This is a genomic window from Kribbella sp. NPDC048837 (assembly GCF_055586945.1).
Map to the genome: position 1 here is coordinate 224,840 of NZ_JBVJHF010000007.1, position 55,657 is coordinate 280,496.

A 55,657-nucleotide genomic window follows, 5' to 3' on the forward strand; every position below is an offset into this window, starting at 1 on the left:
GGCCGGCGTCCGCTCGGGCGAGCTGGCGACCCAGGCGCGCTGATCCCGCTGTCGCAGAAAGTGATCGAGCCGCTCTGCCGTTAGTGGGACAAAGCCTCACTTTGTTCCACTGAGCTGGGAAAACCTCGCGGTCTGTTCCGTTCGAGGCCAGGTGTTGACGCGTTCACCGTCCGTCGTCACACTTTCGCAAAGACCCTGCGCTAGTGCCTCCGGGCACGCGGGGGAGCGCAGTGTCCTACCGCCCCCGAAGACAGGACATCCGCCTATGCGAACCAAACCCCTGCTCCTGGCCACAGCGTGTGCCGCGCTGGTGGCCGGAGCGCTCAGCAGCCCAGCGGTCGCCGCGTCCAGCGCCGGCTCACCGCAGTCCGCCGTACCCGCCGCCGTCGATGCGCCGGCCACGTTCACCCATCCTGGTGTCGGGGTGAGCCGGGCTCAGCTCGACTTCGTCCGGGCCAAGGTGCAGGCCGGTGCGCAGCCGTGGACGAACGCGTTCAACCAGGCCAGGAACAGCTCGTACGCGTCGCTGTCCCGGACGCCGACTCCACGCGCGGTCGTGGAGTGCGGCCCGTACTCGAATCCCAACCTCGGCTGTACGAACGAGCGTGAGGACGCCATCGCGGCGTACACGGACGCACTGCTCTGGTACCTCACGCGTGACGATCGCTACGCCCAGAAGGCGATCCAGTTGATGGACGCGTGGTCGGCGACCATCCAGGACCACACCAACAGCAACGCCCCGCTGCAGACCGCCTGGGCCGCGTCGTCGTGGCCGAAGGCCGCCGAGATCATCAAGCACGTGTACGGCAACTGGCCGAACTCCGGCCGGTTCGCGACCATGCTGCGCAACGTCTACCTGCCCGAGATCATCAACGGCTCGAACTCCAACGGGAACTGGGAGTTGAGCATGACCGAGGCGATCCAGGGCATCGGCGTGTTCCTCGAGGACAAGACCGTGTACGACAAGGCGATCGCGCTCTACCGGGTCCGGGTGCCCGCCTACGTGTACCTGGAGTCCGACGGCGCGCTGCCGAAGACGAAGCCGAGCCAGAACCTCAACACGCGCGACAAGATCGTCGCGTACTGGCAGGGCCAGGGGACGTTCGTGACCGGTCTGACTCAGGAGACCTGTCGCGACTTCACCCACACCGGCTACGGGATCTCGTCGATCTCACACGTGCTGGAGACCTCGCGGATCCAGGGCATCGACCTCTACCCGGAGTTCGGTGAGCGGCTGCGGCAGGCGCTCGGGTTCCAGTCCCGCTGGGAGCGCAACCTCGAGCCGGTGCCGTCCTGGCTGTGCAACGGCACCGTCAACCGGGGCCTCGGCCCGATCACCGAGGTCGGCTTCAACGCGCTGCACACGCGCCTCGGTATCGCGATGTCCAACACCCAGGCGCTCACGGAGTCCCGCCGTCCGGCCGGATCCAACAACCTGTTCGTGGCCTGGGAGACGCTGACCCACGCCGAGAACCCTTCATAACAAGGCTTCCGGTCATAACAAGGCTTCCGGGAGGGCTGGAACTCTGCCCTTCAGCTCTCCCGGAGCACTACTTCAGACCTGGGCTTCGCCGCGCTTCCAGTAGCCCTGGAAGGAGATCGCGGCCTTGGGCATCCCGACCGCGTTGACCAGGTGGCGACGTACCGACTTGATCATCGACGACTCGCCGGCCACCCAGGCGTAGTCGGTGTCGTACGGCAGGTCCGCGGACTTGAGGGCCTCGAGCAACGAGATGCCGCCGGTCGGAGTGATCCAGGTGACGTCGGCGGAGCCGGGGGTCGGCAGCGGCCGGATGTCGCCGGCGTCCGGGACCTCGACGAAGACCGTCGCGTGGACGGCGGCCGGGAGCTGCTCGAGGATCCCGGCGAGCGCCGGCAGCGCGGTCTCGTCGGCGACCAGGACCCGGCGCACGCTGGTGGCCGGCGGCACGTAGTCGACGCCGGAGTGGAGCAGGCCCTTCGTACTGGTGGTGTCGACCGCGAACGGCAGCAGCAGGCCGACCTGGTCGCCCAGCTGCGCCTCGCTGACCCAGGCCGAGGCCGGGCCGTTCACCCCGTGCAGGACGAACTCGACGTCGAGCTCGGCGACCTCGGGGCGCAGCGCGCGGACGGTGTAGGTCCGCATGATGAAACGCTCCTCGACCGGCTGCGCACACCACTCCGGGTACCACTCGGGGCCGGACGGCAGCGTGATCTCGCTGCCGTTGGGCGGCGCGAGCAGCACCTTGATCCGCTGGTCCGGGCCGGCCGTGACCGCCTCGGCGATCCGCGGTGCGACGAACGTCACGCGGCGCAGGTGCGGGCTCAGGTCGTCAACGGCCGCCACGGTGGCGAGGAGCGAGTCGAACACGATCGGCCGTTCGAGCACAGTCGTCATGCTGGTTTCTCCATAAACTACGCAGGGAAGACGCCGGGTGCGGACCCGAGGACGGCCGAGTTATTCTGAAGCGTCTAGAGGTTAGCCTTACCTAAGAGGATCCCAAAGTCCAATGCCCCCGCCCACTGCTGTGGTCGCAGCCGACCCCGAGGTCACCGTCCCGTCGCGCCCCCGGCGTACCCGGCGGGCGACGCTCGTCCTCGGCCTGATCGGCTGTATCGCCGTGCTGGTGCTGGTGACGTTGCTCAGCATCGCGGTCGGGTCGAAGCAGATCCCGCTCCCGACGGTGATCGATGCCCTGCGCCACTACGACGAGGCGAACACCGACCACGTGATCATCCACTCACTGCGGGTGCCACGGACGGTGATCGGCCTCTTGGTCGGCGCCGCGCTGGGCCTGTCGGGCGCGCTGATGCAGGGCGTCACCCGGAACCCGCTGGCCGATCCCGGCATCCTCGGGGTCAACGGTGGCGCCGCGCTGTTCGTTGTCGGCGGCATCTACTGGTTCGGGTTGTCGACGCTGACGGCGTACGTCTGGCTCGCGTTCGCGGGGGCGGCGGTCGCATCGGTCGCGGTCTACATGCTCGGGTCGCTCGGCCGGGAGGGCGTGACGCCGGTCAAGCTGGCGCTCGCCGGGGCGGCGATGACGGCGATGCTCGGGTCGCTCACAACCGCCGTGCTGATCGGTGACGTGGACACCTTCGACCAGTTCCGGTTCTGGTCGGTCGGCTCGTTGGCCGGCCGTGGTTCGGACATCGCCACGCAAGTCGCGCCGTTCATCCTGATCGGGATCGTGCTGGCGCTGGTGTCCGGGCGGGTGCTGAACGCGCTGTCGCTCGGTGACGACGTGGCCAAATCACTCGGCCAGCGGGTCGGACTGGCCCGGTTGTTCGTCGCGGTGGTCGTCGTACTGCTCTGTGGAGCGGCCACGGCAGCGGCGGGACCGATCGCGTTCGTCGGGTTGACGATCCCGCACGTGGCGCGGTTGATCACCGGGCCGGACTACCGGTGGATCCTGGCGTACTCGATGGTGCTGGCGCCGATCCTGCTGCTCGGCTCCGATGTCCTCGGCCGGATCGTCGCGCAGCCCGGTGAGCTGCAGGTCGGCATCGTCACCGCGGTCATCGGCGCGCCGTTCTTCATCGCCCTGGTACGGCGACGGAAGCTGGCCGACCTATGACGACGGCCGAGGCGGTTCAGGTCATCACCCGGGCCCGGGCGGCTCGGCAGGCACGGTCGCTGCTGGTGATCGTCGTACTCGCGGTCATCGTGTTCGTGACCTTCTGCGTCTCTTTGTCGCTCGGCGACTTCAAGATCCCGGTCATCGACGTGGTGAAGACGTTGTTCGGCGGCGGCGACAGGGCGACCGAGTTCATCGTCAACCAGCTTCGGTTGCCGAGGGCACTCACCGGCCTGCTGGTCGGCGCCGCCCTCGGCATGTCCGGCGCGATCTTCCAGAGCATCGCCCGCAACCCGCTGGCCAGCCCGGACATCATCGGTGTCACGTACGGCGCCAGCGCGTTCGCCGTGTTCGCCATCGTCACGCTGGGGATGACCGGGGTCTGGGTATCGGGGTTCGCGATCGTCGGTGCCGTGCTGACCGCGTTCATCATGTACGTGCTGGCCTGGCGGCACGGGGTGTCGAGCTACCGGCTGATCCTGATCGGCATCGGCATCGGCGCGATCGCCACCAGCATCACGTCGTACCTGTTGACCAAGGCACGGGTCGAGATCGCGCAGCAGGCGCTGATCTGGCTGACCGGCAGCCTGAACGGGCGGGACTGGTCGAACGTTCGGTCGCTCACGATCACGCTGGTGGTGCTGGCGCCGCTGACGATGTTCCTCGTGCACCGGCTGCGCATTCTCCAACTCGGCGACGAGACGGCGTACGGGCTGGGGTTGCGGGTGGAGAGCTCGCGGCTGGGGCTGATCGTGATTGCCGTCCTACTGGCCGCGGTGGCGACCGCGGCGGCCGGGCCGATCGGGTTCGTCGCGTTCGTCGCGGCGCCGATCGCGCGCCGGCTGACCAGGTCGCCGGGGCCGGCGATGATCGCGTCCGCGCTGCTCGGCGCGCTGGTGGTGGCGTTGTCGGACCTGATCGCGCAGCACGCGTTCGGCGAGACGCAGTTGCCGGTCGGCGTGGTGACCGGCGTCGTGGGTGCGCCGTACCTGATGTTCCTGCTGGCCCGGGCCAACCGGGTGGGGAGTGGTGGCTGAAAGATGGAGAACCCTGTGGAACACAGCTTGGCTGCCGACGGTCTCGCGGTCGGCTATGACCAGCGGGAGATCATCCACGACCTGTCGGTGCGGATCCCGACCGGGAAGATCACCGTCATCGTCGGCGCCAACGCGTGCGGCAAGTCGACCCTGCTGAAGACGCTCGCCCGGCTGCTCAAGCCCTCGCGCGGGACGGTGCTGCTGGACGGCAAGAGCATCCAGTCGATCCCGACCAGGGAGGTCGCGACGAAGCTCGGGTTGCTGCCGCAGTCCCCGACCGCGCCGGAAGGGATCACGGTCGCGGACCTGGTCGGGCGGGGGCGGTATCCGCGAACCCGCTGGATCCGGCAGTGGACCAAGACCGACGACGAGGCCGTCGCGGCGGCAATGGCCTCCACCAATGTGCTGGAGCTCGCCGACCGGCCGATCGACGAGTTGTCCGGTGGTCAGCGGCAGCGGGTGTGGATCGCGATGGCGCTCGCGCAGGAGACGGACATCCTGCTGCTCGACGAGCCGACGACGTTCCTGGACCTCACGCACCAGTTCGAGGTCCTCGACCTGCTCGTCGACCTGAACAAGTCCGACGAGCGGACGATCGTGCTGGTGCTGCACGACCTCAACCAGGCCTGCCGGTTCGGCGACCACCTGATCGCGATGAAGGACGGCGCGATCGTTGCTGAGGGCAACCCTCGGGAGGTGATCACCGAGCCGGTCGTGCACGACATCTTCGGGCTGGCCGTGAAGGTCGTCCCCGACCCGGTCGCCGGTACGCCGATGGTCGTCCCGATCGGCCGCCACACGGCCCGCACCGACACCGCGGCCGACTCGCCGGATGCCCCGTCCGACGCCGGCTCAGGCACCCCTTCCGACGCTGCCTCGGGCACCCCTTCCGACGCCGCCTCGGGCACCCCTTCCGACGCCGGCTCGGGCACCCCCGCAGGGGCCGGCCTGGGCGGGTCCCCAGGGGCTGCGAACCCCGCGGTCCAGGCGCTGGCCGCGTCCGCCGCGGCCAACGGAGTCTGCCGGCCGACCGACCGCTGACCGATCCGGCGGGGCTTCGGGCCTCGGATTTCGTCGGTCGGGGTGGTTATCGTGGCGGCCATGTTGTCCGTCTTGGGGTATCACCGGGCTGTCCTCGCGGTTGTGCGCCGCCTGGACGAGCGTGCGTGGACCGCGCTCCTGGGCGGACCGGTCGACGAAGTCGGCGACACACTGTTGCGGCACGCGTACCGGTTGGAGGCGGGCGCGCACCCGGTGGTGTTCCGCTCGGGGCAGCGGGCCGCCGAGGCGCTGGAGCTCGACGCGGACATCGACTACTTCCAGGTGAGCGGCGAGCCGAACGCGGCGTACATCCATCAGGCCGGCAAGGCGGTCATCCTCTTCCAGGGAGCGTTGCTCGACCGGCTGGACGAGGACGAGCTGACTGCCGTCATCGGGCATGAGCTCGCACACCGGCTGCTGTGGCTGGACGAGGACGGCGGGTATCTCGCTGTCGACCGGTTGCTCGACGCCGCGGCCGCCGACGCGCGGACCCCGCCGCAGTACCTGGAGACCCATCGCCGCTGGTCTCTCGCGACCGAGCTGTTCGCCGACCGGGGCGCGCTGACCGCGTGCGGCGACCTCTCGACGGCGGTTCGCGCGCTGCTGAAACTGCAGACGGGGTTGAGCAGCGCCGATCCCGAGGCGTATCTCCGGCAGGCCGAAGGGCTCGATCTCAGCGCCGGCAGCCGCGGGACGACGCATCCGGAGGGCGTCGGCCGGGCCTGGGCGTTGAAGTCCTGGCTCGCCGGCGATGACGTCGAGGCGCTCGTCACCGGACCGCTCGACGTGGACGCGCCGGATCTGCTCGACGCAAGTCTGCTCCGGGAGTTGAGCAGCGACTTCGCCGCGTCGATCGCCCATTCCGCCGGCCTGCGGACGGACGCGATCGCCACCGCGGCGGCAGGTTTCGCGGATCCGCCCGGCCCGCTCGGCGTACCGGGTGGCGCGGTGCTGCGGTTCGACGAGCCGCTGGCGGTCCGGCCGGTCGACGGCGCACCGATGCCGCGACCGAGACCGTTGACAGAGGCAACTAAACGTTACCTCTGCTACCTGCTGCTAGATCTCGCCACCACGGATCCGGACGCCGGCGACGACGGCCTGGTCGCCTCGCTCGCGATCGCCCGCCGCTCCGGCCTGACCGGGTACGACGACATCGCCGACGACGAGCTCGGGTGGAGCGACAAGCACCGGGCGAGCCTTGTGCGAGCCGCGGAGGAGATGGTCGGATGAGCGCCGACGACCTGGTCGCACTCGCCGTCTCGCAGGGCGGGCTCGGCAACGACGCTCTGCTGGCGGCCGTGCTGCCGCTGTTCCGCGCGACCGCCGAGGTGCACGAGCGGGGCCTGGTCGCGCCGTTGCGTGGCCTCGACCGGATCACCGTCGACGAGCAGCACCGATTGGGGTTCGCGCCCGAGGACGCCGTCCGGCCGACGATCGTGCGGCGCGAGATCGAGGCCCGGCAGGGCTCGCGGCCGACTGCGGTGGAGGTAGTCGCGCATCGGCAGGCCGAGCTCGATCTCGGTGCGAGCGGCGGCCAGGCGACGACGGTGGTCACCGAGCCGGTCCCCGAGGAGATCACCGCGCCGGTCCACGTGCCCGGCTGGCAGAGCTGGGAGCACGTGGTCGGCCACCACGACCCGCTCACCGACATCTTCAGCCTCGGACAGTTGCTGCTCGCCCTCGGCTGCGGGCTCGACCTGTCCCGGACCTCCGACGTCGCGACCCTGATCGAGGCGCGCGGCAACTTGTACCGGCTCGATCCCGACCTGCACCCGGTGATCGTCTCGGTCGCCGCCCAGATGGCGGAGCCGGACCGGCACCACCGCGCCCAGGACCTGCACTCACTGATCGAACAGCTCGAGAACTACCGCGACCAGCCGCTCGACTTCGACGTCGACGCGATCACCCGCGGCGCGGCCGACCGGCGTACGGCGGTGCTCGGGGCGCTGCGGGACCGGCTGTTCGACCTGTCCCGGCGGAACCGGCTGATCAACTTCCGGCCGACCGCGCAGACGCTGAACGTCACCGAGGTGTCGGTGCCGTTGATGCTCGACGTCCGGACGATCCGCGCGGAGCAGTTGTTCACCTGGCGCGACGACCTCGCCGCCGAGCTCCTCGGCAAGCCGCAGCCCTTGGGCAAGTGGGTCCGGTACGACGAAGCGCCGTACGCCGCGAACACGCTGGACAAGCTGATCGCGACGGCCCGGCGGGACCGGGCGGAGTACGGACAGGACCAACTCCGGCTGGTTCCGGCGTTCCTGCGCTGGCACGACCTGAAGAACGACCGGGACACCCGGCTCGCCTCGCCGCTGGTGCTGGCGAAGGTGGAGCTCGCCAAGAAGCGCGGCGTACGGGACTCGTACACGCTGCGGGTCACCGACCCGATCGCGGAGGTCAACCCGACTCTGCGTCATCACCTGCGCCAGCTCTACGGGATCACGCTGCCGGAGACTGTGGACCTGTCCGAGCCGGGTGCGATCCCGGCGCTGCACGAGCGGCTGGCGAAGGAGATCCAGGCCACCGAGCCGGGCCTGCGACTGCACCTGCGGGAGAAGCCCCGGATCGACCTGGTCCGGCAGCGCGCGATGGTCCGCCTGCGGAGCTACCAGCGACGCAAGCACGGCAATATCGCCTACGAGTTCGGCGGCAAGCACTACGCGTACTCCTATCGCCGGACCGACTACCAGCCGCTCGGTGTGCAGATCTTCCGGACCCAGCTCGCCCGGCAGGAGCTGCCCCTCGGCGTCGCGCTCGGCGCGGAGCCGCGGCGGACGGGCGCGATCGAGACCGACACGTACTCACTCGACACCGAGGGCGGCCCGTACTCGTGGGACGTCGACCTCTGCGCGGTCTCGTTGGCGAACTTCAACTACCGCACGCTCGGCCTGGTCCGCGACTACGACGAGCTGCTCACGACGGGTGCGTCCTGCGCGTCGTTCGACCAACTGTTCTCCGACCGCCCACGGCCGATCAGCAGCGCGCCGCCGGAGCTGCCGATCGCCGACCGGCATCTGGTCGTGCCGGCCGATGGGTCGCAGGTGGCGGCGATCGCGCGGGCGCGACGGGGTGAGAGCTTCGTCATCCAGGGCCCGCCCGGGACAGGTAAGTCGCAGACGATCACCAACATGATCGCGGACTTCGTCGCCCGCGGCCGGCGCGTCCTGTTCGTCTGCCAGAAGCGAGCCGCGCTGGATGTCGTGCACGCGCGCCTCGCGAGCCGCAAGCTGGACGGGCTGTGCGCGCTGATCCACGACTCACAGGCCGACAAGAAGGCCTTCGTCCACGGGCTCCGGGACACGTACGAGGCCTGGATGGCGGCCGAGGACGACCTCGACGAGCTGACCGTACGGCGTGACGAGTTGGTCGCCCGGGTGGACCGGCTGCTCTCCACGGTCGGTGAGTTCGAGGAGCGACTGACTGCCGGCGAGCCGCGGCTGCGGGACGTTGTGAACCGGCTGGCCGAGCTCCGCGACCACCACTACGTGGCGGACGACCTGATCCCCACAGCTGGTGAGTGGTGGTCCGCGCGCTCCGCCGTACGAGCGGTTGCCCGGGAGCTGGCGGCCGCCGACCCGGCCAGCGACGGCGTGCTCGCGCGCAGTCCGCTGGCGTTCGTCGCGTCGGAGCGGTGGGGCGATGCCGATGTGTCCGAGAGCGCGCGTGAGGTCCGGGTCGCGTGGGCGGGAGTGGCCTCGGCTCTGGCCGACGTCGACGCGACGGCACCGGACGACGGGTGGACCGTGCAACAGGTGCGAGTGCTCGCGGAGCTCGGGCGCAAGGTTGCGCCGCTGGCCGCGCGGGACCGGGTGGATGCGATCGATCCGCGGTCTCAGGCGGCGCACGACCTGTCGGCCGCGGGCGCCCGGCGGGAGTGGCTGGTAGCCGCCGATCGGAGCGCGTGGGAGACCGCGGCCGGGTGGCGGGAGCCGCTGACGCCGGCTGACGCGAGGACCGCTCTGAAGGTTGCCCAGAGCAAGGAGGGCGGCCTGTTCTCCTTCTTCAGTGGGGACTGGCGCCGGGTCCGGGGCCTCGTCCGGAGCCGCTTCGACGGTACGACGCGCGCCGTCCGGCCGTCCGTGGTCGAGATCCTCACCGACCTGGTGACCGCGCAGTCCGCGTCGGCTGCCGTGGCCGAGCATGCCGAGCAGACCCGGCGCGACTGGGGTGTCGACGACCCGGTGGTTCTCATCGGTCAGTTGGCCTCGCTGCGGAAGAGTGCTGAGTGGCGTCTCGTCTTGCAGGACGGTGTTCCGGAACAGCTGGCCCGCGTCGCGGATGTGCTCGACGACGCGGAGGAGCCGGCGAGGCGGCTGCTTGCCGCGGAGTACGAGACGCTGACGGTCGACGGTGTGCGTGGGCTGGCGTATCAGCTGGTCGAGGCCGATTCCGTCGTACGAGCTGTTGGTCCGGCCTTGCGGGAGCTGGAGGACGCGCCGGAGTCGGTGCGGACCGCGGTACGACGGCAGTACGCGTCGCCTGACCAGCTCGAGTACGCGGTGTGTGCGGTGGAGTGGGAGCGCGCCCGGGCAGCCGCGCCGCTGCAGCTCACCTCGGCGCGGGTGGACTCGATCGTCGGCGAGCTGAGCGTGGTCTACGACGAGCTGACCGCGTTGAACGCCGAGGTGGTCGTCGCGCAGGTGCGGCGGCGGTTCCTGACCGAGCTGGCGCACTCGGAGCTGAGTGTGACCGGGATGTCGCCGGAGGAGCGGGAGCGGAAGAAGACATTCGCCTCGGGGCGGCGTGAGCTGGAGCACGAGTTCGGCAAAGTGATGCGGTACCGGTCGATCCGGGACCTCGCCTCCGGTGCGCCCGGCGTGGTGGCGTCGCTGCTGCGGCCGGTGTGGCTGATGAGTCCTTCGTCGGTGTCGGACACGTTGCCGCTGACCAGCGCGTTCGACGTGGTGGTGTACGACGAGGCGAGCCAGATCCCTGTCGAGGAAGCGATCCCGGCGCTGCACCGCGCGCCTCAGGTGATCGTCGTCGGGGACCAGATGCAGCTGCCGCCGACGACGTACTTCCGGGTTCGCACGGAGGACAGCGGGTTCGAGGACGATGCGGCCGAGCAGGTCGGGATCGCGCTCACCGAGGACAGCTTCCTCTCGATCAGTGCGCTGCGGCTCGCGGCGACGATGCTCACCTGGCACTACCGGAGCCGTTCGGAGGCGCTGATCTCGTTCAGCAACGCGGCGTTCTATCAGGGCCGGCTCGCGACCGTCCCGGACCGGCTGCCGGCCCAGGCCGCGCCGCCCTGGACCCTGCGGTCCGACTCCCCGGCGGTGTCCGAGGTCTGCGACAGCGTGCTGACCGGCAGCATCACGGCCGTCCGGCTCGTCGACGGCGTCTACGTCCGGCGGACCAACCCGGCCGAGGCGCGGTGGATCGCCGAGCTGGTCCGGGAGCTGCTGACCCGCGAGACCGGGAAGAGCCTGGGCATCGTCGCGTTCTCCGAGGCGCAGCAGGCCGAGATCGAGCGGGCGCTCGACGACCTGGCCGACGCGGATCCGGAGTTCGGCGCACGGTACGACGCCGAGCAGGTGCGGACGCACGGCGAGCAGGACGTCGGGCTGTTCGTGAAGAACCTGGAGAACGTGCAGGGCGACGAGCGCGACATCGTGCTGATGAGCGTCTGCTACGCCGCCGGCCCGGACGGACGGATGCTGATGAACTTCGGCCCGATCAACACCTCCGGTGGCGAGAAGCGCCTGAACGTCATCTTCAGCCGCGCCCGCCACCACATGGTCGTTGTCAGCAGCATCGAACCCGAGGCGATCACCAACACCTACAACGACGGCGCCAACACCCTTCGCCGCTTCCTGGGCTACGCCACGGCCGTGTCTCGTGGAGACTCCGCCACCGCCAAGTCAGCTCTCGTCGCCTACCCGGTGGGCCGGAGCACGCGATCGGCCGCAACCACTTCCGTCGTCGAGCAACTTCGTACGGCGTTGGAGGCCCGTGGCGTGGACGTGGACACCTCGGTCGGAGAGTCCGTGTTCCGGTGCGATCTGGCGTTGAAGCTGCCCGGAGACGACGGGCATCGCCTCGCGGTGCTGGTGGACACGCCGGAGCGAGTCGGCGCGGACACGCTGCTGGAGCGTCTCACCACGCATCCGAGAGCCCTGACGGCAACTGGTTGGCGTGTGCACCACGTTCTCTCCACCGACTGGACTCATGCACCTGACGCTGTCGTCGCTCAGCTCTTGGATGTCCTCGACCGGCCGGTCGACAGCCCGCCGAGTTGATACAGGATCAGGCCGGCCAGGAGGGCGCCCAGGGTGCCGAGGGCCAGGTCGCCGAGCGTGTCGGTGTACGCCGATTCGAGCTCGGGGGAGTTGCGGACGAAGGCGACGTACTCGCCGAGCTCCCAGATGACCGCCGCGGTGGCGCCGAAGCCGAGGGCGACGAAGGCGGTCACGCCGCGGGAGAGGTTGCGTGGGGTGAAAGCGAGCAGGACGCCGGCGGTGAGGAAGCCCCAGAGCAGGAAGTGCATGGCGTCGTCCCACCAGTCGATGGTGTCGAACAGGTTGAGCCGGTTGCCGATCAGGTCGATCAGCCAGGGCAGGGTCATCAGCAGGTCGGCGGTCCAGGGGAAGCTGTCGTGCAGCTTGCTCCGCGTCCGCCCGTAGGCCCACCACCACAGCGGCAGGACCATCGCGCCGATCGGGTAGACGATCAGGCGGGCGGTCGACGCCTTGCCCTTGATCCCGCTCAGGTCCGGCCAGATCAGTGCCGCGAGCAACAAAGCGAGGAGCAGCGCCTTGGCGGCGCAGGCGGCGTACCTGATGAGGTTCGTCCGGGTGGCCGGGACCGTCGTCGCAACCATCGTCGTCATGCCTCCCGGTCAAGACGGCCGCTGGGCGAGGCGGATGAGTACAACTACGCGAAGGACCCCCGCGATGTCCGCCATTGTGGCGGATCGCGGGGGTCCAGGGACAGCGGTGACTTCAACTGACGCTGATCAGGTCCACCACGAAGATGAGGGTCTCGCCGGGCTTGATCGCGCTGCCGGCCCCGCGGTCGCCGTACCCGAGGTGCGGCGGGATGACCAGCTGGCGCCGGCCGCCGACCTTCATCCCCTGCACGCCGGTGTCCCAGCCCTGGATGACCTGGCCGACGCCGAGCTGGAAGGCCAGCGGCGCGCCCCGGTTGTACGACGCGTCGAACTCCTCGCCGGTCGAGTGGGCCACGCCCACATAGTGCACGTTCACCCGCGACCCGGCCTTGGCCTCGTCGCCGTCACCCACGGTGATGTCGGTGATCTCCAGATCCGCCGGCGGCGGGCCCTCCGGAAAGTCGATCTCTGGCTTCTCAGTCATTCCCCCAGCTAAGCAGATCGTCGCTCCGGGGTCGCAAGGTGGTGCACTGAGAGTTCCGGGGAAATGCCGGATGAGAACCTGTTCCGTGCGCCCGGAGCCGGTCTAGGCTCACCGACACGAGCCCAGCCTAGGGGGATGGGCCGGACCAGAGGAGCTGTCATGGCCGAGGCTGTCACCCACACGATCGACGTTCCCGGAGCCACGCTGGCGTACGACGTCCGCGGCGATCTCGCGCAGCGGCCGGTGCTGCTGATGTTCGGCTCACCGATGGGTGCGAGCGGCTTCCCGACCCTGGCCTCACACTTCACCGATCGGACCGTCGTCACCTACGACCCGCGCGGCGTGGAGCGGAGCGTCCGCAGCGGCGAGCTGACCGAGTTGTCGCCGGACGACCACGCCGCCGACCTGGTCGCGCTGATCGAGACGCTCGACGCCGGCCCGGTCGACCTGTTCGCCACCAGCGGCGGCGCGGTGAACGCGCTGGCCATGACCGCGCAGCGGCCCGATCTGATCAACACCCTGGTCGCGCACGAGCCGCCGTTGGCCGCGGTCGTGCCGGACAGCGAGGCCGCGCTGGTCGCGGTCGCGGACATCTACGACACCTACCAGCGCGACGGCATGGGTGCCGGGATGGCCAAGTTCATCGCGATCGTCGGGTACGACGGCGAGATCCCGGCGGACTACACCGAGCAGCCGGCCCCCGACCCGGCCATGTTCGGGCTGCCGACCGAGGACGACGGTTCGCGCGACGACGCCCTGCTCGGGCAGAACCTTCGCGGCTGTACGTCGTACCAGCCGGACTTCGACGCTCTCGGCAAGGCGAAGGACCGGATCGTCATCGCGGTCGGCGAGGAGTCGGGGAACCAGTTGGCTGGTCGTGGCGGCAAGGCGGCGGCCGCCCGGCTCGATCTCGAGCCGGTCGTCTTCCCGAGTAACCACGGTGGCTTCCTCGGCAACGAGTACGGTCAGCCCGGCAAGCCGGCGGAGTTCGCCGCCAAACTCCGGGAGGTGCTCGACCGCTGACCTGGCCCCTCTCCAGGTATCGTCACCCTCTGTGCTGAAGAGACTCGCCGTTGTGTTCGCCGCCGCGGCCGTTACGGCAGCGGTCGTGGCTCCGCGGACGGCGGACGCCAGCGCGCCTGTCGAGAACTATGGGCAGTACTCGCTGATGTTCGAGCGATCGGCCGGGCAGTACTTCGCCGGCGAGACCGCGGCGGGGCAGTGGGCGTGGATACCGTTGAGCGCGACCGAGTCCGACATCTCGTGGGGTGACCCGAAGACGTGGCCGCCGAAGTCGGCCGAGCACTTCATCCACGACGGCGAATGGGTCCTGCTCGACGGCTACACCGATGGCGCGGGCCGGCCGCTGACCCAGATCCAACGGGTCACATCCGAGAAGATCGGCGACGCCAACTGCAACAACTTGACCGACATCCCGTCAGCCAACGGCCGCCAGCACTACGTGAAGTGGACCATCCCCGCCGCCGGCTACTGCCTGGACGCCTCCGGCACCATCAAGCCCTCGAACGGCTCCACCACGGTCACCTTCCGCCACCTGCAGAAGTGGCTCCCACCCCACCCCTGCTCGAACCCGTACTACTCCAACCAGACCTGCATCACCCAGTTCGAACAATGGTGGGACGACAACCAGCACCCCTACGCCCTCCAGCTCTCCCGCACCGTCGAGATCGCCCGCGGCCTAGGCATGTCGTTCACCAACCGCACCACAGTCCCCGTCCCTTGGAACGCCGACGGCCACAACTACTGGCACTACTGATCCATGAGCACCGCGGCCTACGTCCTGCTGTTGTTGCTAGCAGCAATCATCAGCGCTCAACTCCTGCTGCTCTCCAGCCGCCGCAAGCCGCTGGCCCAGCGCCTCCGCGACCTGAACGAAGGCGGCGACGCCGCCTCCCTCGGAGGCGCCGCCGTCATCACCTGCGCGGCGCTAGGCGCACTGATCGGCCACCTCTACGCTGCACCCGGCACCGGCGCCACGATCGGCCTGACCGTCGCCTTCCTCACGTTGACAGTCGCCACCGTCCGCGCCCACCGCCAACGCCAACCACCTCCCCGCCACCGCGAGGACACCTAGTCGCCAGCTCACCCGCACCAACCGCCGAGCCGCAAACCAAGCAAGCGCAGGCCGAGGTCGATCACCGGTCGGGCCGGCTCGTCTGCTTCGGCTGCGGGGATGCGGGCCGGGTAGGCGCTGACCGTGTTGGTGACCGGGCTGACTGGCCGGCTGCTTCGGCTGCCGAGATGTAGGTCGGGTAGGCGTCGGCCGAGGTCGAGCATCGGGCCGGCGGGCGGGGGCCGGGGTGCTCGGCCGGTCGGGTGTTCAGCGCGTGGCGGGCCAGCCTGTGGGGGAGGTTGGGGCGGGGTGGGTGAGGATGCGGCCGGTGGGGGTGTTCAGGAGGCGGTCGAGGTTGGATTCGAAGGACTCTTGCAGGTGCCAGTCGGCGGTGAGGATGTAGAGGGTGCGGCCGTCGGGGCCGCCGAGCGTGCAGGCGAAGCCGGCGTGTTCCAGGGGCACGGTTTCGAGGATCTCGCCGCCTTCGGCGATGCGGAGGCACGCGGGTCCGTCGTCCGCCCAGCCGGGCGTCCAGATCGCACCGTCGGCGTCCATCACCATCCCGTCGCCGGGGTGCGGCGCCCAAATCCGACGGTTGGACAGCGAGCCGTCAGAGGAGATGTCGTACGCCGTGAGCACCGCGGCGAACGACTCCGCGATGACCAGCGTCTTGTTGTCGGGCGCGATCACCATGCCATTGGGGAAGGCGAGTTCGTCGGCCACCCGTCGTACCGAACCATCGGGATCGATCAGCAGGATGAAGCCGGGACGTTCGCCTTCGCCGGGGTGGAAGTCGCAGCCGCCGTTCACGTAGACGTTGCCACGACCGTCGACGACGATCTCGTTCAGAGTGCCGTACGACGAGAGGTCCGCGTGCACCACCAGTTCGCCGGAGGGTTCCTGGCGCAGGAGCAGCCCTTCCTGACCGGAAGTCACCAGCAGGCGGCCGTCCGGCAGCCAGTCGATGGAGAACGGCAACGTCGTCGACACCCGAGCCATCACCTCACGCCGACCATCCCCATCAACCGCCAGCACCTCCTGCGTCCCCCAATTCGAACACCACAGCCGCCCGTCATGCCACCGAGCCGACTCCCCGATCACAAGCCCTTCCACCAGCACCTCGGTCATCACACGTCTCCTTCCGTCTCTACCTCTACACGAACGAAAGGTGCCCTGATCGACAGCGACCGCCCGGAGAGAGTGAGTTCTCCGGGCGGTCGTAGCTGCTTCGCGTGTCCGCGCCACCTCACCGGGAGGACGCGGTCGGCTCAGCTGTGCGGACCTGTGGGCAGAACACCCCACCCAAACCCCTGCTTACTTCTTGACTGTCTTGTTGTATTGGTCGATCTGGGGCTTGATGGAGTCTGCGGCGGCCTTCATGGCTTGGGCGGGGTCGGTGCCGAGGACTGCTTTCTCGATGCCGTCTTCGGCAGCTTTGCGGGCCTGGGGCATGACGCCGAGGATGCAGCCGGAGGAGGCGTTGGTGGGCTTGGTGTTGTGCAGCTGGGTGATCGCGGTGGTGAACTGCGGGTACTGCGCCACCCAGGCCTTGTCCGCGGGGACGTCGAGGGCCTTGGAGTTGATCGGGAAGTAGCCGGTGCCGGTGTGCCAGGCGGCCTGCTGCTCCGGCGACGACGCGAACTTCACGAACTCCCAGGACGCGCGCTTCTCGGCGTCGGAGTGGCCCGGGCCGTCGATCCACAGCGACGCGCCACCGATGATCGGACCGCCGGAGTCGGACGCGGTCAGGTGCGGGAACGGCGCCGTGAGGACGGTGAACTTGCCCTTCGCCGCGTCCAGGTAGCCGCGGAGTGCGCCGGTCGACTCCAGGTGCATCGCCGACGTCCCCGACTTGAACACGGCCTGCGCGTCGTCGGTCTTCTTGCCGGTGTTCGGCATCAGGCCCTGCTTGACCATCTCCTGGTACCAGGTGGCCACCTTGACGCCCTGCTCGTCGTCGAAGTCGACCTTCGTGGCGAGGTCCTTGCGGCCGTTGTCGTTGTCGCAGTACGTCGTACCCGACTGGGCGATGAGCTGCTCGAGGAACCAGCCGTAGATGGCCGCGTTGAAGCCGTACTGGACGGTCTTCCCGCCCTGCTTGACGGTCAGCTTCTTCGCGTCCGCCATGATCTCGTCGAGGTTGGTCGGCGGCTTGTCGGGGTCGAGGCCGGCCTTCACGAAGGCTTCCTTGTTGATGTACAGCAACGGCATCGACGTGTTGAACGGCATCGAGTTCAGCTTGCCGTCGATCGAGTAGTAGTTGGCGATGTTCGGCTCGATCGAGTCCAGCGAGTAGGCGTCCTTGTCGGCGAACTTCTGCACCGGCACGGTCTGCTGGGAGTCGATCATGAACCGCGACCCGATGTCGTAGATCTGGACGACCGAAGGCGTGTTGCCTTGCTGCACCGAGGTCTTGTACTTCGTGATCGTGTCGTCGTAGTCGCCCTGGAAGACCGCGGTCACCTCGATCTTGCCGGCGTGCGCGGCGTTGAACGCCTTCACCAGCTTGTCGACGGCCGCGCCGTTGGCGCCCTTCATGCCGTGCCAGAAGGTGATCTTGGTGACCCCGGTCGCCTTGTCCAGCGCGTCCGCGCCGGGCACGTCCTGCCCGCTACCGGACGAGCCTGAGTCATTGCTACTGCCGCCACAGCCGGCCGCCACCAGGGCGAGCACCGCCAGCAGGGACACACCGACCGCCGTACGCCGTTGTCGGACGGATCGCATCACAGTCACCTCTCTCGAAGGATCAACGAATCGCGCCCGCGGTCAGCCCGCGGACGATGAAGCGCTGGCCGAAGATCACGATGGCCAGCGTGGGCAGGATCGACAGGGTGACGCCGGCCAGGATGAGTCCCGGGTCGGCGGCCTCCGCGTCGTTGAGCTGGCTGATGCCGATCTGCAGGGTCCGGCGGGACGCCGAGTCGCCGATCAGCAACGGCCAGAAGAACTGGTTCCAGGCGGACAGGAACACGTACAGCCCGACCGCCATCAGCGCCGGCTTGTTCAGCGGCAGCAGGATCCGCCGCAGGAACCGCCAGTGCCCGCAGCCGTCGATCGTCGCCGCGTCGCGCAGCTCGGTCGGGAACTGCAGGAACGACTGCCGCAGCAGGAACACCCCGAACGCGTTCGCGAGGAACGGCAGTACGAGCGCGATCATCGTGCCCGCGTACGACGCCGTCAGCCGTTCACCGCCGAGCGACCAGCCGGTGATGGTCAGGTAGTTCGGCAGCACGATCGACTCCCACGGCACCATCAGCGTGGCCAGGAACAGCCCGAACAGCGCCGTGCGCCCCCACATCCGCATGAAGACGAACGCGTACGCCGCCAGCACGCTGGTGATCAGCTGGGACAGGGTGATGACCGACGTCTGCACGATCGAGTTCACGTACTGCTGCCCGATCGGCGTCCCCGACGAGGAGGCGCCCTTGTAGTTGCCGGTGAAGAGCCCGTGCGGGAAGAGGTCCGGTGGGTACGACGAGATCTGGCCGGGAGACATCACCGAGCCGGCGATGACGTAGTACACGGGGAAGATCACCAGGAGCGCCGCCCCGATCAGGACGACGTACGTGACGGCACGTCCGGCCCTCACTTGTAATGCACCCGCCTCTCGAGGACGCCGAACTGGATCGCCGTACAGAGCAGCAGGATCACCAGCAGCACGATCGCCTGGGCCGACGCGGCGCCGAAGTCGCTGGCGTTGTTCGCGAAGGCGGTGTGGTAGATCGAGTAGACGAGCGTCTTGGTGGACTGCTCCGGTCCGCCTTCCGGCGTGAGGATCTTGATCTGGCCGAAGCCCTGCAGCGACTGAATGGTCGAGATCACGATCAGGAAGAACAGTTGCGGGCCGAGCAGCGGGACGGTGATGTACCGCGACGCACGCCAGCCGCCGGCGCCGTCGAGCGTCGCCGCCTCGTTGAGCTCGGCCGGGATCGCGCCGATGCCCGCGGACAGGACCAGCACGTTGTAGCCGATGCTCATCCAGACCGTGGTGATCGAGACGCTGATCAGCGCCCAGGACGGGTCGGTCAGCCAGCCGATCCGGTCCACCCCGAACCGCCCGAGCAGTCCGTTCGCGAGCCCGATCGCCGGGTTGTAGATGGTGGCGAAGATGACCGACGCGCTGGCGACCGAGAATGCGAACGGCAGCGCGAACGCGGTCCGGAAGATCCGGATCCCCTTGATGTGCTGCTCGAGCAGCAGCACGATCGCCAGGGCGCCGAGGACGCCCGGGACCACGGTGAGCAGCACGAACGCGAACGTCACCCAGAGGATGTGCCGGAACTCGGCCGAGCCGAGCATGTCGCGGTAGTGCTGCAGCCCGACGAACGCGTCCGGGCGGCCGAACAGGTCGGAGCCGTGCAGTGACAGTGAGACGGACTTGCCGAGCGGCCAGACGATGAACAGCGCGAAGACGACCAGGCAGGGCAGCAGCATCAGCCAGGACAGCAGCGACGCGGGGTTGAGACGAGGACGGGTGGAGTCAGGCGCTGGGGTGGTGGGGCGGCTGCCGGCGGGTGCCGGTGCGGTACTTGTAGTCAAACGTTTACCTCCAGTCAATGCGCAGTCTTACCACCGCCGGGGGCCGCCCAGGCCGGAGCACGCTAGGCTGATGGCCCGTGAAGGTCTTGGTGATCGGCTCCGGCGGCCGCGAACATGCACTGGTCTGGGCGCTGGCCCAGGACCCTGAGGTCCAGCAGGTCGTCGCGGCCCCGGGCAACCCTGGCATCGCCGTGTTGCATCCGGCGTACGACGGGCAAACGATCGTTTGCCGTTCGGTGGACATCTTCGACCACGATGCGGTCGTCGCGCTGGCGAAGGAGCTCGAGGTCGACCTGGTCGTGGTCGGGCCCGAGGCGCCGCTGGTGGCCGGGCTGGCCGACCCGCTGCGCGACGCCGGGATCGCGGTCTTCGGGCCGTCCCGGGCGGCCGCCCAGATCGAGGGCTCGAAGGCGTTCGCCAAGGACGTGATGGCCGCGGCGAGCGTGCCGACCGGCCGGGCGTACGTGTGCACGACGCCGGAGCAGGCCGCGGAGGCGATCGACGCCTTCGGGCCGCCGTACGTGGTCAAGGACGACGCCCTGGCCGCGGGCAAGGGGGTCGTGGTCACCTCCGACCGGGACGAGGCGCTGGCGCACGCGGCCGGCTGCGAGCAGGTGCTGATCGAGGAGTTCCTCGACGGCCCCGAGGTGTCGCTGTTCGCGATCACCGACGGTGCGACGGTGCTGCCGATGCAGCCCGCGCAGGACTTCAAACGCCTCGGCGACAACGACGAAGGCCCGAACACCGGCGGCATGGGCGCGTACACACCATTGCCCTGGGCACCGGACGACCTGGTCGCCGAGATCACCGAGAAGGTGCTCCAGCCGACGATCGACGAGCTGCGCCACCGCGGTACGCCGTTCAGCGGCCTGCTGTACGCCGGTCTCGCGCTGACGTCTCGTGGTGTCCGCGTGATCGAGTTCAACTGCCGGTTCGGCGACCCGGAGACGCAGGCGCTGCTGCCGTTGCTGAAGAACCCGCTCGGCGCCCTGCTGTACGCCGCCGCGACCGGCAAGCTGGCCGATCACGGAGGACTCTGCTGGAAGGACGCCGCGTCGGTGGCGGTCGTGATGGCCGCGAAGAAGTACCCGGCCAGCCCGCGCAGCGGTGACGTGATCAGCGGCATCGACCAGGCCGAGGACGACACGGTCCACGTCTTCCACGCGGGTACGGCGCTCGACGGCGACGAGCTCGTGACGGCGGGCGGCCGGGTCCTGGCGGTCAGCGCCACCGGCAAGGACCTCGACGAGGCCCGGCAGCGCGCGTACGCCGCCGTCGGCCAGATCCGGATCAAGGGCTCCCAGCACCGCACCGACATCGCCCTCAAGGCCGCCCGGGGCGAGATCACCGTCTAGATCCGGGAACCTTTCCGCGCACGCCGACACTCCACGATTGCAAGGGCCGTCGTGGAGGGAGATCGGATGCGTGGCGGTGTGGCCGGGTGACTGGCCTGCAAGCGGTTGAGGATGGGTTGGTGGCGACCGCGGACCGGGACCTGTGGGAGCGGGCCGCGGCCGGTGACGCCGAGGCGTTCGCGCAGCTGTACGACCGGCATGCCCGGGCGATCTACAACTTCCTGCACCGGCGGACCGCGTCCTGGAGCGAAGCCGAGGATCTGACCTCGGTGGTCTTCCTGCACGCGTGGCGACGACGGGCCGACGTCGTCCTCGACCGCGACTCGGCGCTGCCGTGGTTGCTGCGGACGGCCGACTACACCGTCCGCAACGAGTGGCGGACCAAGCAGCGCTATCGCCGCGCGCTGACCGCCGCGCACCTCCTGCACAGCGAGGTCGACGACCACGCGGACGAGGTCGCCGAGCGGCTCGACGACGACCGCCGGATCCGCGAAGCCCGCGAGTCGCTGAAGCACCTGCCCCGGCACGAGCGCGAGATCGTCGAGCTCTGTGTCTGGTCCGGACTCGACCAGGCCGCGGCCGCGGTCGCGCTCGACGTACCGCTCGGCACCGTGAAGTCGCGGCTGTCCCGCGCCCGCCAGCGCCTGCGCAAGCTCAATCTTCCTTCCGTCGTGGAGACCCAGCCATGAACACTCTGCCGGACGGCGACCTCCGCCCGTCGACCCGCGCCCGCCAGCGCGACGAACTGATCGCCATCCTCGAGAGCGAGTCCCGCACCCCGCCGCACCGGCGCCGGCTGCTCGTCCCGCTGGCCGCGGCCGCCGCCGTCGTCCTGGTCGCAGGCCTGGCCCTCGCCGTACCGGCGCTGCGGCACGACGCCGGGCAGTCTCCGGCCGGCCGGACGGACGCGTCGACACCCAAACCTGCGGTGCGAGGCCCGGAGGTCGAGCCACTGAGTGCGGCTGACCAGGCGGAGCTCGGACAGAAGTGCGTCGACAACTTCCCCGACCGGTACGCATTGAAGGTGATCGACGCCTTCAAGTTCGTGGATCCACCAGGCGATGCCTATTCGACGCGATGGGTCGTGGCCACCGGATCGGGCCTCCTGATGGCCTGCGGGTTCGACGCGGCCGGCACCAGGGTCGACGGGACATTCGCCAGTTCGGACACGTCCCTGTACAACGTCGTCCGGCCGGATGGGTACGGCGCCGGCGCCTACACGCAGTCCGTCGCGCGCGTCACGGTCACGCCGTTCGGCGGGAGTCCGGTCGACGCCGTACTCCGCAACGGGTTCTTCTACGCGCCGGTGAAGCTCGTGCGGATGCGAGGTCCGCGGTCGGACAGCACTCCACGCCCGTACGTCGTCCGGGCGTACGACGCGAGCGGGAAGCTCCTCTACACCAGCGGGCGGACCGACGGCGAGGTTCGCGCGACCCAGGACGGGTGCTACCTCGACCCGACCGGAAAGAGGCTGATCCGGTGGATGAGCTCGAACCCGCACCCCGACCCGCGAACCTGCCGCCGCGCAGTCCCCTGGAACTGGCTGCCCCGCTGACGACGGCCGGGTGAACCCGGATCCACGCTGGGTGCGTGAGCGGCTGCGCGGAGGAGTCGCGCAGGACCCGCGGTGCCGGCGACTAGGGATGACCAGGGAGAATGTAGGCGTGTCGAAGCCCAGCAAGCCCCGGATTCCCAATGTTCTCGCTGCCCGTTACGCCAGTCTGTCGATGGCTCAGCTGTGGTCGCCGGAGTACAAGATCGTGCTCGAGCGGAAGCTCTGGGTGGCGGTGCTGAAGGCTCAGAAGGAGCTCGGGGTCGCGGTGCCGGACGGCGTGGTGGAGGACTACGAGCGGGTGATCGACCAGGTCGACCTGGAGTCGATCGCGGCCCGCGAGCGGGTCACGCGGCACGACGTGAAGGCGCGGATCGAGGAGTTCAGCGCGCTCGCCGGGCACGAGCACATCCACAAGGGCATGACGAGCCGGGACCTGACCGAGAACGTCGAGCAGCTGCAGATCCGGGCCGGGCTCGAACTCGTCCGCGATCGCGCGGTGGCGACCGCCGTACGGCTCGGGCAGAAGGCGGCCGACCACGCAGCGCTGGTGCTGACAGGCCGGTCGCACAACGTGGCGGCGCAGGCGACGACGCTGGGCAAGCGGTTCGCGTCCGCGGCGGACGAGCTGCTGGTGGCGATCGCGCGGGTCGAGGAGCTGCTCGAGCGGTACCCGCTGCGCGGCATCAAGGGCCCGGTCGGTACGTCGCAGGACATGCTCGATCTGTTCGGCGGGGACCCGGCGAAGCTGGACAAGCTGGAGAGCGACATCGCCGGCCACCTCGGGTTCAGCCGGACGCTGACCAGCGTCGGCCAGGTGTACCCGCGGTCCCTCGACTACGAGGTCGTCTCGGCGCTGGTGCAGCTCGCGGCCGGTCCGTCGAGCCTGGCGACCACGATCCGGCTGATGGCCGGGCACGAGCTCGTCACCGAGGGGTTCAAGGAGGGCCAGGTCGGGTCCTCGGCGATGCCGCACAAGATGAACACCCGGTCGTGCGAGCGGGTCAACGGTCTCGCGGTGATCCTGCGCGGGTACGCCTCGATGGCGGGCGAGCTGGCCGGCAACCAGTGGAACGAGGGTGACGTCTTCTGCTCCGTCGTACGGCGGGTTGCCCTGCCGGACGCGTTCTTCGCGCTGGACGGGCTGTTCGAGACGTTCCTGACCGTGCTGGACGAGTTCGGGGTGTATCCGGCCGTGGTCAGCCGCGAGCTGGAGCGGTACCTGCCGTTCCTGACCACGACCAAGGTGCTGATGGCCGCGGTCAAGAACGGCGTCGGCCGGGAGACCGCGCACGAGGTGATCAAGGAGCATGCGGTCGCCACCGCGCTCGACCTGCGCCAGGGCCTGGCCGGGAACGACCTGTTCCACCGCCTCGGCACGGACGGCCGCCTCGGCCTGACCGAGGAGCAGATCGTCGGCATCGTCGGCGAGCCGCTGTCCTTCACCGGCGCGGCCGTCGCCCAGGTGAACGCCGTCGTCGCCAGGATCGACGACCTCGCCAAGCGCTACCCCGATGCCGCCGCCTACACGCCGGGTGACATCCTCTAGTCCGTGTTCGTACCGCTCACCTGGGTGCTGGTCGCGCTCTCGCTCGCCGCGATGGTGTTCGCCATCGTGCTGGCCGTGCGGGACAAGCGGATCAACTGGACGTTGCTGGGCCTGCTCGGGGTGGTCGAGGTCGGACTGCTGGCCCAGCTGGTCATCGGCATCGTGCACTTGGCCGGCACCGACCGGGATGTCTCGGGGCCGTTCTTCATCGGCTACCTGATCGGATCGCTGCTCATCCTGCCGGTCGGCGCGCTGTGGGCGCTGGCCGAGAGCAGCCGGTGGGGAGCCGGCGTGCTGGCGGTCGCCTGCTTCGTGATCCCGGTCGTCGAACTGCGCCTGCACGAGATCTGGACCACCTGACATGACCGAACCCGTCGAGACCCGGCACGACCCCGAGGCGACCAGGCATGGGCCGGGCCGGATCCTGATCGCGGTGTACGGCGTGTTCGCGCTGGCCGCCACCGCCCGGGCCGGCGTCCAGATCGCGACCAAGTTCACCGAGGCGCCGATCGCCTACCTGCTGTCGGCCCTGGCCGCGGTCATCTACTGCGCGGCGACCTTCGCGTTGGCCAAGGCAACGAAGGTCTCCCGGCGGGTGGCGACGGCGGCGATCGTCATCGAGCTGGTCGGCGTGCTCGCGATCGGCGCGTTCAGCTACGCCGTACCCGACGACTTCCCGGACGCCACGGTGTGGTCGCACTTCGGGCAGGGCTACGGATTCGTGCCGGTGGTGCTGCCGGTGCTCGGTCTGCTCTGGTTGCGCCGCACTCGCTGACTGCCAGCAAACTGCCAGCCGTGCGCAGGGGCTGCCTAAGGTTCGCCGGACAGCATCGGTGGCATGCAGATTCCAGGTCATCCTCGGGTCGAGATCGTCGTGCCCGTCAAGAACGAGGAGAACGACCTCGGTCCGAACATCAGGCGGCTGCGTGCGTTCCTGGACACCGCCTTCCCGTTTCCGGCCGAGGTCTGCATCGCGGACAACGGAAGTACGGACGCGACCTATGAGATCGGTACGATGCTGTCCGCCGAGCTGCCCGGAGTCCGGATCGTCCGGCTCGAGCAGTCCGGGCGCGGCCGCGCACTGAAGAAGGTCTGGTCCGAGAGCTCCGCCGACGTGCTGGCGTACATGGACGTCGACCTGTCCACCAACCTGAACGCGCTGCTGCCATTGGTCGCACCGCTGTTCGCCGGCCACAGTGATGTTGCCATCGGCTCCCGGTTGTCGAACGGCTCCCGGGTGGTCCGGCGGCCGAAGCGCGAGTTCATCTCGCGCTCGTACAACCTGTTGCTACGGGCAACGTTGAGCGCGCACTTCTCCGACGCCCAGTGCGGGTTCAAGGCGATCCGCTCCGACGTCGCGCGGGAGCTGCTGCCGCTGATCGAGGACACCAGCTGGTTCTTCGACACCGAGCTGCTGGTACTGGCGGAGAAGGCCGGGCTGCGGATCCACGAAGTACCGGTCGACTGGGTCGACGACCTCGACTCCCGGGTCGCGATCGCGAAGACAGTGGGCGAGGATCTGCGGGGGATCGCCCGACTGATGCTGAGTCGCATCGACCTGGAGCCGATCCGGCAGAAGTACGGTCGGCCGCGGATCCTCGACCCGCGGACGGCGATGGCCGCGCGGGTACTGCGGTTCTGCGCGATCGGTGTGCTCAGCACAGCGGCGTACGCGCTGCTCTATCTCGTGTTGCGACAGGGCATGCCGGCCCAAGTGGCGAACCTCCTGTCTCTGCTGATCACGGCTGTCGGCAATACGGCCCTGAATCGGCGGATCACCTTCGGCGTCCAGGGCGTGGAGAACCGCTGGCGGCATCAGCTCCGCGGTCTCGTGGCCTTCGGCATCGGCTGGAGCTTGACCGCCTGCTCGTTGTGGCTGCTGCACACGGCGGTCGCCGTACCGCACCAAGCGGTGGAGATCACCATCCTCACCATCGCGAACCTGGCCGCGACCGTGGTCCGGTTCAGCCTCTTCCAGGCGTGGGTCTTCGACGACGACGCGCCCACCCTTCCCACCTTCGAACCGCCGACGGTTCTCGAGAACACCCGGAGCAACTGATATGGCCACCCTGACCGATCCCGTCGAGGCGAGCCCGCGCCGGGCCGGACCACGGGCGATCACCACCCAGTACACGATCGGCCGGGACAAGGTCCTGTACGGCGGCCTGCTGGTGCTGACCGCCATCGCGTACCTGTGGGGACTGTCCAAGAACGGCTACGCCAACGAGTACTACGCGGCCGCCGTCCAGGCCGGATCGACGAGCTGGAAGGCCTGGTTCTTCGGGTCGTTCGACGCGTCCAGCTTCATCACCGTGGACAAGACACCGGCGGCGTTGTGGGTGATGGGCCTGTCCGGGCGGATCTTCGGGTTCAACACCTGGAGCATGCTGGTCCCCGAGGCGCTGATGGGCGTCGCGAGCGTCGGATTCGTGTACGTGTCGGTGCGGCGGTGGTTCTCGGCCAACGCCGGGCTGCTGGCCGGTGCGATCCTCGCGCTGACGCCGGTCGCCGTACTGATGTTCCGGTTCAACAACCCGGACGCTTTGCTGATCCTGCTGCTGGCGGCCGGTGCGTGGGCGGTGACGCGGGCGATCGACTCCTCGTCGCATGCCGCTCGCTGGATGATGCTGGCCGGGGCGCTGGTCGGGTTCGGGTTCCTGACGAAGATGCTGCAGGCGTTCCTGGTCCTGCCGGCGTTCGGGCTGGCGTACCTGATCGCAGGGAAGCCCAAGCTGGGCAAGCGGCTCGTGCACAGTGTGCTCGCGGTGGTCTCACTGATCGTGAGTGCCGGCTGGTGGATCGCGATCGTCGAGCTCATGCCGGCGTCGGCTCGGCCGTACATCGGTGGGTCGCAGAACAACAGCATTCTCGAGCTGACGCTCGGCTACAACGGGCTCGGGCGGCTGAGCGGCAACGAGACCGGATCGGTCGGCGGCGGAGGTGGCGGCAACGGCGGTGGCATGGGCTGGGGTGGTGCGACCGGTCTGCAGCGGTTGTTCACTGGCGAGTTCGGGTCGCAGATCGCTTGGCTGCTGCCGGCCGCGCTGCTGGCGACGATCGTTCTGGTTGTTGCCGCGGGCAAGGCGCCGCGGACGGACAAGACGCGCGCGTTCGCCATCCTCTGGGGTGGGTGGCTGGTCGTCACCGGGCTGACCTTCAGCTACATGCAGGGGATCATCCACAGCTACTACATGATCGCGCTGGCGCCGGCGATCGGTGCGCTGATCGGTGCGGCGATGGCGGTGCTCTGGCGGCGGCGGTCGCAGTGGTTGCCTCGGGCAACTTTAGCCGGTGGTGCTCTGCTGACGGCCGGGTGGAGCTTCTCGCTGCTGGACGCGACGCCTTCCTGGCATCCGTGGCTGCGGTGGGTCGTGCTGCTGACCGGCGTACTCGCGGCTGGTGCGCTGATGCTGCTGCCGGAGTTGAAGCTGCATCGGACGGCGGCTCGGCGGGCCGGGGTGTTCGCGGGCGTGCTGCTCGCGGTGAGCGCGCTGACCGGTCCGGCGGCGTACTCGGCTGCGACGATCAGCGCGGCGCATGCCGGCGCCCTTCCGTCCGCTGGACCTTCGGGTGCCGGTGGGATGGGCGGCGGTCCCGGCGGTGGCGGTGGTTTCGGCGGGCGGATGGGTACGCCGCCTGGACAGAACGGCACCGGCACGACGGGCGGGCCGACTACCGGGAACGGGACTACCGGGAACGGGACTACTGGGAACGGGACGACGGGTGATGGGGCGACCGGGACGAACCGGCGCGGCGGCACCGGCGGTGGGGTCGGTGGGTTCCTTGGTGGTGGCGGGATCAGTGGAGTTTCCAGTGAGCTGATCACGCTGCTGCAGAACGGATCCAAGGGCTACACCTGGACGGCCGCGGCGGTCACGGCGAACGGCGCCGCGCCACTGCAGATCGCGTCCGGGGAGCCGATCATGGCGATCGGCGGCTTCAACGGCACCGACCCGGCGCCGTCGCTGGCCGAGTTCAAGGAATTGGTTGCCCAGGGCAAGATCCACTACTTCGTCGGCAGTGGCGGCGGCGGAATGATGGGCGGCCGCAACGGCACCTCCAGCGAGATCGCCAGCTGGGTAGCCGACAACTTCCAGTCCCAGACCGTCGGCAACACCACCGTCTACGACCTCACCACCAACACCACAAACTGAGAAACCGGAGCACCCTATGACGCACAACCCCGGACCCACCCCCGAGCACCAATGGCAAGCCCCCCGCACCACGCCCGGCCCCGACCCCCACCACGCCGCAGGCACGGCCCCGCAGCACACCCCAGGCAGCCCACAACAACCAGCCGCCCCCGCCCCACCCCAGCCCCCTGGAGCCGCGGCACCGCAGTACACCCCAGGCACCGCACCCAAACCGGCCGGCCCCGCCGCACCCCCGTCCGCCGCAGGTGCGGGACCGCAGTACGCCCCAGGCGCGGCACCCCAATCGGCCGCTCCCGCCGCGCCCCCGTCCGCTGCAGGTGTGGGACCGCAGTACGCCGCGGGCGGTGCACCCCAGTCGGCCGGTGCCGCCGTACCCCCGTCCGCCGGAGGTGCCGCGCCCCAGGCCGTGGGAGGTGCTGCGCCGCAGTTCACCGGAGGTCCGGGGCCGCAGTACACCGCGGGTGGCGCGGATCGGCCGACCGCCGAGCCGCAGTCCGCCGGGGGTGTGGCACCGGGGGGTGGTGCATCCGTCGACGGGGGAGGGAAGAGTGGCGGGCGGCCCAACAGCTTGATGTTGGCGGGTGCGGGCTCGGTGCTTGCGGTGCTGGCGTTCCTCGGGGGTCTGGCGGTCGGCAACGCGTCGGACGGCACGTCGAACCAGCAGAACCAGTTCGGCGGCCCCGGTGGCGGACAGTTCCCCGGCCAGGGCCAGCTCCCCGGCCAAGGCACCGGCCAGGGCAACGGCCAAGGCTCAACCGGCCAAGGCAACACCGGCCAAGGCCAGGGCACCTTCCCGGGTCAGGGCCAGGGCAGCACCGGCCAGGGGCAGGGCAGTACCGGCCAGGGCCAGGGCACCCAGCCCGGCACCGGAACACAACCCGGCACCGGCACCCAGAACTCCGGCGGCCAGACCCAAACGGGCTGACCCAATTCGAACGCACCACCACCGGGACGCCGGGTCCCGGTGGTGGGGATGCAGACCAGCCGAGCCAGCCGGAGAAGGCAGCACCGGCGCCGGCACCCAGCGCGGCGCCGGCACTCAGCCCGGCGCTGGCATCCAGCCCGGCATCCAGAGCTCCGGCGGTCAGGCGCAGACGAGTTGACCTCACCGGATAAGCAGCCCGGCGGGCCCCGAGCGGACACTTGGGCCCGTCGGGCGCCTCCGCGCCCCGACCCCTCCGCGCCGGGGCGCCGTTCCGTCGTGGCTTTGGGGTGACGGGACTGAGACGGCGGGGTGGGAGTGCCGTTCAAGTGGGGCGGACTGTCGCGACGGAGGGTTACGACACGCGGGGACGGTTCGTGAGGTGGTGGGGTGGGGTAAGGATCGGTGCGTGGAATGGTCGAACGTCACCTGGTTCCTGACTGCCCTCGGCGCGGTTGTCGTGCTGCTGACGCGGGTCCGCCTCGGCGGAACAGTTGTCGACGGCACCGGCCACGGCGCCGGCCGAGCCGGATACTCCGCCGCCCTGCTGCGATTTCACACCGCCATAGGTGTTCTGACGCTGCTCGGGTGGATAGTTGCCCTCGTCACCGGTCAGCGCGCGATCGCTCTCGTCGTGCTGGCCGGATGGTGGCTGTTGGCACTTGTCGGATTGTTGCTCCTGGCCCGTTGGCTGCCGAGCGGCGGTAAACACTCCGAGGACGCCCAGGGCGACGCCTGGGGTTCCGGCGCCGGCTTGTCGCTGCTCGGGCACGTCGGCATGGTGGTCGGCGTCGGCTACTTCACCTTCGTCACCCTCACCGATCGGTTCTGAGTCCCTCGATCAGTGCCGTGACAGAACGCCGTACGCCGGCCTCGAACGCTTCTGGTGAAAGTGTTGCCCCGGCCCCGGCGACCCGGTCGTACAGCAGCCCGTCCATCATCGCGGCGACCGGCCACGCCGCCTGCGACGGATCGGGTACGCCGAGCCCGTTGAGCAACTGCGCCAGCAGAGTTCGCAACTGCCGGCCGCCTTCGGTGATCGCGTCCCGCAGCTCCGGCTGACGGCTCGCCTCGAGCGACAGCTCGTACCGCGCGATCAGGTCGTCCGGCCGCTCCCGCGCCAACCCGACCGTCATCCCCACCAGCAACTCGAGCGCCGGCACATCCATGCCCGCCGGCGCCGGCATGCCGCTCACATCCCGGGCGAGCATCCGATTCACGCACGCGGTGAGCAGCGCGTTGCGGGTGCGCAGGTAGTACGACGTCGAGCCCGGTGGCAGACCGGCCTCCGCGTCGACCGCGCGGTGGGTCAGCCCGCGCAGTCCGCGGGTCGCGACGAGGTGGATCGCGGCGTCGGCGATGGCGTCCCGGCGATCCGCGCCCAGCGGAACCTGCTTCGTCACGGCGGCCATCCTCGCACTTCCCAACGATCCTCTACAGATGTAGAGTACTCGGCATGAGTACGGCGATCGTGGTGGGAGCTGGCATCGGCGGGGTCACGGCGGCCGTCGCACTGCAGCGGTGCGGGTGGCAGGTCACAGTTCTGGAGCGCGCTCCGCAGCTGGGGGAGGTGGGGGCGGGGATCTCGGTGTGGCCGTCGGCGGTCGCCGTCCTCGAGGAGCTCGGGGTGAAGGGCGTCGAGAAGGCGGCCGCGGTGTCGAAGCCGGCCGGGATGCGCAAGCCGGACGGCCGGTGGGTCGTCAGGGCGGCGGACCTCGGTGTCGAGATCCCCGTGATGATCCACCGGGCGCAGTTGCACGACCTGATCACGGCTGAGTTCGGCCCGGCCGTCAGCGTGCGGACCGGGTTGACCGTCACCGGGGTCGAGCAGGATGAGTCCGGCGTGACGGTCCTGAGCGCGGATGAGGAGTTGCGTGCTGATCTGGTCGTCGCCGCCGATGGGATCCGCAGCGTGATCCGGGCCGCTCTGCATCCGGAGCACCGGGGAGCGCAGTACTCCGGCTATACGGCGTACCGGGGGATTGCGGACGTGGACATCGACGACGGTGGGGGCGAGACCTGGGGGCGTGGGCAGCGGTTCGGGTTCGCGCGGCTGATCGACGGGCGCATCTACTGGTACGCGACGGCGAACCAGCCCGCCGACCACGGTGGCGACCACGCTGCCGTCACGAAGGCGTTCGGGGGTTGGCACGACCCGATCCCGAAGCTTCTCGCGAGCACGGAGTCCGTGCTGCAGAACGACATCTACGACCTCGCGCTGCCGCTGGTCCCGTTCACGCACGGCCGGATCGTGCTGCTCGGCGACGCCGCTCACGCGATGACGCCGAACCTCGGCCGCGGCGCCTGCTCAGCCATCGAAGACGCCGGCGCCCTCGCCCGCCACCTCACCGAGAGCACTCCCCCAACACCGCTCTCCGGCGAGAGCACCGCTCGATCCCCGCTCTCCGGCGAGAGCACTCCTCCAACACCGCTCTCGGGCGAGAGCACTGCTCTGAGGGCTGCTCTCGCGGCGTACGACGCCGAGCGGCGGCCCGCGACGACCAAGCTGGTCAAGCGGTCCCGGGGGATCGGGCGGGTCGGGCAGGTGGAGAACCCGGTGGTCTGCGCACTCCGGGACGGACTCTTCCGGCTCGGCGGCAAACTGGTGTCCCTGCGGCGGCCGAAGAGCAAGGTGGAACAATCGGCGGTGTGATCACACCTCCGCAGGCGCCCGAGATTCCCGGTGCGAAGCACATCCATTCCGGCAAGGTCCGGGATCTGTACGAGCTGGAGTCCGGCGAGCTCCTGATGGTCGCGAGCGACCGGATGAGCGCGTTCGACTGGATCCTGCAGCCGCACATCCCGGACAAGGGCAAGGTGCTCACCGCGATGAGCCTGTGGTGGTTCGAGCAGCTCGACGTGCCCAACCACATCGTCTCCACCGACGTACCGGCGGAGGTCGCGGGCCGGGCGGTGGTGTGCGAGAAGCTGGAGATGTTCCCGGTCGAGTGCGTCGCCCGCGGGTACCTGAGCGGCTCCGGTCTGCTCGACTACAACGCGACGGGCGCGGTCTGCGGGATCCCGCTGCCGTCCGGACTGGTCGAGGGTTCCCGGCTGGACGAGCCGATCTTCACTCCGGCGACCAAGGCCGACCTCGGCGAGCACGACGAGAACGTCTCGTACGACGCGGTCGTGGCGACCGTCGGCGCAGACACGGCGGCGGCGCTGCGGGACGCCACGCTGGACATCTACAGGCGGGCGCGGGCGATGTCGGAGGAGCGCGGGATCATCCTGGCCGACACGAAGTTCGAGTTCGGCGCGCGGCCGGACGGGACGATCGTGCTGGCCGACGAGGTGCTGACGCCGGACTCGAGCCGGTTCTGGCCGGCCGACCAGTGGGAGCCGGGCAAGCAGCAGCCGTCGTACGACAAGCAGATCGTCCGCGACTGGCTGCAGTTCGAGTCCGGCTGGGACCGCACGTCGGGCGACGCGCCGCCACAGCTGTCCGACGAGGTCGTCGAGCGCACCCGCAACGCCTATGTCGAGGCCTACGAGCAGCTGACCGGACGGAAGTTCGAGGGCTAGAAAAGGCCGACGCCCAGGGCCAGGAGGATGAAGCGGCCGGCGCGGCCGGCCAGGACCGAGAAGGCGAACGTCAGCACGCCCATCCGGGACGCGCCGCCGATCAGGGCGACGCCGTACAGCGGTGGGATGCCGACGAACGCGCTCAGCAGGGTGACCGGGATACCCCACCGCCGGTCGCTCATCGCGTCGAGGAGCCGCTTGCTGACATCGCGGTTCCACTGCACGAACCGGCCCCACCGCGTCCCCAGGTTGACCGGCTTCGGCTCCTTGGTCTTCCGGGCGGCGTACCCGGGCCGGTAGCGCACCGCGAGGAACATCGCGACCTTGCCGATGGTCTGCCCGATCGAGACCCCGATCGCGGCCACCACCGGGTCCAGCGCGCCGGAGACCCCCACGCCGAGGACGTACGCCTCCGCGTTCATCACCGGTACGACGGCGGACCCGATCCCGAAGCCCACCGCCAGCGCCAACTGCCAGACCCACATGCCCACGAGGCTATGCGCCCCGGCCAACGTTGCCACGCACCTCAGCCCCACTCCCGGGACGAACCAGGGTCCCGCCCGAGCGGGTCCCTCGCACCCTTGACACCCACGATCAGGGCTGACCGGGTACGGCGGGCCGCCGCCCGCGGAGGATCGCGATCAGCCGGTACGACGAGACCACCTTGAGTACGCACGCCGCGAGCGCGATCGAGTACGGCAGCCACTGCGCGCCGGTGTGGTGCGCGATGATCAGCGAGATCACCACGGCCGCCGTGTTCACCGCCTTGGCGGGCTTCGACCAGTTCCAGATCCAGATCGGCCGGTCGACCTTGTAGAAGTAGTTCGGACTGAGTGTCCCCGGCCAGAGCAGGAACGCCAGCGACAGCATGGTGTCCAGTACGCCGAACTGCACCAGGAAGATCGCCAGTGGCCCGATGGTCGCCGGGAACGTCGCCATGAACGCCGCCGCCAGCAGGAACGAGCAGGCCCGGTCGCAGACGATGTCGAACACCGCACCGGCGACGGACTCCTCGTTCCGGTAGCGCGCCACCGCACCGTCGGCCATGTCGCCCAGCCAGTACGCCGCATACCCGATCACCAGCCAGCTGAGCATCCCGCTGCGGAAGGCGATCGCGGCGATCACCATCGCGACGACCGTACGGATCAGGGTGATGCGGTTGGGGACGCCGAGCAGGAACGGCGGCCGGACGGCGAGCGGCTGGACCGAGGTCGAGATCATCATCAGGCGGCCCTCAGATTCTCGGGATCGAGTGCGTCCCGGAGTTGGTTGCGGAGCAGGAAGCCGGCGGCGGCGCCACCGAGCAGGCCGAGCAGCCAACCGGCGACGGCCAGTCCGGCGGCGGTGATGAGCGAGGTCGGCGTGAACGGATCGATCGCTGCGCCGACCAGTCGGGCAAGGCCGAGCACCGCGCCCAGGAGGAGTCCGGTCGCGAGCGCCGGTGCGGCGATCGCGGTGAGCTGGCGGCGGATGACGCGGCGCAGGAAGCGCGCGTCGACGCCCAGCGCGGTCAGGCAGGCGAGCTGACGGCGCTGATCCACCAGTTGGTCGGCCACACCGACGATCAGCGCGGCCATCGCGATCAGTACGACCAGGAGCAGGCCGAGAACACTCATGCCGAAGCCGGTGGCGTAGAAGCCCGGCTCGTAGAGCTCATCCCTCGACACCAGGACGGACACCAGTCCGTTGACCAGGGTGCCGACCAGGAATCCGCAGCAGCCGAGCAGCGTCGCCATCCGGGCCGACGGCCGCGCATCGGTGACCAGCCGGATGCCGGTCAGCAGGTTGGCCGGGTCGTTGGATTGCTTGAGCCGAGCACCGATGATCCGGATCCACACCGGGGTGAGACCGAGGAAGCACAGACCCAGTCCGACCACCAGAGCGGTGGAGGCGACGTACCCGAGCCAGCGGGCCGTGACGAGGCCGATGACGATCAGCACCGCACCCACGATGACGCTGGTGCGTGTCTGCTCGGCCGGGTGCTCCTCGCGCGGCAGCAACTCGTCGCGGTGCAGCAGACTGCCGATCAGTGCACCCGCACCCGTCGTGATCACGACCACCGGGATCCAGATCAGTACGTCGACGAGCTCGGCTCCCGGGAGGATCTGAGCCATCCTCGGCAGCAGCCCCAGGAGCAGGCTGAGCAACAGATAGACCGGACCGGCGAGCAGTCCGCCGGCCAACCCCGCCATGGCTGCGTCAGTCACGGACAGCTGCCGCACTTGCTTGCTGGAGGCGCCGGCCAGTCGCAGTGCGGTCATTCGCCGTTCGCGCGCCGCCGTACCGAGCCGCAGAGCCTGTACGGCGAGGCCAGCGGTGAGCAGAGCGAGGATCACCAGGATCGCGATCAGTCCGGCGCGGAGACCGCTCTCGGCGACGTAGTTGCTGTAGATGGCCTTCGACAGCTCGCTCTCACCGAGCCGTGCGATCCGCAGCGCACCCAGCAGCAGCGCACCGCCCAGCGCAAGGGCCGCAGTGGCCAGCTGGATGCGGCTGCGGTCGGCGGGAGTGCGCGACCGGGCCAGTTTCACCAGCGTCTCGAGGGTCATCAGAGCACTACCTCGTGCTGGATCATGCCGTCACGCAGCCTGATCTCACGGTCCGCCGACGCCGCTACGAGGTTGTCGTGGGTCACCATCACCAGTGCGGAGCCGCGGTACCGGGCGGACTTCAGCAGCACGTCGAGCAACTCCTGCCCGGCCCGGCTGTCCAGACTGCCGGTGGGCTCGTCAGCCAGTACGACGGACGGCCCGGTGACGAGAGCGCGGGCGACGGCCGCCCGCTGGGTCTGTCCGCCGGACAGCTCGGCCGGAACCGCTTCAGCCTCGTCGGCGATGCCCACCTGCTCGAGCCAGCCGCGTGCCGTCTCCTGCGCCTCGGCGCGCTCGTGGCCGTCCAGCAGCAGCGGTAGCGCGACGTTGTCGAGCAGCGACAGGTCCGGCACCAACTGGCCGAACTGCAGCACGATCCCGATCTTCGTACGCCGGAGCCGCGCGCGCTCGTTGTCCGGAAGACCAGCCAGGTCCTGACCGGCCAGCCGGACCGTGCCGTAGTGCGGGCTGAGGATGCCCGCGGCGCAGTGCAGCAGAGTCGACTTGCCGCACCCGCTGGCACCGGTGATCGCCACCACCTCGCCGGGCCTGATCTGAAGGCTGACACCACGCAGCGCCGTGTTGCGCCGGTACGAGTACTTGATGCCGGTGAGCTCAAGAGCAACCTGGGACGCGGTCATGGGTGAGCCTCTCTCTGCTCGGAGATGTGTTCCAGGGCACTGTCCAGCCAGCGCAGGTCGGCATCGAGGTGCGCCACGATGTACTCGCGGACCAGCGGTGAGGTCGGGTCGTCCTCGGCCGGGGTCTCCCGCAGCTCGCGGATCCGGCGCAGGTGGCTCGCGCGCTGCCGGGCCAGGAACGCCGCCGCGTCACCGCCGGTGCGGATCGCGGCGACGAGTTTGCGCAGCACCTCGTCCGCACTGCCCCAGGCGGGCGGCACGGGATCGCTCAGCCAATCGCTGAGGTGGTCGCGACCCTTGGGCGTCAGTGCGTAGACCGTGCGGTCCGGTCCGCCGCCGGACGTCTTGTCGACCACCTCGACGAGTCCGTCCCGTTCCAGCCGCCCGAGTGTCGTGTACACCTGCCCGAACGCCAGCGGCCGGCTGTCGGGGAACCACAGGTCGTGGCCGCGCTTCACGTCGTACCCGTGGGCCGGGCCGGCCGAAAGCAGCCCCAGGACGAGCTCCGCGGTTGCCATGGCAGCGACTATACACTGCGTGTATGTACTGAGTGAATAGTCCGCGATGCGGCGTTCTGGCACGCGGTCGGTAGGATTCAGGCGTCACCCCGGAACGAGACCTGGAGTAAGTCAGTGGCTCGCGTTGTCGTCGACGTCATGCTCAAGCCCGAGATCCTCGACCCGCAGGGCAAGGCGGTGCACGGCGCGTTCGGCCGGCTCGGCTTCGACGGCGTGGCCGATGTCCGCCAGGGCAAGCGGTTCGAGATCACCCTGGACGGTGAGGCGACCGAGGAACGGGTCGCCGAGATCCGCAAGGCCGCGGACACGCTGCTGGCCAACCCGGTGATCGAGGACTACATCCTGCACGTCGAGGACGACGCCAAGTGAAGATCGGGGTCGTCACCTTCCCGGGCTCGCTGGACGACGTCGACGCCCGTCGCGCGGCCGCGGTGGCCGGTGCCGAGGCGGTCGCGCTCTGGCACGGCGACGCCGACCTGCACGGTGTGGACGCGGTCGTCCTGCCGGGCGGCTTCTCGTACGGCGACTACCTCCGGGCCGGCGCCATCTCCCGGTTCGCCCCGGTGATGGAGACCATCATCAAGAAGGCCGGCGAAGGCCTGCCGGTGCTGGGGATCTGCAACGGCTTCCAGGTGCTGTGCGAGTCGCACCTGCTGCCCGGCGCCCTGATCAAGAACCACCACCGCAAGTTCATCTGCAAGGACCAGCCGCTGCGGATCGAGAACAACCGCACCGCCTGGACCAGCGACTACGACGCCAACCACGAGATCACCATCGTGCTGAAGAACCAGGACGGTTCGTACGTCGCCGACGAGGCGACCCTGGACCGGCTGGAGGGTGAAGGCCGGGTGGTCGCCCGCTACCTGGACGAGAACCCGAACGGCTCGTACCGCGACATCGCCGGGATCACCAACGAGCGGGGCAACGTGGTCGGCCTGATGCCGCACCCGGAGCACTGCGTCGAGACGCTGACCGGCCCGAGTACGGACGGCCTGGGCTTCTTCACCTCGGTGCTGAAGGCCGTCGTCTCCTCCTGATGAGGTCGATCGGGGTGCGGCGCCTCCTGGTCCGCATCCTCTTGCTCACCGCGGCGGCTCTGTTCGCCACCGCGAGTACGGCGGCAGCACAGCCCGCGAGCCTGATGGCCAAGGTCGTGGTGATCGGCGTACCCGGTCTGACCTGGAGTGACGTCAAGGCGTCGCCGGAGCTGACCGCGCTGGTCAACCAGTCGCATGTCGGCTCGATCACCGTGAAGACGGCCGGACCGCACACCTGTCCGATCGACGGCTGGCTCACGATCAGCGCTGGCACTCGCGCGTGGGGAAGCGTCGCCGACGAGCCCTGCGGTGAGCTGCCGGCTGTCACGGACGGCAAGGTCGCCGGCTGGCAGGCGTACGTCGACCGCCAGGCCGAGCACCACACCGGTGCGCCGATCGGCCGCCTCGGCCAGGCCGGCTACCCGATGTGCGGCTTCGGACCGGGCGCGGCGATCGCACTGGCTCGTGCAGACGGTTCGGTGACCAACTGGCAGCCGGAGTTCGATGCGGCGCGGCTGGCGAGCAACGACTGTCGTGACGCGATCGTCGACGCCGGTGCGCTCCCACTGCGGGAAGGACGAGCGGAGGCACGCAAGCGGGTCGCCGACCTCGTCGCACAGGCCCGGGCAGCCGGCGGCTGGGTCCTGCTCGTCGGAGTGAGCCAGGAGCTGGCCAACTCCCATCAGGAGCCGCTCGTCGCCATGCAGCTCCCGCCGGACAACGGTCCGCGCTGGCTGACCAGCGACAGCACCCGCCGGCCCGGACTGATCCAGCTGACCGACATCACCGCCACCATCCTGCGCGGACGCACGGCCGCCGAGGTCGATCCGGCGGGTGCGGAGAAGGCCGGACCGCTGGACGGCAACGAGATCCACTTCACCGGCCCCATTCACACTGACGCGGAAGCGGTGATCGAGAACCGGCTGGACGCGAACCAGCGGTTCGAGCTGCCACGGCCGATGCTGGTCGCGGTGTCGATGACGATCCTGGCCGCCGAGCTTCTCGCACTCGCGTGGTTCTGGTTCAAGCGCAGTCCGGCGTCCCGGCGTACGTTCGTCTTCACTTTGCTGACGCAGGGTGGGTTCTTCATCGCCGTGTTCCTGTCCACGGCGACCGTCTGGTGGCGGTGGCCGGCGCCCGCTTTCTCCTTGTACTGCGTGGTTCTCGGGATCAGCGCGGTCCTCGCCGGCGTGGCTCAGGTCGTGCTGAAGCGGTATGCGTTCCTGGGGATCACACTGACGGCGTACCTGATCTTGCTGGTGGACGGCGTACTCGGGACGCCGCTGCAGTTCGGCAGCATGTTCACCGACGGGCCGGTGATCGGTGGACGGTTCTATGGCTTCGGGAACTCCACTTTCGCGACGTTGGCGGTCGCAGCACTCGTCACCGCCGGGTGGGCGGCGCAGAAGCTGATCGACAAGAGCAGAGTGCAGGCTGCCCTTGCTGTACTGGCGATCGGCGGCGCTGCGATCGTGGTGGACGGCAGACCGGGTTGGGGGACCGACTTCGGCGGCATCATCGCGTTGACCCCGGCTGTGCTGCTGATGGCCTGGCTGACTTGGCGCGGCAGCATCACACTGCGTGCGCTGATCGGCGTGGGCCTGACTGGCGTACTGGCCGTTTCTGCTGTCGCCTTCCTCGACTATCTGCGGCCGCCGGACGAGCGGAGCCACTTCGGCACCTTCGTGGCCCGGCTGCTGGACGGTGACGTGAGTGATGTCCTGATCCGCAAGCTGCAGATGGCGGTGCAGTTCTTCACCGGGCCGGCGGGCTGGGCGATGCTCGTCGCCGTGGTGCTCTGCATGCTCGCCACAGTCCTGCCCGAGAAGGTGCCCTCGGAGTCCTACCGCCACTTCTACACCAGTCTGCCGATGATCAGGCCGACTCTGCTCGCGATGTCGACCTGTGGTCTGGTCGGGATGCTGCTGAACGACGCCGGGGTCGCATTGCCCGCGATCATGGCCGGTTTCGCCGTACCGCTGCTGGTGGCACACCTTGTGGATAACCGAGCGTCGGCGACACCGGACGCCGGTATTTTGTCTGTGGAGGTACGTGATGGCTGACGAGAAGAGCAGTATCGACCCCGATGTCGAGCGGGCCCTCGAGGAGGACCGGGAGATCACGCCGTTCACGATCGCGGAGCGGTACAGCCGCGGCGAGCTGACGCGTGACGAGGTCATCCAGGAGCTGATCGACTACGACTACCTGCCACAGGACCGCATCCCCGACGACATGTCGGTCGACATTGCCATCTACGTCGACGGTTCCTGGGACGACATGGAGCGCGCTCTCCGCAATGACCTGATCGACGGGGAGATCTACAACGCCGTTCTGGCCGCGGTGCGGGAGCGGGAGAGCTGGCCGCCGCCTGGCGAGGTGCGTTGACCCCGGACGAGGCAGACGCGCGTCGCGTCCGCCTCGAAGGGCTGTCCGGCGCGGGCGGTCCGCTGAATTCACGCAGTCCGCAGGCATCGGTGTCGAATCCGCAGTGGTACGGCCCCGACGGTCGGGCAACCACAGCCCGGGAGCAGCTGCACAAGCGGCTCATTGCGGAATTCGAGGCCGAGGCCCCAGAGGTTCCACAGGGTCGGCAGGCCGTGATCATCACGGGGCCACCGGGTGCGGGCAAGTCCACCGTGCGGGACGACATCTTGAAGGACACCGGGACGACACTCGAGCAGTGGCGCCACCTCGATCCGGACGATTTCCGCGACCGGCTCGCCACCGCGATGGTGGCCGACGGCACGCTGGACCAGGTGGTTCCCGCAGAGGCCGCGGAGTTGCAGCCGACTCCCCGCGAGCTGAGCAGTCAGCTCTTCGTCGAATCGGCGAAGCTGGCCGCCACTGCTCAGAAGGACGCGGTCGCGCGGGGCGACAACCTGATCATCGAGGGGGTCTACAGCGATCCCAAGCGGTTGGACGACCTGGTGAAGTCGCTGCAGAAGAAGGGGTACGACGTTCATCTGGCCACGGTCGACGTGTCCCACGACGACAGCCTCGCGCGGACCCAGGACCGGTACCGGCGGAACGCGGTCGAGGCGGCAGCGAGTGGCGTGCAAGGGCAGGAAGCTCTTGGCGGGCGAGTTGTGCCGGCCGAGTCGCTGCAGACCCACTTCGACGAGGCCGGTGTCTCCAAGGCGACCGCGGCGGCTCAGCAGGTGGCTGCGCAGCGGGCATCGGTGCAGTCGGTGCGGCACTACACCGTGGCGGCAGCAAATCGGCCGCCGGAGCTCACCTCGGTCGCGCAGCGGCAAGGCGGTATGCATCCGCTGGATGCGGAGACCTACAGGTCGGCCCGGGCAGCCGGGCAGCTGGAGGCGCTGCCATCCACTCAGCAAACAGCCGTGCAGCAGGGTGACAAGGGCCAGGGGAACGCCCAGGCCGGAAGCCTGGGGCAAGGGCAGCGGCCCGAGCACAGGCAGCGTCAGCAGGGCGGTCCGAAGCAGAGTTTGGACCGCTGAGAGAATGGACCACGCAGGACCGATGCAGGTGAAACCCAGTACAGGAGCCGCAGTGAGCCCCGAAACCACCGCTGACACCGTCAGCCGTGCCACCGAGACGCCCGAGGTCGAGCAGCCGTGGGCCGAGCTCGGTCTGAAGCCGGACGAGTACCAGCGGATCCGGGACATCCTGGACCGGCGGCCGACCAGCTGCGAGCTGGCGATGTACTCGGTGATGTGGAGCGAGCACTGCTCGTACAAGTCCTCCAAGGTGCACCTGCGCAAGTTCGGTGAGATCCCGCAGGAGACGCCGGCCGGGAAGATGCTGGCCGGCATCGGCGAGAACGCCGGCGTCATCGACATCGGCGAGGGGTACGCCGTCACCTTCAAGGTGGAGTCGCACAACCACCCGTCGTACGTCGAGCCGTACCAGGGCGCGGCCACCGGGGTCGGCGGCATCGTCCGCGACATCCTGGCGATGGGCGCCCGGCCGGTCGCGGTGATGGACCCGCTGCGGTTCGGCCCGCTGGATGCGCCGGACACCAAGCGCGTGCTGCCCGGGATCGTGTCCGGCGTCGGCGGCTACGGCAACAGCCTCGGCCTGCCCAACGTCGGAGGTGAGGTCGTCTTCGACCCGACGTACCTCGGCAACCCGCTGGTGAACGCGCTCTGCGTCGGTGTGATGCGGCACGAGGACCTGCACCTGGCCAACGCGACCGGCGTCGGCAACCAGATCATCCTGTACGGCGCCAAGACCGGTGGCGACGGGATCGGCGGCGTCTCGGTGCTGGCGTCGGAGACCTTCGCCGAGGGCGGCCCGACCAAGCGGCCGGCGGTCCAGGTCGGCGACCCGTTCATGGAGAAGCTGCTGATCGAGTGCACGCTCGAGCTGTTCGCCGCGAACGTTGTCGAGGGCATCCAGGACCTCGGTGGTGCGGGGCTGTCGTGTGCGACGTCCGAGCTGGCGAGCGCGGGCGAGGGCGGCATGTACGTGTCGCTCGACAAGGTGCCGCTGCGGGACGCGTCGCTCGCGCCGGAAGAGATCCTGATGAGCGAGTCGCAGGAACGCATGATGGCGGTCGTCACGCCGTCGAACGTCGAGGCGTTCCTGAAGATCTGTGCGAAGTGGGACGTGCAGGCCGACGTGATCGGTGAGGTCACCGATACCGGCCGGCTGCAGATCGACTGGCACGGTGAGCGGGTGGTCGACGTGCCGCCGCGGACCGTCGCGCACGAGGGCCCGGTGTACGAGCGGCCCTTCGCCCGGCCGGACTGGCAGGACGAGCTGCAGGCCGACGGCGCCGAGAAGTTGCCGCGGGCAACCACTGGCGCCGAGCTGCGGGACACCCTGCTCCGGCTGGTCGCCTCGCCCAACCTGTGCGACAAGTCGTGGGTGACGGACCAGTACGACCGGTACGTGCTGGGCAACTCGGTCCTCGCGCAGCCCGAGGACAGCGGGATGATCCGGGTCGACGAGACCAGCGGACTCGGGGTCGCGGTGTCGACCGACTGCAACGGACGGTTCGCCAAGCTCGACCCGTACACCGGTGCGAAGCTCGCGCTGGCCGAGTCGTACCGCAACGTCGCGACGACCGGCGCCCGGCCGGCCGCGGTGACCGACTGCCTGAACTTCGGCTCGCCCGAGGACCCGGCGGTGATGTGGCAGTTCGCGGAGGCGATCCGCGGTCTGGTCGACGGCTGCATCGAGCTGGGGATCCCGGTCACCGGTGGCAACGTGTCGTTCTACAACCAGACCGGCGAGACCCCGATCCTGCCGACCCCGGTGGTCGGTGTCCTCGGGGTGATCGACGACGTCACCCGGCGTACGCCGATCGGTTTCACCGCCGAGATGGAGGGCCACCAGCTGTACCTGCTCGGTGAGACCGAGGAGGAGCTGTCCGGGTCGGAGTGGGCGCACGTCGTCCACGGCCACCTCGGTGGACGGCCGCCGGCGGTCGACCTGGCCGCGGAGCAGCAGCTGGCCGACATCCTGATCAACGCGTCCCGCGACGGTCTGATCGACGCGGCGCACGATGTCAGCGACGGCGGTGTCGCGCAGACGCTGGTCGAGTCGGCTCTCCGTGGTGGAGTGGGTGCGCGCGTGTGGGCGCCGGACGGGCTCGACCCGTTCCTGTTCCTGTTCGCGGAGTCGGCCGGTCGGGCGGTTGTCGCCGTACCGCGGACCGAAGAGGTCCGGTTCACCGACATGTGCACCGCCCGCCGCTTCCCGCACGCCAAGATCGGCGTGATCACCGGTGACACCCTGGACGTCCAGGACCAGTTCGAGGTCCCGCTCACCGAGCTCCGCACCGCCTGGACCCAGACCCTCCCGGCCGCCCTCAACTGACCAACCCCTCGAAGACCCGGGCACTCGGCGTGCCCGGGTCCCGGGGTCAGCCGACAAGGGCCACTCGCTGGGTCGCCTCGGCCAGGACGCGGTTCAGGCCGGCCTGGTCCTGGGGGCGACCGGCGACGGTGAGCTCGATGTACGCGTGCTTGCCGTTGTCGTACGTGTCGACGAAGCGCGTCGAGACCCACCGCTGACCGCGAGCGCCGTCGGTGTAGGTGTAGGTGATCGACGTGTAGGCGACGGCCGGCGAGCTCCACGGCACCTTCGACTTCACCGTGCCGTGCGCGCGAGACACGATCTTCAGGCCGCGCACGCCGTGCAGCGCCTTGACCCGCTGCTGAGCGGCCGCGTTCGTCGTGAGCTTGCCGCTGAGCCCGCCGTCGACCCGGAGCATCCAGGTGTTGGAGCTGTCGGTGAACTTCGCCTGCGTCCGGCTGAGCTGCGTGAACTTCCAGCCGGTCGGCGCGTACACCGACACGTTGCAGTGGTCGCCGCGGCCCCAGCACTTGTACTTGTAGCTCAGGGTCGCCGGGTTCAGCGCGGGCTTCGCGTGCGCCGTGACGGCGGTCCGGGCCGGCGTGGCCGCGTCGCTCGGCGCGACCCCCAGGACCAGCCCAGCAGCAGCGACGATGGCGGCACCGGCCAGCACACGAGCCGAGATCTTCTTCATGGTTCGTCCTCCGTGACTAAGGGGCTCCGTTCGGCCCTACGCGACCTGAGATGACCCGGCGTCACAGCGAGGTTGATCGCCGATCTTGTGAGCAACATCTCCGCCGAACCGGCAACCAACCCCACCCGTCACGGCGTCCAAGGCTCTTCTGCACGTCTGGCACACTCGAAGGGACGAGTGAGGTGAGGGGATGGCGGAGCGGCGGCCGGTGAAGCCCGGTGAGCTGATGGGGCTTGCTGCCGCGGCCGGGCAGGAGGCCCGGGCCGCGGCTGCTCGGCGGCGGATGGCCCAGTTGCGGCTGACTGATGAGGAGCGGCGGGTTTGCACCGATGAGTTGGCTGAGCAGTTTGCGGTCGGGCGGTTGGACGAGGACGAGCTGCATCGGCGGGTGGATCGGCTGAACGACGCTGTCACGCGGGCCGATCTGGAGCCGATCTTCGCGGGGTTGCCGGAGCCGTCGTTGTACAAGCCGGAGCCGCGGAAGGCCGGTCGGTGGCGGTGGGCGGCGTTCGTCGGGGCCGTGTGGATGGCGTTGCCGTTCGCGTTGACCGGGCTGGTGTTGCTGGTGTTCGGGCGGGAGATCGCCGCCGCGATCTTCGGGTTGCCCGCGCTGGCCTGGGTGTACTTCACCTACCGCTGGGCCTCCCGCCCCGGCCGCGAGGAGCGCCGGCGACCCTGATTCACGACCCGAGCGATGCGGCCTCGGCTTGAACTAGCCTGTGGGGCGTGGAGGCTAGGTTGCGGCTGGCGGTGGGGGCGGACGGCGCGGCGATCGCGGAGTTGGCGCGGGCCTCGGTGCGGGAGGTGTTCCCGGCGTACTACGACGACGTACAGACAGCCAGCGCCGCGGAGCACATCACCACGTTGGACACCGCGCTGATCGACGACGGGACCTACTACGTGCTCGAGGCAGGTGGAGAGATCGTCGCCTGCGGTGGGTGGAGCCGGCGGAACAAGCTGTTCAACGCCAGTACGGCGGGAGCCGACGGACGGCTCCTGGACCCGGCGACCGAGCCGGCCCGGATCCGGGCGATGTTCGTCCGTGCGGACTGGACCCGGCGCGGACTCGGACGGGCCATCCTGACCGCCTGCGTCGACGCGGCCCGGGCCGAGGGTTTCACCCAGCTCGCACTGATGGCTACGCTCCCCGGCGTACCGCTGTACAAGGCTTTCGGCTTCACCGAGGTGGAGTCCGTCGACCTACCCATGCCCGACGGCGTCGTCCTCGGCGGCGTCGCCATGGAACGCCCGATCGATCTGGAGGACAAAGCATGACCGCAGGCACCACCGTCGCCGCTCCCGACGGCACCGAGGTCGTCCTCGGCGAGATCGGGACCCGGGTGCTGCTGAAGAACTCCCGCGTCCGCGTCTGGGAGGTGTCACTGCCGCCGGGCGAGGCGCAGGGCTGGCACCTGCATCACAACCCGTACGTCGTCTTGTGCCTGTCCACGTCCCCGTGTCACATGGACTGGCTGGACGGCAGCCCGGCCCGGCACCTGAGCGAGACCGTGGGCGGCTCGGTCTATCGTCCGGTGTCGCCCGTCCACATGCTCACGAACGACGGCGACGCGCTGTACCTCAACCGGCTGATCGAGGTGCTCGACCTGGGTGAGGAGGCCTCCGGCGACCCGTACTTCGCGGTCGCGGGCGTCCCCGCGGAGGCCGGCTTCGAGCAGGTCGGCGAGGTCCCGGCGAAGGTGGTCGTCGACGAGGACGACGTGCGCGTCCAGCACGTCACCCCCGACGCGGGCGAGTCCTACACCTGGCACACCGGTGCGTACCCGGCCCTCGTCGTCGACCTGGACCTGGACCACCCGGACGTCACCTACCTCGAGCCCGGTGAGAGCTACACCCTCCCCGCCAAGCCAGAGCGGACCTCCGGCTTCAACCTGGTCGAGCTGCGCTACTACAGCAAGCCGCGCACCTGAGCGGGGTCCCGCGCCGCCAGCACCGCGGCTGTGTCGACCGCAGTCAGATCCGCGTGCCGTAGCCGTGCCTTCACGAGCGGGACCTGCGGACCGACCGCGCTGAGTTCGTGCACGCCGAGCGCGGCCAGCAGTACGGCGGCCTGCGGATCGCTGGCGAGATCGCCGCAGACTGCGACGCGGACGCCTGCGTTGCGGACCACGTGGTCGATCAGCTGCAGTACGGCGGGATCGAGACCGTCGGCGAGTGGGGCGACCGCGGTGTTCGTGCGGTCCGCGGCGGTCGTGTACTGGGTGAGGTCGTTGGTGCCGATACTGACGAAGTCCAGGTCGGCGGCGAGCGTACCGATCCGGAGCGCGGCCGCGGGCACCTCGACCATGATGCCGACCTCCAGGCCGGCCCGGTCACCGAGCTCGTCCAAGGCCCACGCGACCTCGTCGGCCGTCGTCACCATCGGGAACATGACGTGCACCGGTGTCTCGGCGGCCACCCGCCGTACTGCCTCGAGCTGATCGCGCAGGAGCTCGGGCCGTCGCCGGAACACCCGCAGCCCGCGCTCACCCAGGAAGGGGTTCGCTTCGTGCGCCTGCGGCAGGAACGGCAGTGGCTTGTCGCCGCCGATGTCCCAGGTCCGGATCGTGATCGGCTTGCCGTCCAGCGCCCGCGCGATCGCCCGGAACTGCTCGACCTGCTCGTCGACCGTCGGCGCCGTCCGCCGATCACCGAACAACACCTCGGTCCGCACCAGCCCGGACCCGTCCGCACCGCGCGCATCCACGGCGTCCTGGACGACACCGACGTTGACGAGCACGTCGATCGTCCGCCCGTCGATCGTCGTCGCCGGCTGATCCGCTTCCGCGACCGCCCGCTCCCGCTCACCCGCGCGCTCGGTGATCGTCGCCCGTACGGCGTCCTCATCCGGCGCGACCTCGAACGAGCCGACCCGGGCGTCGAATGCCACCATCGCTCCCGCCGGCACGTCGACGTCCCCGATCCCCGTGATCAGCGGGATCCCCCGCGACCGCGCCACGATCACGCCGTGCCCGGTCGTCCCCGCCGCTCGCACGGCAATCCCCTCAATCCGCGATGCATCCAGCGTCGCGGCGGTCGCCGCATCAAGCTCAGGTACGACGAGGATGCCGCGGGCGGGTGCGTCCTCGGACCGTCCGCCCGTCAGAGCCCGAAGGACTCGATCACGAACAGCTCGAACGTCTTGGGCCCGCTCCCGCTGATAGGCGTCGTCCAGACCCTCGAAGGTGGCCGCCAGCTCGTCGTAGGTCTGCTTCCACGCGATGGGCGCCGGCGCACCCGCGGTGATCGCCGCACGGATCGCCGCGAGCGGCGCGCGATCGTTCACCATCGCTAGGTGCGCCTCGAAGATGCCGCCGTGCTCGGGGTTGGCGTCGCGGAGCTGCTGGAGCTCGTCACCGGCCTCGGCCAGGGCGCTGTCGAGCCGCCCCAGCTCGTCGTCGCCGGGCACGTAGCCGGCCAGCTCGACCTCGCCGCCGACGACCACCGCCGGCCCGATCGCCACGTCCAGCCCGGACCCACCAGGACCACCCCCGGCGCCGCCCGCATCCGAGCCCGCCGCCGCTCCCGCCCCGGCGCCACCAGCCGCCGCCGCTCCAGCTCCGGCGCCACCACCCAACCCCGTCCCAGCGGCTCCACCCGTCGTCGGTCCGGCGGTGTCGCCGAAGTTCTCCGCTGCGAGTTGCGTGATGGCTGCCAGGACCTCGGCGGCCTGCGGACCGGAGGCGCCGACCTGCAGCCGGTGGCCCTGCTGGGCATTCAGCGTCGCCACCATGCTCAGGCTTCCCGCGTCCACCGGCCCTCTCCCGGTCTCCAGGTCGGTGAGGGTGACCGTGGCGTCGAAGGAGTTGACCAGGCCGACCAGCCGGGCCGCCGGACGCGCGTGCAGACCGTGCTCGTTGCCGACGACAACTTCGACCGTCTGATCGGTCGCGGCCACCACGGCCGGCTCGGCACCACCAGCGTCACCGAGATGGTCCTGCTTGCCCGCCAACCCACGCTCGGCCTCGACCGCGACAGCGTCGAGCGAAGCGCCGGTCGACGCGGTCACCACCGCGGCAACCAACCCCTCGACCAATGGCGCGCTCGACAACCGCACCCGCCCGGCCGCCTCGGGATCGACGAACTCCAGCGCCAGCTCCGCGCTCAGTACGGCGCTGCCGAGGTCGAGCAGCACCAGTACGCCGTCCGGACTGTCCGCGGTCGTGATCGCCTCGGAGACCGCCATCGCGTCCGTGCCGAACGTCGTCTCGTCCAGCCCGGCCGCGATCGCGATCACCGGTCGCTTGTCCCCGGCAACCATCTCCGAGGCGAGGCCCACCGCCGCCACCGCCAGCGCGTGGCTGTGGGACACCACCACGATCCCGATCATGCGAGCGTGCGAGCAGCCGACTCCAGCAGCAGGGTGGTGCTCGTGGCGCCCGGATCCTGGTGACCCGCACTGCGTTCACCGAGGTAGCTGGCGCGGCCCTTCCGCGCCACCAGCGGCACGGTCGCGTCCCGGCCCTTGGCGGACGCCTCGGCGGCAGCGGTCAGCGCTCCGGCGAGATCCGATCCGCCCGCCACGGCCGCGTCGTACGCGTCCAGGGCCGGCGCCCAGGCGTCGTACATGGTCTTGTCGCCGAGTTCGGCCTTGCCGCGCTGGAGGATCCCGCCGACGCCGGCCCGGAACGCCGCGCCGATCGTCTCCGGGGTCGGCTCGACGCCGGCCAGCGCGGTCCCGAAGCGGAGGAAGAACGTGCCGTACAGCGGCCCGCTCGCCCCGCCGACCTTGCTGACCAGCGTCATCCCGGCCTTCTTCATCAGCTCGTCGACCGACGTGAAGCTGGTCTCGTCGAGCACGGCGACCACCGCCTGGAACCCACGGTCCATGTTGGCGCCGTGGTCCGCGTCGCCGATCGCCGAGTCCAGCTCGGTCAGGTACGCCGCGTTGTCGTGCAGCACCACCGCGGCGTCACGCAGCCAGTTGACGAAGTTGTCCACTCCCATGCTCACGCGCCCCAGCGTAGGCCGGGGGTGTTCACCGGTGCGTCCCAGAGACGTACCAGTTCGTCGTCCACCTTGAGCAGAGTGACCGAGCAGCCGGCCATCTCCAGTGAGGTGATGTAGTTGCCGACCAGTGAACGGGCCACGGTGATGCCGGCCCGGTCGAGCAGCTGGGCCACCTCGTTGTACATCAGGTACAGCTCGATCAGCGGCGTACCGCCCATGCCGTTGACGAAGGCAATCACCGAATCGCCTTGCTGGTAAGGAAGGTCGGAGACGACCGGGTCGACCAGCATCGCGGCGACCTCGCGCGCCGGTGCCAGTGGCAACCGTTGCCGGCCGGGCTCGCCGTGGATGCCGATCCCGACCTCCATCTCGTTCTCGGCCAGCTCGAACGTCGGCTTGCCGGCCGCCGGGACCGTGCACGACGTCAGCGCCATCCCCATGCTGCGGCCGTTGTCGTTGACCTTCTTCGCCAGGTCCGCGACCTCCTGCAGCGGGCGGCCCTCCTCGGCGGCCGCGCCGACGATCTTCTCCAGCAGCACGGTGACACCGACACCGCGGCGGCCGGCCGTGTAGAGGCTGTCCTGGACGGCGACGTCGTCGTTGGTCACCACCGACAGCACCTCGGTGCCGGCGTCGGCGGCGGCCAGCTCGGCGGCCATCTCGAAGTTCATCACGTCGCCCGTGTAGTTCTTGACGATGTGCAGTACACCGGCACCCGCGTCGACTTCCTTGGTCGCCGCCATCATCTGGTCCGGCACCGGCGAGGTGAACACCTCACCCGCACAGGCCGCGTCCAGCATTCCGAGTCCGACGAACCCGCCGTGCATCGGTTCGTGCCCGGACCCGCCGCCGGAGATCAGTCCCACCTTGCCGGATCTCGGTGCGTCCTTGCGGTACACGATGCGGTTCTCGTGATCCACCCGCAGCCGATCCGGATGCGCTGCCGCCATCCCCCGCAGCGCTTCACTCACAACATCACCAGGTTCGTTGATGAGCTTCTTCATGTCCCCATCTGAGCACACGCCCGCCGCCTAGGGGAGGGGCTCCAGCGCCGAAAGCGGCGGGATCGCCCGGATCGATCGGCGCACCGTGAGCACGACGGATCCAAGAGTGAGCAGAAGAGGGTCAGTCTTTGGGGCGCAGCAGGGGGCGGACGACCTCGCGGGCGTCGTGGATGCGGGACTTGACCGTGCCGAGCGGGGCGCCGACCACGGCGGCGATCTCCTCGTAGGAGAGGCCGTAGACGTCGCGCAGGACCAGCGGGGTGACCATCTGGGGCCGGTCGCGCTCGAGGGTCTCGAGGGCCTCGAGCAGGTCCAGGCGGGTGCCGGCGATGACGCTGGTGGTGCGCGGGTCCGGCTTCTCCATCGTCTCCGGGTTGTGCGCGGCCTGCGCCGTACGCTTCAGCTTGCGGTACGTCGAGCGGGCCGAGTTCGCCGCGACCGAGTGGACCCAGGTGGAGAAGCTGCTCCGGCCGGAGTACGTACCGATCTTGGTGGCGATGTTCAGCAGGGCCTCCTGGGCCGCGTCCTCGGCGTCGGCGGAGTACGGCAGCACGCTGCGGCAGATCCGCAGGACCCGCGGATAGACCAGCCGCAACAGGTCGTCCATCGCGTGCTTGTCACCCGCCTGGGCAGCCTCGGCCAGGGCTCCCAGGTCGTCGTTCGGGCTGGTGCTCTCGCTCATCTGCGCCTTTGCTGTCGATCGGCCCCCAAGGATGGGACTCTTAGTAATCCATAATGCCTTCTATGGGGGTCCCAACCAGGCTGGGCCGGTACGTCGTGCGACGACGCCTGGGCTCAGGCGGTTTCGCTACGGTGTGGCTCGGTTACGATGAGCAACTGGACGCCGAGGTGGCGATCAAGGTGCTCGCGGACAACTGGGCGCACGACGACGCGGTCCGCGGCCGGTTCCTCGAGGAGGGCCGGTTCCTGCGCCGGGTGGAGTCCGAGCACGTCGTCCAGGTCCACGACGTCGGCGAGCTCGAGGACGGCCGCCCGTTTCTCGTGCTCACGTACGCCGATCGCGGCACGCTGGCCGACCGCCTGAAGAAGGCGCCTCTCCCGCTCGCCGAGGCCGTCGACGTGGTCGTCCAGGTCGGCCGCGGCCTGCAGGCACTCCACCGGCGCGGCCTGCTGCACCGGGACGTGAAACCGGCGAACGTCCTGTTCCGCAGTACGGACGAGGGCGAGCGCGCGGTGCTGTCCGACCTCGGCCTGGGCAAGGCCATCGACGAAGTGTCGCGAATCACAATGCCCGGCGGTACCCCCTCGTACGTCGCGCCCGAGCAGGCGCTGGGTGAGCGCCTGGACCAGCGCGCCGACCAGTACTCGCTGGGCGCGGTCGCGTACGCCGCTCTGACCGGGCGGTCACCGCATCAGGTCGACGGGCTGGGCGCGGCGAGCCGGGTCAAGGTGGCGCCACCGCCGAGCTCACTCGGGTTCGAGCTGCCGGACCTGGTCGACGCGGCCATCGTCCGGGCGCTCGACCCGGACCGGGAGAAGCGCTGGCCGGACGTCCAGACGTTCACCCGGGAGCTCGTCGGCGCGATCGACGAGACCACGCACGACTTCCCGCTCGCGCTCCGCGAGACGATCCTGGTCCCGGCGTCGGCGGACGAGGGCGAGAAGACCGCCCTCAGCGACGAGAATCAGCCGACCATCGTGAAGACCGCCGGCCCCGAGGCTTCCGGCAGCGCCGAGGCGAAGACCGCGGCCGTCGCTGCTCTGTCCGAGGCGGTTGGCGGTGCCGCGGAGTCGCTGGCCCGGGCGGAGACGGCGGACGTGCAGACCACGGCACCGCGGAAGCGGCGGCGCGGGCGGTGGGTGATCGCCGCCGTGCTCGCGCTGATCGTGGGCGGCGGCGCCGGCTTCGAAGGCCAGCGCTACCTGGCCGCACGTGAGCTGGTCCCGGTCGAGTACGGGGGGATCTCGCTGACCCTCCCGCGCGAATGGACGAAGTCGGTGGCCGACTCCGCGTGGCAGCCACCGGGCAGCACCAACTTGTATCCGGCGCTCCGGGTCAGCCAGGCCGCCAACTGGTCGACCGAGACCCCGGGCGTCTTCGTCGGCGTCACCGACGCGCGGGACGTCAAGCTTGCGCTGGTCGCCGATCCTCAGTTCAACTGCAACGCCCAGGGCGATCCGGCCCCGGCCACCGTCGACGGCCGAACCGTGACGGATCAGGTTTCCAGCGGCTGCGGCGACGCCGGCGCTATGCTCTTCCAGCGAGTCGTGGACACGGGGACCACCGGCTCGATGCTCATCCAGGTCCTGCTGCCGACGAACGATCCCGAGCGCGCCCGCGAGATCGCCGCCACGGTCCAGTACAACGGCGGATGAGCAGCCCTGTAGTCCGAGCACGTTTGAGGTATCCCTGGTGCGTATCCCGACGGAACGGCTCCGCCCGTCCCCGGCCCTGATCCAGTCCGCCCGGCGGCGCTTCTACCGCCTCCGCTCCACCATCTTCCGGGTCATCTGGCCGATCGACTGAGCTACACGGTCAGCCAGGTGGTGGCGAGGGCCAGGAGCCATAGTGCGCCACCGATCCAGCCCAGGGCGTGAAGGCCGCTCACCATGCCGGGGCCGACGACTGCGCCGTACACGGCAACGCCTAGGGCGCCCACCGCCTGGCGGCAGGTGTTGTTGACGCCACTGGCGAAGCCGGCGCGGTCGGGTGGCAGGGAGGCGATCGCCGCGTGCACCACGGCCGCGGTGAGGAAGCCCATGCCGAGGCCGAGTCCCAGCTCGACGGGTACGACGGATGCGTAGCTGTCACGGACGCCGAGCAGACACAGCGATCCCGCGGCACCGAGCGCCAGTCCGATCGTCATTGGTAGGCGGGGACCGTAACGGGCGGTGATCCGGCCGGAGATCGGTCCGAGTACTGCGAGGGGGAGAAAGAGCGGCACCAGCTCCAGACCGGCCCGGAAAGCCTTATGGGCAAGGTGTTCCTGCAGGTAGAGCGTCAGGACGAGGACTGTGCCGAGGCCGACGAAGTTCATCAGCCCGGCGACGACGTTGGCGCCGACGAAGTCCGCGCCGATCCGCAGCCGGGTTCGGGTTCGCTGATGTGCCTCCCGGACTCGCGGAACGAGTCGCCAGGCGAGTGGTAGACCGATGGCGATGATCGGCAGGTTGATGAGGAACACAGCACGCCAACCCAACCCACTGACCAACGCACCACCCAGCAACGGGCCAGAGGGGAGTGCGAGGGCACCCGCACCGGCCCAGATCCCGACTGCACGTGCCCTTGCCGCGCGATCGGCGCACAGGTCGGTGATCACGGCGAGAGTGCCGGGGAGGAGCAGTGCGGCGCCGATGCCTTGTACTGCGCGGGCTGCCACGAGGAGCTCGATGTTCGGGGCCAGACCGCAGCCCAGCGAGGCGAAACCGAAGACGGTGAGCCCTGCGAGGACCACGCGTCGGTGGCCGATCCGGTCGCCCAGTGTGCCGCAGACCAGGAGGAGTCCGGCCAGAGTGATCATGTAGGCGGCGACGACCCACTGCTGTCCGGTCAGATCCGTCTCGAGCCCGGTCCGGATGGATGGCAGGGCCACGTTGACCACTGTCACGTCCAGCTGGACCAGGAAGATTCCGACGCAGAGCAGGGCGAGGAGCATGAGTTCCAAGTTCCCACCGAAATACTTCGGTCTGCGTCGAAGCGTGCCGGTGTGAGCATGGAGGCATGGACGGAGATGCCGACATCGCGCGCGCCGCGGCGCTACTGGCCGAGCCGGCCCGCGCGAAGGTCCTGATGGCCCTGGCCGACGGGCGAGCGCTGCCCGCCTCGCTGCTCGCCACGGAGGCCGGTGTCTCCGCTCAAACGATCAGTGGGCACCTGCACAAGCTGCTGGACGGCGGTCTGGTCGCAGTGGAGCGCTCCGGCCGCCACAGGTACTACAGACTCTCCGGCCCCGAAGTCGCGGCAGCTGTGGAGGCCGTGGCGCGGATAGCCCAGCCACAACCCATCAAGTCACTCCGCCAGAGCACCCGCGCCGCCGCCCTCCGCGAGGCCCGCACTTGCTACGACCACCTGGCCGGCCGCCTCGGCGTCGCCCTGCTCGAAGGCCTGGTACGACGGGACGCCCTGGAGCGCACCGATGGCGGCGAAGGCGCAGACCGACGCGCGGACGACCCACTGGCCCAGCAACTACCGGACGGCCCTTACGTCCTGGGCCCCGCGGCCCTGAGGGTCTTCGGCGAACTAGGAGTGGACCTCTCGGCACAGCGTTCTCGTCGCCAGCTCCTGAGGTTCTGCGTCGACTGGAGCGAACAACGCCACCACCTGGCCGGAGGCTTGGGTGCAGCGGTGACCACGAGCTTCTTGCGTCGCGGCTGGCTCGAGCGTCGTACGTACGCCCGGGCCGTCGTGCTCACTCCGGCCGGCCGGCGGGAGCTGGGGGAACTCGTCGAGCTGCCCTAGATCTTCGAGTCGTCGCGGACGGCCGAGTCGGTGGCGTGGTCCAGGACGTCCTCCAGGGCGGCCTGGTCCTGGGGGAGGCCGGTGGCTGCGATCTCGAAGGTGCACTGGCCGTCGCCGTTGGCCACCCAGCGGATGATCACGGAGCGGAGCGAGTTGTCCGGCACGTACGTGTAGACGAGCGTCGCGTTGCCGTTGTCCGGATCGATGGTCTGCGACTTGATCGAGAGCATCTGGTTGGCGGGGACCGCGCGGAGCTGGACGATCCGTGCGGCCATCGACGCGGACGGCGCCCGGCTGATGGTGAAGCCGGCCTCGATCCGCAGCCAGCGTTTGCCGGTCGGGTCGGTGTAGCGGCCGATCTTCGGCGGATCCGGCTGCGTGAAACTCCAGTTCGACGGCACCCGCACGCTGACCTTCGAACGCACCACGCTGGTGGCCGTGAACATGCGGGTCTTGTAGTAGAGGTCGTCGGCGTTCAGCGCCTCGGTGTCGTCCGGCACGATCTTCTTCGGCGGCAGAGTCGGCGACGGGCTCACCGAAGGCGACGGAGTCGACGGGCTGACGCTCCCGAGCGGAGCCGGCGAACCCGCTGCCGCGGCCGACTGCTCGGCCGTCGTCAACAGCCCGACGCCGTACCCACCGGCTCCGCCGATGGCGACCATCGCCACCAGCCCCGACGCCAGCAGTGCGCCCACAGTCCCCCGACGAGCCACGCCTGCCACCTCCCCAGTTCCCTATTCCAAAGACCCGCAAGACCCCTACCAGGTTGCATCCCCCAGGTAACGATTCCGTGAAACCGGACCCGTTCAACCGGTTTCGTGGACCGAGCGGGTCGCGGTGAGGAGGACCTCGTCGAGGGCCGGGGCGTCCTGCGGGACGCCGGTGATGCTCATTTCGATCGACGTGAGCCCGTCGTCGCCGGTCGCGATCCAGCGCACGATCACGTAGCGGAGCGTCTTGTTCGGGATGTAGGTGTAGATCAGCGTCGAGACCGTCCGGGTCGTGCCGTCGTCGCCCTCGATCTGGTCGTCGGTCTGGCTGATGATGCGGACGTCGTTCTCCGGCGCCTGGCTCTGCTTCAGGTCGACGACGAGCTTCGCGCTGGCCTCGGCCGGAGTCCGGGACGGGGGTTCGTCCGCCTCGACCCGCACGCCCCGCTCCCGCAACTTGTCCAGGAACTTGACCTCGCCCGGGGCCTGCGAATCCCTGGTCAGGCGCCAGCCGTCCGGGGTCTGGATCGACAGCTGCACCGAGGGCTGGCCCTTCGGTGTGACCGTGAAGGTGTGGCGCTCGTAGTCCAGCCCGGTCTCCAGGGCGGCGAGGTTGCTCGGGACCGGGGTCTTGACCGGCATCGCCGGCTCGGAGGGTGACACCTCACCGAGGGGTGCCGCGTTGCCCGAAGGGGTGGCGGAAGGGGTGTC

At 69.6% G+C, this 55,657-nt stretch carries 54 protein-coding genes and 1 pseudogene (2 of these 55 cut by a window edge); 33 read left to right on the top strand and 22 right to left on the bottom strand.

Annotated features, from left to right (window positions below):
* Both ACZ6O0_RS30745 and ACZ6O0_RS30750 read left to right on the top strand, forming a co-directional pair.
* Window positions 1–43 carry the final stretch of a TetR/AcrR family transcriptional regulator gene (locus tag ACZ6O0_RS30745; RefSeq protein WP_465768505.1) on the top strand. Its footprint begins 548 nt before the window's first position, so the window shows 43 of its 591 coding nt (coding positions 549–591); its start codon lies beyond the left edge, outside the window; its stop codon occupies window positions 41–43.
* Window positions 44–265: 222 nt separating this feature from the next.
* Entirely contained in the window at window positions 266–1,483 is a 1,218-nt protein-coding gene (locus ACZ6O0_RS30750; RefSeq protein ID WP_465768506.1) for an alginate lyase family protein, read from the top strand.
* 72 nt (window positions 1,484–1,555) lie between these two features.
* Here ACZ6O0_RS30750 and ACZ6O0_RS30755 read toward each other — a convergent pair whose 3' ends face one another.
* A complete protein-coding gene (locus ACZ6O0_RS30755; RefSeq protein ID WP_465768507.1) occupies window positions 1,556–2,377 on the bottom strand; it encodes a siderophore-interacting protein in 822 nt (273 codons plus the stop codon).
* Window positions 2,378–2,489: 112 nt separating this feature from the next.
* Between ACZ6O0_RS30755 and ACZ6O0_RS30760 the strand changes: the two genes are divergently transcribed.
* From ACZ6O0_RS30760 to ACZ6O0_RS30780, 5 genes are read left to right on the top strand one after another with little or no spacing between them, the layout of a single operon-like run.
* Complete coding sequence (locus ACZ6O0_RS30760; RefSeq protein ID WP_465768508.1) at window positions 2,490–3,557, top strand: FecCD family ABC transporter permease; 1,068 nt, start codon at window positions 2,490–2,492, stop codon at window positions 3,555–3,557.
* Window positions 3,554–4,594 (top strand): FecCD family ABC transporter permease, encoded by a 1,041-nt coding sequence (locus ACZ6O0_RS30765; RefSeq protein ID WP_465768509.1) that lies wholly within the window; start codon window positions 3,554–3,556, stop codon window positions 4,592–4,594. The genes ACZ6O0_RS30760 and ACZ6O0_RS30765 overlap by 4 nt, the downstream gene beginning before the upstream one ends.
* A 3-nt stretch (window positions 4,595–4,597) precedes the next feature.
* Window positions 4,598–5,635, top strand: a complete 1,038-nt coding sequence (locus ACZ6O0_RS30770) for an ABC transporter ATP-binding protein (protein ID WP_465768510.1) — start codon at window positions 4,598–4,600, stop codon at window positions 5,633–5,635.
* Between the two features lie 60 nt (window positions 5,636–5,695).
* Entirely contained in the window at window positions 5,696–6,865 is a 1,170-nt protein-coding gene (locus tag ACZ6O0_RS30775) for a M48 family metalloprotease (protein WP_465768511.1), read from the top strand.
* Window positions 6,862–11,874, top strand: coding sequence for an AAA domain-containing protein (locus ACZ6O0_RS30780; protein WP_465768512.1), 5,013 nt, complete (start codon window positions 6,862–6,864; stop codon window positions 11,872–11,874). The genes ACZ6O0_RS30775 and ACZ6O0_RS30780 overlap by 4 nt, the downstream gene beginning before the upstream one ends.
* Here ACZ6O0_RS30780 and ACZ6O0_RS30785 read toward each other — a convergent pair.
* Together ACZ6O0_RS30785 and ACZ6O0_RS30790 are read right to left on the bottom strand one after the other, a co-directional pair.
* Entirely contained in the window at window positions 11,826–12,464 is a 639-nt protein-coding gene (locus tag ACZ6O0_RS30785; protein WP_465768513.1) for a DUF2238 domain-containing protein, read from the bottom strand. The genes ACZ6O0_RS30780 and ACZ6O0_RS30785 overlap by 49 nt on opposite strands.
* A 112-nt stretch (window positions 12,465–12,576) precedes the next feature.
* Window positions 12,577–12,948, bottom strand: coding sequence for an FKBP-type peptidyl-prolyl cis-trans isomerase (locus tag ACZ6O0_RS30790; protein WP_465768514.1), 372 nt, complete (start codon window positions 12,946–12,948; stop codon window positions 12,577–12,579).
* 159 nt (window positions 12,949–13,107) lie between these two features.
* On the opposite strand from ACZ6O0_RS30790, the gene ACZ6O0_RS30795 reads away from it, so the two are divergent.
* Genes ACZ6O0_RS30795 through ACZ6O0_RS30805 form a run of 3 tightly spaced genes read left to right on the top strand, consistent with a single transcriptional unit; the run spans window position 13,108 to window position 15,043 of the window.
* Complete coding sequence (locus tag ACZ6O0_RS30795; RefSeq protein ID WP_465768515.1) at window positions 13,108–13,971, top strand: alpha/beta fold hydrolase; 864 nt, start codon at window positions 13,108–13,110, stop codon at window positions 13,969–13,971.
* A 31-nt stretch (window positions 13,972–14,002) separates the two neighbouring features.
* Entirely contained in the window at window positions 14,003–14,725 is a 723-nt protein-coding gene (locus ACZ6O0_RS30800; RefSeq protein ID WP_465768516.1) for a hypothetical protein, read from the top strand.
* A 3-nt stretch (window positions 14,726–14,728) separates the two neighbouring features.
* A complete protein-coding gene (locus tag ACZ6O0_RS30805; RefSeq protein WP_465768517.1) occupies window positions 14,729–15,043 on the top strand; it encodes a hypothetical protein in 315 nt (104 codons plus the stop codon).
* Between the two features lie 246 nt (window positions 15,044–15,289).
* Here ACZ6O0_RS30805 and ACZ6O0_RS30810 read toward each other — a convergent pair whose 3' ends face one another.
* The 4 genes from ACZ6O0_RS30810 to ACZ6O0_RS30825 all read right to left on the bottom strand — a co-directional run bounded on the left by ACZ6O0_RS30810 (window position 15,290) and on the right by ACZ6O0_RS30825 (window position 19,561).
* Complete coding sequence (locus ACZ6O0_RS30810) at window positions 15,290–16,150, bottom strand: SMP-30/gluconolactonase/LRE family protein (protein WP_465768518.1); 861 nt, start codon at window positions 16,148–16,150, stop codon at window positions 15,290–15,292.
* A 186-nt stretch (window positions 16,151–16,336) separates the two neighbouring features.
* Window positions 16,337–17,746: an ABC transporter substrate-binding protein gene (locus ACZ6O0_RS30815; protein WP_465768519.1), complete on the bottom strand. Its 1,410-nt coding sequence runs from the start codon at window positions 17,744–17,746 to the stop codon at window positions 16,337–16,339.
* Window positions 17,747–17,768: 22 nt separating this feature from the next.
* Window positions 17,769–18,611, bottom strand: a complete 843-nt coding sequence (locus tag ACZ6O0_RS30820; RefSeq protein WP_465768520.1) for a carbohydrate ABC transporter permease — start codon at window positions 18,609–18,611, stop codon at window positions 17,769–17,771.
* On the bottom strand, window positions 18,608–19,561 hold the full coding sequence (locus ACZ6O0_RS30825) for a carbohydrate ABC transporter permease (protein ID WP_465768521.1): 954 nt from the start codon (window positions 19,559–19,561) through the stop codon (window positions 18,608–18,610). Before ACZ6O0_RS30825 ends, ACZ6O0_RS30820 begins: the two co-directional genes overlap by 4 nt.
* Window positions 19,562–19,638: 77 nt before the next feature.
* On the opposite strand from ACZ6O0_RS30825, the gene purD reads away from it, so the two are divergent.
* From purD to ACZ6O0_RS30875, 10 genes are all read left to right on the top strand, one after another.
* Window positions 19,639–20,916: a phosphoribosylamine--glycine ligase gene (gene purD / locus ACZ6O0_RS30830; protein WP_465768522.1), complete on the top strand. Its 1,278-nt coding sequence runs from the start codon at window positions 19,639–19,641 to the stop codon at window positions 20,914–20,916.
* Between the two features lie 119 nt (window positions 20,917–21,035).
* Window positions 21,036–21,605 (top strand): RNA polymerase sigma factor, encoded by a 570-nt coding sequence (locus tag ACZ6O0_RS30835; protein WP_465768523.1) that lies wholly within the window; start codon window positions 21,036–21,038, stop codon window positions 21,603–21,605.
* Complete coding sequence (locus ACZ6O0_RS30840; RefSeq protein ID WP_465768524.1) at window positions 21,602–22,471, top strand: hypothetical protein; 870 nt, start codon at window positions 21,602–21,604, stop codon at window positions 22,469–22,471. Before ACZ6O0_RS30835 ends, ACZ6O0_RS30840 begins: the two co-directional genes overlap by 4 nt.
* An 88-nt stretch (window positions 22,472–22,559) precedes the next feature.
* Entirely contained in the window at window positions 22,560–24,017 is a 1,458-nt protein-coding gene (gene purB, locus ACZ6O0_RS30845; protein ID WP_465768525.1) for an adenylosuccinate lyase, read from the top strand.
* Window positions 24,018–24,020: 3 nt separating this feature from the next.
* A complete protein-coding gene (locus ACZ6O0_RS30850; RefSeq protein ID WP_465768526.1) occupies window positions 24,021–24,377 on the top strand; it encodes a hypothetical protein in 357 nt (118 codons plus the stop codon).
* Between the two features lies 1 nt (window position 24,378).
* A complete protein-coding gene (locus ACZ6O0_RS30855; RefSeq protein WP_465768527.1) occupies window positions 24,379–24,792 on the top strand; it encodes a hypothetical protein in 414 nt (137 codons plus the stop codon).
* A 63-nt stretch (window positions 24,793–24,855) separates the two neighbouring features.
* On the top strand, window positions 24,856–26,076 hold the full coding sequence (locus ACZ6O0_RS30860) for a bifunctional glycosyltransferase family 2/GtrA family protein (protein ID WP_465768528.1): 1,221 nt from the start codon (window positions 24,856–24,858) through the stop codon (window positions 26,074–26,076).
* Window position 26,077: 1 nt separating this feature from the next.
* Window positions 26,078–28,171 carry a glycosyltransferase family 39 protein gene (locus ACZ6O0_RS30865; protein ID WP_465768529.1) on the top strand — a complete coding sequence of 698 codons (2,094 nt, stop codon included), beginning with the start codon at window positions 26,078–26,080 and terminating at the stop codon, window positions 28,169–28,171.
* A 592-nt stretch (window positions 28,172–28,763) separates the two neighbouring features.
* Window positions 28,764–29,096 carry a hypothetical protein gene (locus tag ACZ6O0_RS30870; protein ID WP_465768530.1) on the top strand — a complete coding sequence of 111 codons (333 nt, stop codon included), beginning with the start codon at window positions 28,764–28,766 and terminating at the stop codon, window positions 29,094–29,096.
* 406 nt (window positions 29,097–29,502) lie between these two features.
* Entirely contained in the window at window positions 29,503–29,925 is a 423-nt protein-coding gene (locus ACZ6O0_RS30875) for a hypothetical protein (RefSeq protein WP_465768531.1), read from the top strand.
* Here the strand turns inward: ACZ6O0_RS30875 and ACZ6O0_RS30880 are convergent.
* The gene (locus ACZ6O0_RS30880; RefSeq protein ID WP_465768532.1) at window positions 29,909–30,496 is read right to left on the bottom strand and encodes a TetR/AcrR family transcriptional regulator; all 588 of its coding nucleotides are present in this window, start codon (window positions 30,494–30,496) and stop codon (window positions 29,909–29,911) included. The two genes, ACZ6O0_RS30875 and ACZ6O0_RS30880, sit on opposite strands and share 17 nt — an antisense overlap.
* A 53-nt stretch (window positions 30,497–30,549) precedes the next feature.
* On the opposite strand from ACZ6O0_RS30880, the gene ACZ6O0_RS30885 reads away from it, so the two are divergent.
* Together ACZ6O0_RS30885 and ACZ6O0_RS30890 are read left to right on the top strand one after the other, a co-directional pair.
* Window positions 30,550–31,746: an FAD-dependent monooxygenase gene (locus ACZ6O0_RS30885; protein WP_465768533.1), complete on the top strand. Its 1,197-nt coding sequence runs from the start codon at window positions 30,550–30,552 to the stop codon at window positions 31,744–31,746.
* Window positions 31,743–32,618 (top strand): phosphoribosylaminoimidazolesuccinocarboxamide synthase, encoded by an 876-nt coding sequence (locus ACZ6O0_RS30890; RefSeq protein WP_465768534.1) that lies wholly within the window; start codon window positions 31,743–31,745, stop codon window positions 32,616–32,618. The genes ACZ6O0_RS30885 and ACZ6O0_RS30890 overlap by 4 nt, the downstream gene beginning before the upstream one ends.
* On the opposite strand, the gene ACZ6O0_RS30895 is transcribed toward ACZ6O0_RS30890, so the two are convergent.
* From ACZ6O0_RS30895 to ACZ6O0_RS30915, 5 genes are all read right to left on the bottom strand, one after another.
* Window positions 32,615–33,103, bottom strand: a complete 489-nt coding sequence (locus ACZ6O0_RS30895) for a hypothetical protein (RefSeq protein ID WP_465768535.1) — start codon at window positions 33,101–33,103, stop codon at window positions 32,615–32,617. The two genes, ACZ6O0_RS30890 and ACZ6O0_RS30895, sit on opposite strands and share 4 nt — an antisense overlap.
* Before the next feature lie 109 nt (window positions 33,104–33,212).
* The gene (locus tag ACZ6O0_RS30900) at window positions 33,213–33,842 is read right to left on the bottom strand and encodes a CDP-alcohol phosphatidyltransferase family protein (protein ID WP_465768536.1); all 630 of its coding nucleotides are present in this window, start codon (window positions 33,840–33,842) and stop codon (window positions 33,213–33,215) included.
* On the bottom strand, window positions 33,842–35,167 hold the full coding sequence (locus ACZ6O0_RS30905; protein WP_465768537.1) for a hypothetical protein: 1,326 nt from the start codon (window positions 35,165–35,167) through the stop codon (window positions 33,842–33,844). Before ACZ6O0_RS30905 ends, ACZ6O0_RS30900 begins: the two co-directional genes overlap by 1 nt.
* Window positions 35,167–35,850 (bottom strand): ABC transporter ATP-binding protein, encoded by a 684-nt coding sequence (locus ACZ6O0_RS30910; RefSeq protein WP_465768538.1) that lies wholly within the window; start codon window positions 35,848–35,850, stop codon window positions 35,167–35,169. The genes ACZ6O0_RS30905 and ACZ6O0_RS30910 overlap by 1 nt, the downstream gene beginning before the upstream one ends.
* On the bottom strand, window positions 35,847–36,368 hold the full coding sequence (locus tag ACZ6O0_RS30915) for a helix-turn-helix transcriptional regulator (RefSeq protein WP_465768539.1): 522 nt from the start codon (window positions 36,366–36,368) through the stop codon (window positions 35,847–35,849). The genes ACZ6O0_RS30910 and ACZ6O0_RS30915 overlap by 4 nt, the downstream gene beginning before the upstream one ends.
* Before the next feature lie 114 nt (window positions 36,369–36,482).
* Here ACZ6O0_RS30915 and purS point away from each other — a divergent pair, with 114 nt between their 5' ends.
* Genes purS through purL form a run of 6 tightly spaced genes read left to right on the top strand, consistent with a single transcriptional unit; the run spans window position 36,483 to window position 43,192 of the window.
* A complete protein-coding gene (purS, locus tag ACZ6O0_RS30920; RefSeq protein WP_465768540.1) occupies window positions 36,483–36,737 on the top strand; it encodes a phosphoribosylformylglycinamidine synthase subunit PurS in 255 nt (84 codons plus the stop codon).
* Window positions 36,734–37,405 (top strand): phosphoribosylformylglycinamidine synthase subunit PurQ, encoded by a 672-nt coding sequence (gene purQ, locus ACZ6O0_RS30925; RefSeq protein ID WP_360366269.1) that lies wholly within the window; start codon window positions 36,734–36,736, stop codon window positions 37,403–37,405. The genes purS and purQ overlap by 4 nt, the downstream gene beginning before the upstream one ends.
* Window positions 37,405–39,468, top strand: coding sequence for a hypothetical protein (locus ACZ6O0_RS30930; protein WP_465768541.1), 2,064 nt, complete (start codon window positions 37,405–37,407; stop codon window positions 39,466–39,468). Before purQ ends, ACZ6O0_RS30930 begins: the two co-directional genes overlap by 1 nt.
* A complete protein-coding gene (locus ACZ6O0_RS30935) occupies window positions 39,461–39,790 on the top strand; it encodes a hypothetical protein (protein WP_465768542.1) in 330 nt (109 codons plus the stop codon). Before ACZ6O0_RS30930 ends, ACZ6O0_RS30935 begins: the two co-directional genes overlap by 8 nt.
* Window positions 39,787–40,866: a zeta toxin family protein gene (locus ACZ6O0_RS30940; RefSeq protein WP_465768543.1), complete on the top strand. Its 1,080-nt coding sequence runs from the start codon at window positions 39,787–39,789 to the stop codon at window positions 40,864–40,866. Before ACZ6O0_RS30935 ends, ACZ6O0_RS30940 begins: the two co-directional genes overlap by 4 nt.
* A 22-nt stretch (window positions 40,867–40,888) precedes the next feature.
* Window positions 40,889–43,192: a phosphoribosylformylglycinamidine synthase subunit PurL gene (purL, locus tag ACZ6O0_RS30945; protein WP_465768544.1), complete on the top strand. Its 2,304-nt coding sequence runs from the start codon at window positions 40,889–40,891 to the stop codon at window positions 43,190–43,192.
* Window positions 43,193–43,238: 46 nt separating this feature from the next.
* On the opposite strand, the gene ACZ6O0_RS30950 is transcribed toward purL, so the two are convergent.
* Window positions 43,239–43,865 (bottom strand): hypothetical protein, encoded by a 627-nt coding sequence (locus ACZ6O0_RS30950; RefSeq protein WP_465768545.1) that lies wholly within the window; start codon window positions 43,863–43,865, stop codon window positions 43,239–43,241.
* Window positions 43,866–44,055: 190 nt separating this feature from the next.
* Here ACZ6O0_RS30950 and ACZ6O0_RS30955 point away from each other — a divergent pair, with 190 nt between their 5' ends.
* From ACZ6O0_RS30955 to ACZ6O0_RS30965, 3 genes are read left to right on the top strand one after another with little or no spacing between them, the layout of a single operon-like run.
* Entirely contained in the window at window positions 44,056–44,544 is a 489-nt protein-coding gene (locus tag ACZ6O0_RS30955) for a DUF1707 SHOCT-like domain-containing protein (protein ID WP_465768546.1), read from the top strand.
* A 47-nt stretch (window positions 44,545–44,591) separates the two neighbouring features.
* Window positions 44,592–45,140, top strand: coding sequence for a GNAT family N-acetyltransferase (locus ACZ6O0_RS30960; RefSeq protein WP_465768547.1), 549 nt, complete (start codon window positions 44,592–44,594; stop codon window positions 45,138–45,140).
* Window positions 45,137–45,793, top strand: coding sequence for a cupin domain-containing protein (locus ACZ6O0_RS30965; RefSeq protein ID WP_465768548.1), 657 nt, complete (start codon window positions 45,137–45,139; stop codon window positions 45,791–45,793). The genes ACZ6O0_RS30960 and ACZ6O0_RS30965 overlap by 4 nt, the downstream gene beginning before the upstream one ends.
* On the opposite strand, the gene ACZ6O0_RS30970 is transcribed toward ACZ6O0_RS30965, so the two are convergent.
* From ACZ6O0_RS30970 to ACZ6O0_RS30990, 5 genes and pseudogenes are all read right to left on the bottom strand, one after another.
* Window positions 45,772–47,763, bottom strand: a complete 1,992-nt coding sequence (locus ACZ6O0_RS30970) for an HPr family phosphocarrier protein (protein WP_465768809.1) — start codon at window positions 47,761–47,763, stop codon at window positions 45,772–45,774. The genes ACZ6O0_RS30965 and ACZ6O0_RS30970 overlap by 22 nt on opposite strands.
* Before the next feature lie 18 nt (window positions 47,764–47,781).
* A pseudogene (gene dhaM, locus ACZ6O0_RS30975) lies at window positions 47,782–48,192 on the bottom strand (dihydroxyacetone kinase phosphoryl donor subunit DhaM); the annotation flags it as partial.
* Window positions 48,189–48,809: a dihydroxyacetone kinase subunit DhaL gene (gene dhaL / locus ACZ6O0_RS30980; protein WP_465768810.1), complete on the bottom strand. Its 621-nt coding sequence runs from the start codon at window positions 48,807–48,809 to the stop codon at window positions 48,189–48,191. The pseudogene dhaM and the gene dhaL, both read right to left, overlap by 4 nt.
* 2 nt (window positions 48,810–48,811) lie before the next feature.
* Window positions 48,812–49,816, bottom strand: a complete 1,005-nt coding sequence (dhaK, locus tag ACZ6O0_RS30985) for a dihydroxyacetone kinase subunit DhaK (protein WP_465768549.1) — start codon at window positions 49,814–49,816, stop codon at window positions 48,812–48,814.
* Between the two features lie 121 nt (window positions 49,817–49,937).
* Window positions 49,938–50,498: an RNA polymerase sigma factor gene (locus ACZ6O0_RS30990; protein ID WP_465768550.1), complete on the bottom strand. Its 561-nt coding sequence runs from the start codon at window positions 50,496–50,498 to the stop codon at window positions 49,938–49,940.
* 131 nt (window positions 50,499–50,629) lie between these two features.
* Between ACZ6O0_RS30990 and ACZ6O0_RS30995 the strand changes: the two genes are divergently transcribed.
* The gene (locus ACZ6O0_RS30995) at window positions 50,630–52,153 is read left to right on the top strand and encodes a serine/threonine-protein kinase (RefSeq protein ID WP_465768551.1); all 1,524 of its coding nucleotides are present in this window, start codon (window positions 50,630–50,632) and stop codon (window positions 52,151–52,153) included.
* A gap of 152 nt (window positions 52,154–52,305) precedes the next feature.
* Here the strand turns inward: ACZ6O0_RS30995 and ACZ6O0_RS31000 are convergent, their stop codons facing one another.
* A complete protein-coding gene (locus tag ACZ6O0_RS31000; protein WP_465768811.1) occupies window positions 52,306–53,433 on the bottom strand; it encodes an MFS transporter in 1,128 nt (375 codons plus the stop codon).
* Window positions 53,434–53,498: 65 nt separating this feature from the next.
* Here ACZ6O0_RS31000 and ACZ6O0_RS31005 point away from each other — a divergent pair, with 65 nt between their 5' ends.
* Window positions 53,499–54,236 (top strand): ArsR/SmtB family transcription factor, encoded by a 738-nt coding sequence (locus ACZ6O0_RS31005; protein ID WP_465768552.1) that lies wholly within the window; start codon window positions 53,499–53,501, stop codon window positions 54,234–54,236.
* On the opposite strand, the gene ACZ6O0_RS31010 is transcribed toward ACZ6O0_RS31005, so the two are convergent.
* Window positions 54,233–54,949: a hypothetical protein gene (locus tag ACZ6O0_RS31010; RefSeq protein ID WP_465768553.1), complete on the bottom strand. Its 717-nt coding sequence runs from the start codon at window positions 54,947–54,949 to the stop codon at window positions 54,233–54,235. The two genes, ACZ6O0_RS31005 and ACZ6O0_RS31010, sit on opposite strands and share 4 nt — an antisense overlap.
* A gap of 93 nt (window positions 54,950–55,042) precedes the next feature.
* Window positions 55,043–55,657 carry the 3' portion of a hypothetical protein gene (locus tag ACZ6O0_RS31015; RefSeq protein ID WP_465768554.1) on the bottom strand. It continues 84 nt past the right edge of the window, so only the last 615 of its 699 coding nucleotides appear in the window; its start codon lies off the right edge, out of view; it ends in the stop codon at window positions 55,043–55,045.

Excerpts from the sequence above, each read along its gene's own strand:
- ACZ6O0_RS30750 (WP_465768506.1), top strand. The coding sequence starts at position 266 with ATGCGAACCAAACCCCTGCTCCTGGCCACAGCGTGTGCCGCGCTGGTG.
- ACZ6O0_RS30755 (WP_465768507.1), bottom strand. The coding sequence starts at position 2,377 with ATGACGACTGTGCTCGAACGGCCGATCGTGTTCGACTCGCTCCTCGCC.
- ACZ6O0_RS30760 (WP_465768508.1), top strand. The coding sequence starts at position 2,490 with ATGCCCCCGCCCACTGCTGTGGTCGCAGCCGACCCCGAGGTCACCGTC.
- ACZ6O0_RS30765 (WP_465768509.1), top strand. The coding sequence starts at position 3,554 with ATGACGACGGCCGAGGCGGTTCAGGTCATCACCCGGGCCCGGGCGGCT.
- ACZ6O0_RS30770 (WP_465768510.1), top strand. The coding sequence starts at position 4,598 with ATGGAGAACCCTGTGGAACACAGCTTGGCTGCCGACGGTCTCGCGGTC.
- ACZ6O0_RS30775 (WP_465768511.1), top strand. The coding sequence starts at position 5,696 with ATGTTGTCCGTCTTGGGGTATCACCGGGCTGTCCTCGCGGTTGTGCGC.
- ACZ6O0_RS30780 (WP_465768512.1), top strand. The coding sequence starts at position 6,862 with ATGAGCGCCGACGACCTGGTCGCACTCGCCGTCTCGCAGGGCGGGCTC.
- ACZ6O0_RS30785 (WP_465768513.1), bottom strand. The coding sequence starts at position 12,464 with ATGACGACGATGGTTGCGACGACGGTCCCGGCCACCCGGACGAACCTC.
- ACZ6O0_RS30790 (WP_465768514.1), bottom strand. The coding sequence starts at position 12,948 with ATGACTGAGAAGCCAGAGATCGACTTTCCGGAGGGCCCGCCGCCGGCG.
- ACZ6O0_RS30795 (WP_465768515.1), top strand. The coding sequence starts at position 13,108 with ATGGCCGAGGCTGTCACCCACACGATCGACGTTCCCGGAGCCACGCTG.
- ACZ6O0_RS30805 (WP_465768517.1), top strand. The coding sequence starts at position 14,729 with ATGAGCACCGCGGCCTACGTCCTGCTGTTGTTGCTAGCAGCAATCATC.
- ACZ6O0_RS30810 (WP_465768518.1), bottom strand. The coding sequence starts at position 16,150 with ATGACCGAGGTGCTGGTGGAAGGGCTTGTGATCGGGGAGTCGGCTCGG.
- ACZ6O0_RS30815 (WP_465768519.1), bottom strand. The coding sequence starts at position 17,746 with ATGCGATCCGTCCGACAACGGCGTACGGCGGTCGGTGTGTCCCTGCTG.
- ACZ6O0_RS30840 (WP_465768524.1), top strand. The coding sequence starts at position 21,602 with ATGAACACTCTGCCGGACGGCGACCTCCGCCCGTCGACCCGCGCCCGC.
- purB (WP_465768525.1), top strand. The coding sequence starts at position 22,560 with ATGACCAGGGAGAATGTAGGCGTGTCGAAGCCCAGCAAGCCCCGGATT.
- ACZ6O0_RS30855 (WP_465768527.1), top strand. The coding sequence starts at position 24,379 with ATGACCGAACCCGTCGAGACCCGGCACGACCCCGAGGCGACCAGGCAT.
- ACZ6O0_RS30860 (WP_465768528.1), top strand. The coding sequence starts at position 24,856 with ATGCAGATTCCAGGTCATCCTCGGGTCGAGATCGTCGTGCCCGTCAAG.
- ACZ6O0_RS30865 (WP_465768529.1), top strand. The coding sequence starts at position 26,078 with ATGGCCACCCTGACCGATCCCGTCGAGGCGAGCCCGCGCCGGGCCGGA.
- ACZ6O0_RS30885 (WP_465768533.1), top strand. The coding sequence starts at position 30,550 with ATGAGTACGGCGATCGTGGTGGGAGCTGGCATCGGCGGGGTCACGGCG.
- ACZ6O0_RS30895 (WP_465768535.1), bottom strand. The coding sequence starts at position 33,103 with ATGTGGGTCTGGCAGTTGGCGCTGGCGGTGGGCTTCGGGATCGGGTCC.
- ACZ6O0_RS30900 (WP_465768536.1), bottom strand. The coding sequence starts at position 33,842 with ATGATGATCTCGACCTCGGTCCAGCCGCTCGCCGTCCGGCCGCCGTTC.
- ACZ6O0_RS30905 (WP_465768537.1), bottom strand. The coding sequence starts at position 35,167 with ATGACCCTCGAGACGCTGGTGAAACTGGCCCGGTCGCGCACTCCCGCC.
- ACZ6O0_RS30910 (WP_465768538.1), bottom strand. The coding sequence starts at position 35,850 with ATGACCGCGTCCCAGGTTGCTCTTGAGCTCACCGGCATCAAGTACTCG.
- ACZ6O0_RS30915 (WP_465768539.1), bottom strand. The coding sequence starts at position 36,368 with ATGGCAACCGCGGAGCTCGTCCTGGGGCTGCTTTCGGCCGGCCCGGCC.
- ACZ6O0_RS30930 (WP_465768541.1), top strand. The coding sequence starts at position 37,405 with ATGAGGTCGATCGGGGTGCGGCGCCTCCTGGTCCGCATCCTCTTGCTC.
- ACZ6O0_RS30935 (WP_465768542.1), top strand. The coding sequence starts at position 39,461 with ATGGCTGACGAGAAGAGCAGTATCGACCCCGATGTCGAGCGGGCCCTC.
- purL (WP_465768544.1), top strand. The coding sequence starts at position 40,889 with ATGCAGGTGAAACCCAGTACAGGAGCCGCAGTGAGCCCCGAAACCACC.
- ACZ6O0_RS30950 (WP_465768545.1), bottom strand. The coding sequence starts at position 43,865 with ATGAAGAAGATCTCGGCTCGTGTGCTGGCCGGTGCCGCCATCGTCGCT.
- ACZ6O0_RS30955 (WP_465768546.1), top strand. The coding sequence starts at position 44,056 with ATGGCGGAGCGGCGGCCGGTGAAGCCCGGTGAGCTGATGGGGCTTGCT.
- ACZ6O0_RS30965 (WP_465768548.1), top strand. The coding sequence starts at position 45,137 with ATGACCGCAGGCACCACCGTCGCCGCTCCCGACGGCACCGAGGTCGTC.
- dhaL (WP_465768810.1), bottom strand. The coding sequence starts at position 48,809 with ATGGGAGTGGACAACTTCGTCAACTGGCTGCGTGACGCCGCGGTGGTG.
- dhaK (WP_465768549.1), bottom strand. The coding sequence starts at position 49,816 with ATGAAGAAGCTCATCAACGAACCTGGTGATGTTGTGAGTGAAGCGCTG.
- ACZ6O0_RS30990 (WP_465768550.1), bottom strand. The coding sequence starts at position 50,498 with ATGAGCGAGAGCACCAGCCCGAACGACGACCTGGGAGCCCTGGCCGAG.
- ACZ6O0_RS31000 (WP_465768811.1), bottom strand. The coding sequence starts at position 53,433 with ATGCTCCTCGCCCTGCTCTGCGTCGGAATCTTCCTGGTCCAGCTGGAC.
- ACZ6O0_RS31005 (WP_465768552.1), top strand. The coding sequence starts at position 53,499 with ATGGACGGAGATGCCGACATCGCGCGCGCCGCGGCGCTACTGGCCGAG.